Consider the following 44,378-nt stretch of genomic DNA (forward strand, 5'->3'; position numbering starts at 1 on the left):
CATAAATGGTTTTACTTCCAATAAAGGGGATCCTAACCGCAAAAACCAAACAGAAGAACCCGAAATAAAAAGCTTCTCTCTGTTTGTTGCGATAGAAAAATAAAATAAAATGATACAAACCAAACATGAATATAGCGCCTGTTAAAGCTAAATCCATAGTACTTTGTGCCAAAATATAGTTTTGAACACTTTCTGCGAGCCCAAATACAGGTGCATTCGGAAGGCCACCCTCTTTGTGATGAAAGTTGCTAACTTCAATACGAATCTGGAGTTTGTCCTTTGCAGAAATTGTGAAACTTTGACCTTGGGCACTCGGAGTTGTAGTTTCTTTCGTATGACCAGGAACACCTGACACCAAACTTCTGTTACCCGCAATCAGTCGAAATGCCGTGCGAACTTCAGGTAAATAAACCGAATAAATCTGAGTTTCTTCCGGAAGTTTGATATCTAGCACATAAGTACCGAATCCCTTACCGTCTACTGCCCCTGATCGCAATGGTAACTGGTTCCAAAGAGCCGGCACTGGGAGATAAGTGGGAGCAGTTGCATCGGAAGGAACATCGAACTCCTCCGGAAAATATTTCCAATCCCCCTGGAGTGCAACCGCAGAACCAGATTCAAAAGGAAATGTTCGCAAATCCAATTCACCCGAATGAACCTGGGGCGAGGGAGCAACCATACGACAAGCCGTTGCCAAAAATGCAATGGAGAGATAGATTAATGTCTGACGGGTCATCCCTAACCTTCAGAGACTCGAAGGACACGAATTTGGAAAGGAAGTTTTCGAATTAAAAAAAATAATATTTTTTGGTTTGTACGACCACAATGATTACCTATTATGTCTCTTAAATGAAATCTTCTTCCGGATCCAATAAAGCCGCCCTTGCCTACCAAATCTTAGGTCGCTATTTACCGGATGAAGTGTTCTCTCATTTGAGTGATTCCGAGATCGAATCCCTTCTCTTAAAAGTAGAGTCCAATCCATCCCCAACTAAGGGACAGGAAAAAGACATCCTCCTTTCCTTCACGCGTTTCCTCCAAAAAAAAGGAAATCAAGGAACCGCAAGAAACCCAAACCAAGCTAACTTTGGCGGTGCCGGCTCGAAGGGCGGGTATACGAATTACGATAATAACCCAAAATCCTCGGATGGGTATGATGGCAGACTAGGCAGTCGGAATGGAAACGAAGGCGAATATACAAATAACGCATATTCCCCTAAACAAGGGGGGAAAACGGATCCTGCCTTCGGAAATTCACCTATCGAGGGCGGTTTTACGAATAACAACGATAATCCCCAATCCCAGAGTGTGGGCGGGAAATATGCGCATAGCGAACATCCAGACACAAACGAATTGTATTCCCTCCTCCAAGAAATCTTAAAAGAGGAAGATTCTAAGTCGGGTGTTCCGCTTTGGCCCGAACTTCCGACTTATTCTTTGGAAATGCTCCGAAACCTGACCATGGACGAATCCTCCGAGGTTGTGGCCCGAATTCTTAGTTTTTCTGATCCGGAAACGGCTTCTGAGGTTCTAGCGGAATACCCGGAAAACCACAGGGAAGATATCATTTTAGCACTTTCCGAAATTGATTACCATTCGGACCGGGAAAGGGACCAATTGGAGCGATTTCTCCGGTTCAAAATGGAACTCATTCAGAAAAAAATGCCCGTTTCGAAAATCCGCAGCCGCAAGGCAAAAACCGCGGGGGAAATTCTCACTCGACTTCCTTTTTTACCATCTCAAAATTTAATTGAACGAATTCAGAAAAAAAGCCCAGAATATGCCGAAACTATAGTAGAACACTACTTTCGTTTGGAAGACCTCCTTCATTTAGGAAGGACGAGCCTCACTCGGTTCTTTTCTGAGATCCATCCTCTTGTCCTTGCTTGTGCATTGAAAGGAGTGGAGACAGATTTTCGTGATCAAGTTTATTCCAATTTGGAATCTTGGCTTGTGAAAGAAATTAAGATCGAATGGGATTCGTTAGGTCCTGTCTCTTTAGCAGAAATCGAAGAAGCCCAAAAGGGAATCTTGGATAGACTACGTGAGGCAATGGATGAAGGCAAAGTGAAACTCTGGAGATTGAAGTAAGGATATGGCAAAACTCGTCTTTAAACCCATTCAAATTGCCGACTTACAAGAAGAAGTTGAGATTCAACTTCCTGATAAGTACAAAAAGTTCCATAAAACCGACGAACAAGAAGACTTCGAGATAGACCAAGAAGGGAATATCATCGAACAATACCAAGGTCCATCGATTGAAGAAATCGAAGCGGAACTACAAAGGTATCGCCAAGAGACAGAAGAACAAGTTCGTCAATTATTAGAAGACGCCAAAAAACAAGCCAAAGCCATTGAAGAAGAAGGAAGAACTAAAGCCTTCCAAATGGTCCAGGACTCCAAAGAAAAAATTAAATTAGAAGAAGACTCTGGCCGTGCCAAAGCGGAACAAATCTTAGATCGTGCGAAGATGGAAGTCGAACGTATGATCAAAGAAGCCGAAATGAAACAGGCGGAGATTGAACACGAGGCATACCAAAAAGGTTACGATGCAGGTCGTGAAGTAGGATTCAAAAAAGGCCAAGGGGAAGTGAGACGACTCATTGACCGACTAGGAACTATCATTGGTAAGGCGATCGACATTCGTGAAGAAATGATTGCTGCTTCTGAAAAACAAATGGTAGAAATGATCCTTGTCATTGCAAGAAAAGTAATCAAAGACGAAATTATTGAACGTAAAGAAATTGTACTAAACAACATTCGCGAAGCAATGAAACGAATTAAAGATCGAGACAGAATTGATATTCGTGTTAACTTTGCTGACTTGGAGCTTACAACAGCACATAAGGACGAACTCATCAAACTTATGGAATCACTCCGAAAGGTCAATATCTACGAGGATTCTCGAGTGGATCGTGGTGGAGTTATCATCGAAACAGATGTGGGAGCTATCGACGCAAGGATCTCTACGCAGCTCAAAGAAATCGAAGAGGCCATTCGAAACGTCGAACCGATATGATTTCGAAAACCCGTATTTACAAACTCGTATTCGGGTTCGCATTGATTTTGTCACCAGCTACATTCAGTTTGGTGGCGGAACCTTGCGGGACCATGATCACATCCTTCGAAAGACCTGTTGTTTTAAAAACAGATTGGTTATTTAGGAAGGGTGACAACTTAGATTGGCGTGATGAATCAGTCGAAGAATCATTTTGGGTTAAACGATCTGTTCCCGATTATGGAATTTCAAAAACAGAAAACCTAACAGGATATCACTGGTATCGCTGTTCATTCTATTTACCAGAAAACTATACAACCCCTGTAGAACCGATTGCAATCCAACTCGGCCGGATCAGAGATATTGATGAGTTTTTTCTAAATGGAACACTAATTGATAAAACAGGAACCGTTTTACCGAAAATAGAAGTAGATTTCCAAAAAATCCGAATTTATTCCCTACCGACTCACCTTCTCAAACCGGGCCTCAACGTGATGGCAATTCGCATTTATGCAGCGACCAATCTAAATGGACTGAAAGAAGCTCCAATGATTGCCAAAGAACGTCTGTTACGTGAAGAGGTCTTTTCGAAAGAAGCATTTGCAATGGTTTGCGGGTATGTATTTATATTTATGGGGATCTATTTTTTAGTAGGTTCCATTGTTCGCGGTCGAGCCGGAGAGAACTTTTTCTTTGCTCTTTTTTCCATATTTATGGGGATCTATGTTTTACTCAGAACCCAACATCGCGATATTTTATTTGAAAATTTTACTTGGTCTTATGTTACAGAACTTTTAGTCCTCATCTGCCTTCCTGTATTTTTTATCAACTTCATGCATCAGTATTTAAAGATGAAACGGAATGTTGTGTTACTGGTTTACGAAGTATTCCTTTTTGCTTTATTCGTAATCACTTTATTTTTTAGAACTCCTAAGACTTGGATCTTAGTGATTGCTCTCTTTAATTATGCCTTACCAGTGGCAATGGGACTTGTGATTTACTTATTTGTAAACAATGGAAAAACAAACATTGCAAAGGTGAAATACATTCTAATTGGTATTGCCTCGTTGTTGCCTACCATTTTGATCGACAGTCTTTCCGCTTTAGAAATCATCTCGATGCCAGGAACGCTCTATTTAGGATTTTTGATATTCCTTGTAATGATTTCAATCCAACTTTCGAACGATATTGTTTTGGGTTTGGAAAACTTTATCGAACAAGAAAAAGAACTGATCCAAATGGAAAGGGTGAAAACTGGATTTCTTATCAATTTATCCTCAGAATTCAAATCTGGAATGGAAAAAATTAAGAAGGCAATTGACAACATATCTTCCAATCACGGAAAAAATAATGCCAAAGAAGCAACCAAAGTATCTACAAAAACGGCAGCTAAGAAGAAAACCAAATCCAAATCCGGTTCTAAACTAGAGTTAGATCCTGTAAAACAAGCTGAAGATCATATATCTTACATGAGTTTTATGGTAGAAGAAGCAATCCTTCTACGAAAATTAGAAGATAAAACATATATTCCTTTTTATGAAACCTTCTCGGTTGCAGAGTTGATTAGACACTGCGTCTCCAATGTTGAAAACCATTTGGAACAATACAGGAAAACGACTTCTATCGAAGTAAAACCGAATGATTTAGAAGTATATTTTCCAAAAGAATTGTTCTTTTGTATCTTAAGAAATCTAATTGAAAATGCCTATCAATACACCGATCCAAAAACTGACATCGGCATAGAATTTTTTAACCGTGATGGTTATCACCAACTCATTGTTATGGATGAAGGTATGGGACTCAGCCAACTAGAAATGGAAACTATTTTTCAGAAATTTGTTAGAGGATACCGTGATAAAAAAAATGAAATCCCAGGTGCTGGCATTGGTTTAACTTTAGTTGAGGCCACAACAAAATTTCTAGGCGGAACAGTGAGTTTAAAATCAAGCGAAGGTATGGGAGCAAAATTCACAATTCGTATCCCGGAGAAACCTAAAAAATGAAATCCAATGCATTCTATCGAATTTTAATATTTGGTTTCTTTTTACTTACTTACAATTGTTCTCGTTCCACAGATGAAACTACTGTTGTGTTACGTTTGGATGGCGAAGATTGGGGAATATATTTCAATAATAACGCAGACATACTCAGCAATGAATTTAATGCAAACAATTTAGATATTACAACAGTTCCAAGCAACTTTCGAAATTTAAACAGAAGTTACCGAGGAGCCATTTGGATCCGCAAAAGTTTCGACATCACAACGGAACAACACCAAAAATCCTTAGCACTACAACTTGGTAAAATCTACCAATCGGATGAAGTATTTGTCAATGGTGTGCTTATCGGCAAAAACAATTCTGCATTCGGAAAAGATCCTGATGAATTTGCTTTTGGTCGACCAAGGATTTACCCAATTCCTCACGACTTATTATTGGAAGGAGAAAATGTTCTAATAATAAAAATTGATTCCTCATTATCCACTTCAGCTGGAATTATTACTGGACCAATCCGCATTGTTACTTACGAAGAAGCTTTGAATGGAAACCTCTATGACTCTCTCGTAGAACTTATCTTTGTTGGTTTTTATTTATTTATCGCTTTATTTTTCTTTATTAACTTCTTTAACCTAAGAGATAAAAAAGAATATTTAAGTTTTAGTATCTTAGCACTTATTTTTTCTGCGTATGAATTATCGAAAAACGAAGTTCATTTTTTTCTAATCAACCATTTCGTTATATTAAAGTTTATCGAGTATTCTTTTTTGCTCATTCTTCCTTATGGTTTTATTAAATTCATCCAGGATTTCTTTGAACTAAAACCTTTTAAATACCAAAAAATATATCTCCTAACTCAGTTTTTCTTCATAGCTGTTTTTGTTTTAGTGCACAATCCCGTATTCTGGTATAACTTTATCGGTTATTGGGACATTCATTTACTCGTTGTCATTGCTTACGCTATTTATGTTACATTTATCAAACTTCGTGAGCAAACACGAGGGTCGGCAATTCACTTACTTGCGCTTGTTTATTTACTTTATTCTATTTTGAAAGAAATTTTAATCGAAAGAGGATATCTTAACTCTCCATCTTCCCTCGAAACAAGTTTTTTGGTATATTTGATTTTAATGACACTCGCTTTACGATTTCAGTTTTTGATGATGAAACGAAAATTACAAAATCGATATGAAAGATTGAAAGAAGCGGACTCATTACGTGAAAAGATATTTTATTACATGGATGCGATGATTTCAGGCCCTCTAAAATCAATGAAGGACAAACTTATATCCTATCGCGAATCTACCCAAAAAGCTAAGGATAAAAATCTAGTCAAAGAAGTCATAGAAGTTCAATCATCCATTGACAATGTAATGGATGATATCATCGAACTTTCAAGATTGGAAGTTCTCAAAGAAGTACCTTTTAAAGAACAAGTAAACTTCATATCATTTATCAATGAAGTAATCCCCGAAGACGATATAACCTACTCAATTAAAGTTAATCCTGAAACAGAGATCCATAATAGTTTGGATTTAATTAACTCTGTAGTTGTAAGACTAGTTGATTTTCCTCCATTCAAAGAGTTTAATCACAATGATTTGATCATCACACAAGATTTAAGAGGAAATGTTCATTTCCGTTTTTTATTATTTCACAGTAATCCCAAAGTTTCTCAGAGATTATTTAGTGATTTAGTCGAAAATTATAATACATTAACGCCTATAAAAGTAAAATGGGCAATCATACTTGAAATCGTTCGCCTACTCGGTGCAAAGATAGATTTCAAAATCATAAAAAAGAAATATCTCAAAATCGACTTAGGTATTTCTGCGATTGTCCCTGTTTCTGAACTGCAACCTGTGAAGGAATCGCCAAGCACCTCACAATCTTCTGTAGCGAAAACACAAAAGGAAGACTGGAAAGTAACTTTAAAACGTATTTGGAAATTTCTAAAAGAAACTGAAATCAAAATTCCCAATTTTAAAAAGAAAAAATAATTTCAGATGATTTTATGATTATAAATTATCTTACGCAATTAAATTCTGAATCATTAATGAAAGCATTTGAAGGATGCCAGGAATTATCTTTTTCAAAGGATGAATTTTTATTCCATGGCGGTGACAAAGTTTCCTATATGGATTTACTAATCACGGGAGACCTACAAGTTTTTAAATACGATGGAAACATGAATGAAGTGACTTTAACGTTCTTTCGTCCTGTAAGTATCATAGCCGAGTGGGCAGTCATCCAAGGAATTCCCTATCCGGCATCTGGCCGGTTCACGAAAAATAGCACAATATTAAGAATGCCATTAACAGAAGTACAAACCCGCATTCATAAAAATATTGAACTCAATCATATTTTAATGCATTCACTGATGAATAAAATTGAAACTTTAAATTTAGCAATCAACCGTGGCCTTACGATGGATGCAATGCAAAGGGTAGCTCATTTTTTATTTTACGGGACACCCGACTCACTAGCTTTGAAACAAATACAAATGGCATCTCTTTTGTATCTCAGACCCGAAACCTTCTCCAGAATCCTAAAACAACTAAAAGACCAGGGCCTCATTGATACCCAAAAGGGAGAAATCTCCATTTTGGACAAAGAAGGTTTACTTAAAATTTTAGCTTAGTTCTTGATTTGAATCAATGAAATGATTCTAATTATTATTAGTATCATCGTATGAAGAATTCCTTTTTTCAGCAAAGTTTGTGGAATACAGCATTTCGACCTTTTTTTTGGTTCGGTTCTACTTATGGGATTTTTGTCATTGGGTTTTGGTTATTAGTACTTTCGAATACAGTAAATAATCCGATCAAAATTAATTCCATTCATTGGCATTCCTATGAAATGGTCTTTGGTTTTTCTAAAGCAATCGTACTCGGTTTCCTTTTTACTGCCGTTCAAAATTGGACGAACTCTAGCATCTTAAAAGGAAAAAATCTATTTTTTCTTCTGCTTTTTTGGGTTTTAGGTAGATTTTCCATGTACCCTCTTGGCCTCCCTTCCTATTTATCGTTCGGTTTGGACATTAGTTCTGATCTAATGGTCATTTACTTATTAGTTCCTAAACTCATGGTCCCTGCGCAAAAACACAACAGGCCGATTTTATTTCACTACGCACTCTTCACCATATTCCATTTGTTAAGTGGTCTTTCTGCTCGTTCGGTTTTAGAGCCAGAACAAACTTTATTATTTATTCACTTAAGTATTTTTGTAATTTTATTTTTGATTTTGATCATTGGGGGACGTGTTGTTCCCTTCTTTTCTGGAGTTGTCATCCCAGGGTATTCCTTCAAACGGATCCATAAATTAGAATCGGCCATCCTTTATTTACCGTTTGCCTTTTATCTTTTTAAACTCACCCAAGGATTCTTGGTACCGAGTACTTCAGCAAATATTGACTTCACAAAATTTAATTTAGTTACATTGACACTCATCACTTCTTTTTTGATTAGTTTATCATTATTTGTTACCAATAGTATACGATTTCTTTCTTGGAAACCTTGGAAGTCTTACAAAAAACCTATATTATGGATTTTGTATATGGGTTACTTCTGGGTTTGTTTAGGATTTTTGTTCTATAGTTTGGCGGAACTCGGATACTTCCCTATCTCTTCAGCGATTCATAGTTTAACTGTTGGAGGAATCGGAGTTTTTATCTATGGGATGATCACAAGAGTGAGTTTAGGACATACGGGAAGAAGTATTGTGGCCTCCCAACTCACTGTATTTGCCTATGTTATTTTTAATTTTGCTGTGTTCGTTCGGGTTTTCTTTCCTTTGGTTGGCGAATACAAGTATGCATACCATTTATCCGGTGTGATTTGGATTCTAACATTTTTGATATTTCTATTACAATACACGAAAGTTTTATTTAGCCCAAGACCTGACGGAAAACCATCATAAAGGATTACACTCTTATGGCTCTTCGAAAAAATTCTTGGAGAGAATCGAGGAGCCTTTCCGGATGGAACAACATTTGATAACTGGCGTTTCTCATCATAGCAGGAATTGTTGGTTTTTCTTCTGTACCTATTGCCAAGGTATAAACCTGAATTCCATTTAACAAACATTCTCCGACCGCTTTATTTACATCCTCAATTCCATACTTTCCTTCATACTGATCATAATCATTGGGACGAGCATCAGTGATTAAAATAATCCATTTTTGTTTGTAAGAGGTTTCTTTTAGTATCGAACTTGTATGACGTAAAGATGGACCCACGCGCGTGTATCCAATTGGGGAAAGTGGCCCTAAACGATCTCGTGCTACCGTCCAAGATTCTGATAATTTCTTTACATGGATAAATTGATTATAGTTACGAGTCCGTGAATAAAAACCGGCAATTCCAAATGGAATTTTTAGGTCTTCCAAACATTCTGAAAACAAAAGTAGACTTTCTCTTTCGACATCCAAAACCCTTTTTTCTTGAATCCAAGAATCAGTAGATAAACTTAAGTCGACAAGAAAATATAAAACCATATCTGATATATCCCGAATGGGATTCATATAAATCGATTCGGAAGGGCTAATTTTGGCTTTGAGATCTGCATACCGATCGACGAGAGCATCCAAGTCAATATCAGCTCCGGCCACCAACTTTTTTTTGATCCGAGTTTGGTTAAGCAGTGCCATCATTTTCTTTTTTAATTGAATTAAATGCGAATGTTGTTTTTCTAAAACATGTTTTGTATAACCAACATCAGTTTGTTTTGGAAACTCTTCTACCACAGAACAATAGTTTGGTTTATAGTTTTTTAGTTTGTAATCCCACTCCGAATAAGTAAAACTTTTTCCCTCATCCCTTACATCTGCGATTTCAAGTAAAGTTCCAGACCCTGATTCACTAGTTCGTGTTGTATGGACTGGATCTTCTGTTCGAATGATATGTTTTAGATTTAGCTCTTGTAAAGCCGCCTCCTCTTCCATATCCTCTTCCCCATCAATATCACGCCATTGCCCATCAAACTCTTCAACGGTTTCAATTTTTTCAAAATTGTGACCCAAGGTGTACTCTTCGATTTTTTTCTCATCGACTTCTAAAAGTTCAGCTTCGTTTGGATCCAACTTTTGTTTTGATTCTTTCGATTGAATTTTTTGTTTCTTTGATTGGGATACAAAGTCTTTTCCGGCTGGGAAAATTTGTTTTGTATCAGTAACGGATGTTTGGGCAGTAAGTAAGATAGAATTTATTTTTTTATATTGTGTTCGGTCTTTTTTCCGTATCTCCAACCTTTCCTTACGAATATCTTTCCAATCCGCTACGATACCCGGATATTTTTTAAAAAACATTCGAAACTGATCAAAGAAATTTCCAAAAGAACCAGAAACAATTGCGGTATTAGTTATTAAATCTTGCTTTCTATCAAAAAGAAAAGAAAGGTAAGCAAGGAAAATCCGAACAAATTTTTTTGAAATGGTTTCAGATACAAACCAATACACCACTTCTGGAAATTTCAAAAAGTTTTGACCCAAGGAAATGGTTTCTCCTCCAAGAATCAAAGTGACAGGTTCTTTTTTTAAAGTTTGTAAATACCGGATAATTCGAACTTCTTCGGATTTTAAATCATATCCATAATAAGGGCTCGGGGTTTTGAGTTTTTTACGAATTTTTTTCCAAAGTGTATGGCCTTGGTAGAATATGAACTGGTCCCATTCCAATGTTTTATCCTAAAAGATTAGATCGAAACTGTCTTGTAAGGCAGCAACTGTATCTATATCATCGGACAAAGGAAGGATAATGGCAGTTCTTCCGGCAAGGCGCGAGGGAAGCCCTTTTGTTATTAATTTTGCACATGACACGAGTAATCTTGTCGATACGGTTTCGGCCAAACCTAGTTCTTGTTTGTTTCTGACAAGACCCGCAAATTGAACTAATTTTTTAGCGATTGGTTCACCAATACCCGTTTCTCCCACAATGATTTTTTCCTCAACTGAAGGTTTTGGATAAGGGAAATCCATTCCAAGAAATCGTTGTTTGGTGGATGGTTTTAGTTCTTTAAACCCTCTTTGGTATCCAGGGTTATAGGATGCTACGAGTAAAAAATCTGGATGTGCTATGATTTCTTCATTTTTTCTTTCGAGAAATAAAGTGCGACGGTGGTCTGTTAATGAATGGATCGTTACCAGTGTGTCTGGTCTTGCTTCTGCAATTTCATCCAAATACACAATAGCTCCTTCTTTGACTCCCGTTGTGAGTGGTCCATCCATCCAAATGGTATCAGCTCCTTTCACCAAAAATCTTCCGACTAAATCAACGGAAGAAGTTTCATCATTACACAAGATGGTGATGAGCCTTCGTCCCATTAAGTGGGCCATATATTCCAAAAACCGAGATTTACCAGATCCAGTAGGGCCTTTCAACAAAAGCGGCAGAGAATTCTCTGCCGCCATTTGAAAGATTTCTATTTCCTTACCGATTGGTTCGTAATAGGGTGCTTTCTTCGTTAACATAAATTAATCGAGGTCACCAACATTTTTACCCAGAGCTTCATTCGATGGAAGACCATGGCGAATGAAATCGACGATAAAGTATGTGATTCCAACAGTGAAGAGGGTTGCCGCAAGTAACATTCCGTAAAAATGGAAAATGATTTCTTTTTGAACAACCAAAAAGTCCATACCCAATTTACGTTCTAAATACACTTGTGTAATCCCGGCAACAGCGAGTGCTCCTGTCATTCCTAACATTCCAATATTGGATGCCCAAAATGCTAAATATCCAGACATTCCAGTAAAAAGTTTTCTTCCCGTAAGGTTCGGCATAGCATAAGAAATCACAGCTAACACTAACATTGCGTAGGCTCCCCAGAATGCAAGATGACCATGCATCGCAGTGACAAGTGTTCCATGTGTCCATTGGTTTACCGCAGGCCAAGTATGAGCAAAACCTAGGAAACCAGCCCCAATAAAAGACATCATAGCACTTCCAAGTGTCCAATAGAGTGCAATTTTATTCGGATGGTTTTTTCCTTTTTTACGATACATATTGAGCGCCCAGATGGCCATACCAAGGAAAGCAAGTGGTTCTAAGGCAGAAAAAATACCGCCGACCATAAGCCAATACTTAGGAGTTCCGATCCAATAGTAGTGGTGACCCGTTCCCAAAATTCCAGAAAGGAAGGTCAAACCCACAACTACATAAAGCCATTTTTCGATCACTTCTCTATCCACTCCCGTGAGTTTGATCAGTAAAAAAGATAGGATACCACCCATAATGAGTTCCCATACGCCCTCTACCCAAAGGTGAACTACCCACCAGCGAAAGTAAGAATCTATCGTTTGGTTGTCGAAGTAGATCATACCAGGTAAATAGAGTAAGGCGGCGCATAACAGACCAAAGAAGAGGACAAGTTGAGTTGTACTTCTTTTTTTTGCCTCCCAAATGGTCATAGCAATGTTAAACAAAAAAGTTAAAACATTCACAACTACCAAATAGTCCAGTGGTCTTGGGATTTCTAAGAACTTACGTCCTTCCCACCAATTGAAGTGAAATCCTATGATAGCGATTACACCAACAACCACCCAAGAAATGAGTTGGATATAGGCAAGTTTGACACTATATAACTCTCTGTCTGATTCTTCAGGAATGATATAATAAGCAGCTCCCATAAAACCAGTTAACAACCATACTACGAGTAAGTTTGTATGTGTGGCACGTGCGGTATTGAAAGGAATATAATCATGTAGTCCATCCAAGCCGATACGGGCAAATCCCATAATGAAACCATATACGATTTGTAAAGATAAGAGTAACATACAAGTTGCAAAGAACCAATATGCGACCTTTTGTGATTGGAATCTCATTGTTTCTCCTTATTTCAATGCAGAAAGATAAGTTACGATATCTTTTCTTTCTGGATCAGTTAACGGCAACTTAGGCATATTTGTTCCCGGTTTGATGGCCTGAGGATCTGATAACCAACGATTGAGATAATCAGAATCAAATTTACTACCTACGTGATCAAGTGCTGGCCCAACATTTCCTCCTTTTCCACCTACCGCATGACAGGCGACACAAAGTTGAGAAAACTTTTCTGGTTGAGACAAAACAACTGCATTGGTTTTGACCTGAGGGGCAGGAGAAGTTGCAATCGAATCGATGGGAATATTTGGTTTTGGAGGCCAACCGTTGGCATCGATTTTACCTACCCAATCCAAAAAGGCAATGACCTGTCCTTTTTCTTCCTTAGTGAAGTTATACTTCACCATTTTCCGTTCTCCAGGAAACATCGCCTGTGGATCGTCTAAAAAAACATCGATCCAAGTGGCTCCTCGCCTTTCGACAACCTTAGTCAGATCCGGTGCATAATACGCCCCTTCACCTAACAGTGTATGACAACCCATACAATTGTTTTTTTCCCAAATTTCTTTGCCCTTTAAAACATCTTCGGTGATGTTTTGTGCATTGGTTCGGGAATCAGTTTGTCGCAAGGTATCCACAGTGAGAAACACAAAGACAGCACTGAACAAGAAAGTGCCTCCCAAAAAGAACGCCCTAGCTTGCGATTTTGATAGCATCCTTGCCTCCTATTTTCAATTTTTAGAATTGTAGGAGTAGATTTTAGTTTTGGCATTGATATATATCAAGTACGAATTTGAATTTTTCTAATATCATTGACTTTTGAATAGTGAACAAGGGTTAATTGCTTTTGAGAATCAATACAATAGTTTCGAAACAGTGTTCACACTGAATCTAAGGTATAGATACTCACCAGGGTGTGAAAACCCTAGTATAGGAATCGAAGCAACAATCTATTGTTGTAATTTATATTAGTTGAATATTCTAGCGTTAGAAGATCCAGGAGAACTCCATGAATGAAAAACACCAAAATCTAAACAAATCCTTGTGGTATCCACCAGGAGGTATCCTGATTTGGATGATTGTTCTTGTAGAAGTGCTTACGTTTTGTATGGGAATTGGCTCGCTCGTGTATGAAAAGTCGAATGATCTTACAAATTTTTCTTTTATGCAGACACATTTGAACAAAACTTTTGCGTTTTGGAATACAGTGTTTTTACTTACGAGTGGGTTTTGTATTGCAATCGCAGTACTTTATAAAAGTAAAAATAATATAAATATTTTCACTCTGTTCTTATCTGCATCTATCCTTTTTGGATTCGCATTTTTAATCCTTAAATTTTATGAATTTAGAGAAAAATGGCTACTCGGTTATACTTTAGAAACCAGTAGCTTTTTCAGTTATTACTGGTTACTCACTGGGTTTCATTATCTCCATGTGGTTGTGGGCATTTTGATTCTTTTTATCATCTACGTTAGTCGTAAAACCATATCTTTTGAAAACCTAGAGGCCGGAGCCGTATTTTGGCATATGTGTGATTTGATTTGGTTATTACTTTATCCCACACTTTATTTGATTCAGTAGGTACAAGAAAATGAAATTAATTATCTTCACATATATAACTCTTATGTTTATCGTTTACTTTTCCTTTTTTGGAATGGGCCAGGTAATTCCAGGAAATTGGAATCTCATTCTTATGAGTGCCATCAAGTTTTTATTGATTTGTTTTGTGTTTATGAATCTGAAAGAAGCCCATCCTTTTTGGAAGGTAACTTTTCCGATACTTATTGGAATTTATTCATTCAGTATTTGGATTCTTACTTAGAAATGATTCCATACGGGGAAGGTATGTGGTTTTTGCGTTAGGTTCCCTGGCCTGTTAAGTATCACTACATCCATCCCCACAGCATTGGCAGCTTCCGCTTCCTCTACGATATCTGTAAAAAAACGAATTTGATTCGGTGAAGACTGTAGTTTGTTTGCGATATTTTCATAACTTTCTTTTTCTCTTTTCCCACCGACTGCTGTATCAAAATAAGAAGTGAAATATTTTCGTAAGTCACCTAACTCTGAATACTGATAGATTAAAATTTGTGCTTCGACAGAACCAGAGGAATACACGTGATTTTGAATTCCTAGATCCATTGTTTTTTTTAAAAATCCAGGAACATCCTCATACACAATACTTTTGATTTCCCCGGATTCATATCCCTCTTTCCAAATTTTGCCTTGGATCTCTTTGAGAGGGCCAAACTTACGATCTTTCTCGATCAAATATTCAAAGTAGGAGGGAATGAATTCCGTTAAAAAACCGATAGGATTTGATTTTTGTTTTGTATTCCCTTTTGCAAAAAGATTCAAAAAATCTTTTTCACGTAATGTCAGATCTTTCTCAAATTCTAATTGGATTTCTTTGAGTCGATCTTCCGAAAACTGATAGGTTCTTAGGAAACGAGTAATGTGTTTTTTTGCATAAGGAAAGAGCACTTGATGGACAAAGGCGATTGGTGCCGTTGTCCCTTCAATGTCGAGTAAGTTGTGTTTAATAGTCATTCAGTCCCAAGGCTAAAGAATTTATGCAACGGATGCATTTTCTTTCATAAGCATACGCATTCTTTCTTCATCTTTTTCATAATTAAACAATATGAGTAACCATGCCAAAGCACAAGGAATCCAGAAAAGAATCGGTATGGATAAAGCAAGTCCCCGATCAGGAGTCAAACCTAAAATCACGGCTGACATCACGGGGCCGAGTCCTTTTCCTAAATCATCTGTTAGGTTGTAAATGGAAAATATGGCACTTCTTGATTTTGGTTCATTTACATTCAGTAACACCGCACGTACGTTCGGTCCGGTGACAGAGATCATAATCCCAGTAAAAATATTCAGGGCAATGAAAAGTCCCATAAAAGGAACAATGTCAAAGGAATACAAAAGCAAAATTGCCGGGAACACACCAAAGAATGTGGTTCCCATACATAGAAGTGGTTGGTATGTTTTTTTAATATTATATAAAATTTGACCAAGAACCCCACCAAAAAAAGTTCCAATAAAAATTCCAACTGCAGCAAAGGTAATCATCCCAGCAGAAATTTCTTTTGAAAGATGATATGTGTGTTCATAATAATCAGCCAAATAAACAAAGAAAACTCCCCAAGGAATACATCCCGGAAGACCTTGTAAAAAAGCTCCTAAGTTGGTTTTGTTTTCAAAGAGTAATTTAAAATCTTTTAAACTAATTTTGTGAGATAATTCATCGCTGACAACACCTTCGGCCCCACCGCGTTTGGGTTCTTTACAAAAGAACAAATAAATTGCTGCGAATATAAAAGAAGGAGCAGACATATAAATAAAAGAAGCGCGCCATCCATTAATCGGATCAGCTCCACCCAAAATTCCACCGAGGAGTTGCCCTACTCCCACACCAAGTCCCATGGCCAAGGAAACATAACCAGTAGCAATCGCTCTCGATTGGCTGGAAAAATAATCTCCAATCAAACTAAAGAGTAATGGAAAAATGCCACCAAGTCCAAACCCACAAAGTGTACGCAAAACCAAAAACTGATCATAAGTTTCTACATAAGCAGTTAAAAAACAGGGAATTTCACCGAGTAGTACCGTTGCGAGTAGTAAGTTTTTTCGTGAAAAGGTTTGTGATAGATATCCCATGGATAAGGAAACCACTCCACCCAAAATAAAAAACAATACGGGAATAATCCCACCTAACTTCCAGTCAACTTCGTTTGGATCTGTAATTCCTAAAGAGGCACCAATGTTTTTCATATTGGGTGCAATTAAGTTTTGATCGCCGAACAAAAAGAAGGCCATTCCTAAAATGACCCAAAATGCTAGAATCCCTCTGGCTCCATGGTCTGCGAGTTCGGCGAGGCCAAAGAATCGCAAATAGGATTTATCTCGTACTGATTGTTTTTGGTTCATGGATTGTTTTTCCTTTCTATTTGTTTTCGATAGACAAAAATAAATGAGAGCGTAAATAAAAATCCAAGAAATCCCACAACAGCAAAAAGAGAAAGGTCCCAACTCGTAAGTATGGATCCATTCCAAATTTCTGGATTCGGATTGTTGGAAATAGTAGGAAGTGGTTTTCCACCAGAGAATGTAAACTCAACCGTAGTTCCAAAATCTAAAGAACTAAGAACATAAGCACTAAGCCCAGCCGGAACGTCTTTATCTAGTTTGGTAACTGGAGTTTTTTCTCCTGTTGTAATTTCCATATCTTGTGGTTTTACAAAGATGGGAAACTTTCCATTCTCAGACTCAATTAACATTCGTTCGCTGAAGGTATCATTATTATTGGGTATAAAATAGGAAATTTGCATCTCCGATACACCAGGTAGGATTGCCCGATCCAAAATCCTTCCTCCGTTGGTTCCTTCTGGAATTCCTAAAGGAATTGCCATTTTACTACCTGGCTGCTGGATTTGCGCCAAAATCTCTGTCGCTTCTTTTGCAACCGAATATTCTAAAGGAGATAATTTAGAATCATAAGATTTCGGGGGTTTACTCGAGTTATCAATTAGAAATAGTTTAAAGACTCGAAGACCTTTTTTTTCTCGCATAACTTGCATTAAACTTTTCACAGCAACTTGTTTGCGTTCGGCACCCGTATCAAACACCGTAACCTCTTGCGGAGATGTACGAAACTTAGTAGTTGGCGGAATCATTTTATTATAATTTACGCCTTGGTACTGGATTTGCAAAAGGATGGGTGCACCTTCAGGCAAATCTGTTTCGGGAAAACGAAATTTACCCGATTGGGGACCGATATCTGCTAAAGGAACCATCGCGCCTTGTAAAGCCAACATTCGAATTGAATCTGCTTTACCGAATCCGCCGGTTGTACCATTTTGTATAGTTCCATAAATGGAAAGTTTTTCCGCATAACTTGCGCTTGAGAGAAATAGGAAAATCAATATTGAGAAAAGATGGCTTCGAAACATTTTGATACTTTTTCTCTTTCTTTCGATTCCAATCCAAGTGAAAAAACGGCAGTTTTTAAAAATTTAGAGGCGACAATAGAGGATACTGGACATAATGTTTTAGATAGGAAAGGAAAGCCCGGCTACATGAAGCAACTGAGCGAAATCGTTCACAATTCCTCAAAAGATGAGAGGGATATACTACTAGAATACCAAAATATCGATGTTTCCAAGCTGGAAACTCTGAATGTTTTGGGAATTCCCATCGACAACGTCACTACAGACGAGGCCATCGCTAAACTCTTCCGTGTGCTTGAGAAAAAAGAAGGCATGCATCACGTTTTATTTTTAGATCCCATCAAACTCATGAGGATGCGTCCGAAAAAATCTCTCCACCGGATTGCAGAAAAAGCCGGGACAATTCTCGTAGAAGGGGCAGGAATTGGTTGGATGACCTCGGGAAGGCTCAAAGAACGAGTCACTCCTATAGCCGTCATGATGGATCTCATCCGACTAGCGGAACTCAAAGAGTTCACCGCCTTTATTTTTGGGGCCAAAGATGAAATTGTAGAACGAATTTATTTTAACCTCACAAGACATTTTCCTAAAGTTCGGATCGTAGGAAGACATGCAGGCCATCTGGATCGTCAACGAGAGATGCGAGTCAAAGAAGCCATCCGAAAAACAGGACCCGATATCATTTTCCTTGCCATGGATTTTCCTGACCAAGAAATTTGGATCGAAAACAATACCGGATATTTTGGCAAAGCAGTTGTCATCGGTGTGGGTGGCGCCTTAGATATGTTATCTGGTGCTGATAAAAAAGCCCCCGAATGGTTCAAAGAAAGAGGACTCATTTGGTTTTGGAGGATCATCGCAAGACCTTACCGAATCCAAAGGATGTGGGAAACTTTCTATTTCTTTCTTTTGGGAATTCGCGAACGTTTCCGCAAACATTAATTCGATCTACTTTTTAATTTGAGTCAATCGGTCCAGTGTCGGTGCGAGCCAATCTTCTAACAATGGTTCGCGATCGAGTTTGGCCCGGGCAAACACCAAATCTTTGTTAGAGTTCGCAATTTCGCTTACCGAACCAATTTTACGTGCGGTTTCCATTGCTTTCCAATAGTATTTGAGAGCATTGATCGTATCTTGTTTTTTCTCATACACAGCTCCAATATTATTGTAGAGGGCCGTAAGAGTTTCATACACTTCTCTATGATCCGAGTTTTCTGTATCGATCCTTCCCAAACTTTGTTCTTTCAGTTCAAAATCATCTTTTAACTTCAAATAGTTGCCAAGGGCTGCATTGTACTGTCTAGTGTAGTAAAAGGCGTTTCCTTTCCCAAAAAGTAAAGTTGCATTATTATAAATATCTTCTTCTGGAAGTTCCGCCCAAAAATCTAAAGTTTGTGCAAAGTCTCCATGGTTGTAATCAATCCAACCTAAGTAATAATAACATTCTCTGACAATCTTTGGATCTTTAGAAATATCACGTTCCAGGGCCGCCAAAAATGATTCGCGAGCCATAAAGAGCCCGTTACGTCTCTCTTTCTCTTCATAAGAAAGAGTTCCAATGCTTCGTTCTGGATAGATTTTTTTACCAGGAAATTCTCGTATATTATCTGTTACGTTAATTCCGGCTGCTTCCAAAAATTGGATTTTACCTAAGTTAAACGAAATCCTTCCAGGACTTCCTTCGAGTAAGGTTTCATCCTCATCTCTTTCCCCAAGCCTGTCTCTGTAGTTTTGATAACGATCATCAGCTTCCCTGAGGAGTTTTACGGCTTCATCATAGTTTTCTGTTTGGATATAATACTCAGCCATAAGTAAAACGGCTAAGTAGTGGCGGATATCGTAAGTAGATGCCAATTCCAATTGTTTGAGGGCACGTGCCGCTTCATCTTTTTTGAAATAGAACCGAGCTCTTTGGTAATATCCTTCGGCAAATTTGGAACCACCCTCTTTCCCATAAGCAATGTTTAAAAGGTATTCCACATTATCATCAATCTCCATTCCAGTGACTTGGTCTTCTGGGTTGATATTGTATTTGATTCTTACTTCTTCAGAATCTAAATCAATATAAAAGGATGCTAGTTTTGCCAAAACAAAAAGAGAAAGTTCATCCTCGATGTTAAGAGCATTACGAACTTGTCTGTGGTGGTTTAAAACGTACTGAGGATTATTATCTCGTTTCCACATTTCGATGTATGTTGATAAAATCCCACCATGTCCAATGGCATTTTTTGGATACTTTTCAATGATATCGTTATAGTATTTAACAGCCGTTCCAAACTCTTGTTTGTTGTAAAAAATCTTAGCAATGCCTGCGATGGCATCTACATTGTCCGGATCTCCCCCATCGGTAAACACTCGTTTGAAGTATTCAATGGCAAGATGATCGTTTTTATATTTTTTGCGATTACTACCCGGCGGAACTTCGATGAAGTCCTTTCGGTGAAAGGAGTGAAAATTTCCAAGCGCAATGTAGGTATCAATGTCATGGACATTGTATTTTAAACGGGATGCAATATAAGCGCCCGCTTTTAAAACCTTTCTTGGAACTTTATCCTGAGAAGTAAGATAAAATGCGAGTTCTGATAATGGTCGTCGGCCAGCGGTTTCAACTCCCGCATCATTCCATTCTGTTTTTTTCGCAAAACTAATGTTTGGTACTTCTTTTCTATTTTCCCAAGCACGTTTGTGTTCTTTGTCTTCTGGTTCATAACCAAAATCAGGTTCCACTTTTCCAAAACATTTTTCAAAGGCCCTTTCATACTGCCCAGCTTTCGTATAGGCAGTACAATATTTGTTCAAAAACTCTAAGTTATGTGGAAAAATCTCTTCCCCTTTGATGAAATAATTTTCGGCATCAGCAAGAAGTTTTTTCTTCTCGAGAGCATCTGTTTCATAACTGAATTCTTCGATTTTTTCGAGTCCCAGTGCATACTGTGCTTTGGCACGATACGGAACAATGACGTATTTCCAAAGAGTCACAATTCCAAAAACAAGAAAGATTGCTGCAGCCGAGGACAAAATTGTTCTACGAACTAACTCTCGTTTGCGGGCAGCACCTTCTTTGGTATAAGCATCCCGGCTTGCAATGATTGGCACACCATCGGCTGCAAACTTACCAGTGGAGTCACTAAGCTCCACTCGTTCGCCAAGAAGACCACTTAAGTAACTAGCGATGTCCTCTGGTTTTTGTTGTGCCTTAATGAGTTCAATGATTTCTTTCTGATTGCGAACCGGAATCCTTTGGTTCACAATCGTATCAATGATGGTACGACGAAGTTTTGGCGGGTAACGGAGTAATTCCGATTGGATGACTGCTAACTCTTCATCCGTTAGGTTGGCCTCTAGAGACTCTTCTGGTTCGTCTTCTTTGCCAAGAGACATGAGGTCTTCCTCAAATCCCCCAGGTCCATCGGAACCAAAGTCGTCCATAGTGGAGACAGGCATATCATCAATGGATGGTGCTAAATCGTCAAAAGAAGGAGCTCCTAAGTCATCATCAAGACTTGGTGGTTCCATTCCCACACCCAAGTCTCCGAAGGGATCATCAAATCCACCACCTACATCTGCAGGTTCATCGTCGCGGGAAGGAGTGGACGGACTGTCCATATTCCCGAAGGGATCATCACCGAAACTTTCTGTTGGTGTTGGGGTAGATCCCATATCCGCAAAAGGATCATCGCCAAAAGAAGTATGTCCGCCAGATGTGGGAGTCGAAAGATCACCAAACGGATCGTCGGTGGTGTCTGCATCGGATGCCGGTGTATCAAGACCACCAAACGGGTCATCACCAAAACTTTCTGTCGGTGTTGGGGTGGAACCCATGTCCGCAAAAGGATCATCACCACCAGAGGAAGGTGTATCGGCTCCTCCTCCAAAATCAAAATCATCCCCGGAAGGAGTGGTTTCTTCTGCGCCAGAATCAAAACCAGCAAACAGGTCTTCGTCGGTGGTTGCAGGAGTATCCTCTCCACCCAAATTAGCAAAAGGATCGTCACCAATGACTGGGGCTGGTCTGTCTTCTATCGGAGGTTCATCGACGGCATCTAAGTTAGCAAAAGGATCATCCTCACCAGAAGTTTCTCCTGGAGTGTCCATACTTGCAAATGGGTCTGGTTCGTCAGTCGTTCCTGAATCGGAGGCAAATGGGTCGGTCTCCTCTGTGTCAGAGGTTGGGGTATCAAAGTCAAAATCATCGGCCGCAGCTGGCGTGGGGCTTGGTTTTGGTGAGTCTTCACCAAGTAATTCATCTAAATCAATTCCGTCGTCTTCTTCGGCTTCTCGGTTGGGAAGTTTGGGAGGACCAAAATCATCGTCCTCATCATCAAGAGCTGCAAAAGGATCTCCACCTTCGGCATCACCCGCCCCTTCATTATCAAAATCGTCAAAGGCAGAGCCGGAATCTTCGTCAGTGTCGGCTTCTGGTTCAGAAGGCGTAATGGGACTTGTATATCCCAGTTTCTCACGTAAAACCTTCGCCATCGGATTCAGTTCTTCCGATGAGAGCGGATTTTTATTGAGAGCCGAAAACATCGTCTCGATTTGTGTGATTTCTTCCGGACTCAATTTGTCTATCGGCTCAGCCATTGCGGGTCTATTCCTAATGAATTATCGGCCCCTTCTTAAAATGACAGAATATTTTTTTTATTATGTCAGATGGTTCGTGAGGAAAAAAACCTTTCACTCTCTTTTTTCATTTCTGCCGAAAATTATCTAGAAGGACTCCTTAACGACCAAGACTATGATGAAATTCAAATCCATCCGTATTGCCCTATTTTTACTCTTTTTCACAGGAATCGGAATCTTTGCCGAGGAGGGAATGGATTGGATTGGAAGTTTTTCCTCTAAAGAACTAGAGATGTCCGATGAAACAGAAGACCAAGATACGGTGTATTACCTTTGGCAACTAGAAAGTCTCAAAAAAAATATCGCTCCACGTTACATTCGTTATCTTGATGTAGAATCTTACGTATCCACTGGCAAACTCATTCATAGAGGGATTCTATTTACCTATAACGGACTTCGAGATGAATCGGTAGAAATCTGTGGAAGTTTTAACAATTGGGATTGTTCCGATATGAAACGAAACCAATACGGAATCTATTATACAGTCGTAGAACCTACACAAATCACAGATACTTACGAAGAAGATCCGGTTTATGAATATAAGTTCCGGGTAAATGGACTCCTAACCTACGATCCAGAAAATTTCGATAAGTTGGAAGATGGTTCTGGATCTTACTACTCTCGTTTTATTTTAGAAGGAAAAGATACAGACCGCCAAACAAAAACAATGGTCCTCGAAGATTCCGCAAACGAAGAAAGAGACTTACGAACCGTAAAATTCCAAATCTATTTACCGAATGCCGAAGTAGTTCGAGTTGTGGGAAGTTTTAATGATTGGAACCCAGAACATGATTTTTTGAAAAAAGATAGAAAGGGAGTTTTTACTCTCGAAAAGAAATTACTTCCGGGTGAATACCATTACCAATTCATTGTGGATGGGGACTATATGTTGGATACTTACAATCCAACAACTCATATCAAAGTAGATACCAATGAATCGGTTTCTTCTCTGTTAGTACCGGAACGAAGTTATGCCTTAGAACGAAAGATGTGAAGGCTCCAAAAATATAAACAAAATATCGTATAACACCTAAACTTACCGAAACGAAAAGGGAGGCCTCTTTTATTCGATATTTTTCCAACATATCATAAATATATTACGCCTAAAGCACATTTAATATTTTTTTATCTAAAGTCCAAAGTTTTATATTTATTTGTATGGTATCGGAGATTAGAATAGAATCAATAATACCGATTCCATACTCTAAATGTTTATTTTCAAAAGAGGTTTTGTTAAGCTTGATAGGCTTATTTTTTGATTTCCATTTTCATCGAAATTATTGTCGTTTAAATATATTTCAAATGCTGCTTTAATTTCTTTCCATTCTGAATCAATAATTGAAAACCATGATGTATCACGATTTCTATTTTTATTGATTGTATGTTGTCTAAAAGTTCCTTCGTATGAAAATCCAAATCGCTCAGCTGCAATTTTAGAAGGAAAATTAAGTGAATTACATTTCCATTCGTATCTTCTGAAACCCAATTCAAAAGCATAATTCATAAGTAAATACAATGATTCTGTTGCCGCTTTAGTTTTTTTTAGTAAATTAGAGAAATTCAAGTGGCCAACTTCAATTGAAGAATTTTCTAAATCAATTCTAAGGTAAGAAATAACTCCCACGGCTTTAGAAGTATTTTTATCAATGATTGCATAGAAAGTAGGGTCTATAAGATTTTCTATTCCAATGATCCATTTCTTATATTCTGATATTGTATTAAAAGGTCCATAATTTAAATAGGTCCAACATTCACCATTTTTATCAATAGAATTTGCTTCGTATAAATCTTCGGCATGTATTTCAGAACTTAATGGTTCCAATATAGAAAATTTTCCGTGAATTTTTATCTTTTCAGGAAATTTTGGTTTCTGTAAATTATTAATTAATAAACCAATTGGCTGACCGAATTCATTAATTTCATAGTTATTCATTGTATAGATCCAAGTATTTGATAATTATCTGGAGTTGAGTTTAGGAAGGATTCCACATAACACCTAATAATAAGAACTTACTTTTCCAAAGTGGCAGTCATGGATCCTTTTGAGGAACTCATCCGAGGGTCTGGGCCATAGTTTAAGATCCGTTCGTGGACAAACTCGGCATGTTCCAATTCCCCTGAAAAGACGATGGTTTTTTTTCTAGTGTCGACTTCCACCGCATGTTGGAAGGCTTTTTCCCAAGGCATTTGGCAAACGTCCATTAACATCTCAATCACATATTCGTAAGTGTGAAAGTCATCATCCCAAAGGACAACTTTCCAAGGCCCGTCATTATGACGTGGCCTCACTTCGGTTTCTTCTAAGATGGATGGTTGGGAAACTCCGGCTCCGGTCATAACCCAAAACCCAAACCTTATTTTTTCTTTTTGGAAATAGCGATTTCTACGTGGGAAACTACATCTTTGGCACGGAGACCGAAGTAATCGAGTAGACCACTCCAAGTTCCCGATTTTCCAAATGTATCTTTCATTCCAACTTTGATAACAGGAACTGGATACTCTTCGGAAAGAAGTTCTGAGACAGCAGAACCAAGACCACCGATAACATTGTGTTCTTCACAAGTTACAATGGCCCCGCATTCTTTTGCTTTGGCGATGATGGCATCTCGATCCAAAGGTTTGATAGTTGCCATATTGAGAAGGCTTGCACTAATTCCTTTTTCTTTGAGAAGACCGACAGCAATCATGGCTTCGTTGACCATAACACCGTTGGCAATGATACAAACATCTTTTCCTTCGGACATCACTTCTGCTTTTCCAATTTGGAATTTGTAGTTTTCTCTTTCAATCACAGGAATGGCAGGTCGGCCGACCCTTACATAAACAGGTCCTTTGTAATCTGCAATGGCGTGAATGACTTGTTTGGTTTCGTTAAAATCAGAAGGGCAAATCACAGTCATTTCAGGAATGACTCTCATAATCGCAAAATCTTCGATACACTGGTGAGACGCACCATCTTCTCCTACGGTGATTCCACCGTGAGAGGCAACGAGTTTTACGTTTAACTTTGGATATACGACACTATTTCGAACCACTTCCCAAGCTCTGCCAGATAAAAACATAGCAAAACTAGAGGCAAAAGGTACAAATCCGGAAAGGGCAAGGCCCGCTGCATGGCCAACTAAGTTCTGTTCAGCGACCCCAACATTAAAAAAACGTTCAGGATATTTTTTCTTAAAATCCGCAGTTTTAGTGGAACCGGAAAGGTCCGCATCTAAAACTACGATATCTTGCCTGGACGCACCTAACTCAACTAAGGCTTCGCCGTATGCATCTCTTGTTGCTCTTTTGTCCGCAGTGGATTGGCTAGGTGCTCCCATACTTATCCTTTTTTTAAAGCGTCAGCTTTATCAGTTTTTTCCCAAGTAAACGTACTACCTGTTCTACCAAAGTGACCATAAGCAGCTGTTTCTTGGTATTTTCTTCCTTTTCCAAGAAGATCCAAACCATCTACAATTCCTTTTGGAGTGAGTTTGAAATTTGCTAAAACTCGTTTTGCGATTTCTTCGTCAGAAATAGTTCCTGTTCCAAATGTATCCACAAGAACCGATACAGGTTCTGCCACACCAATTGCGTAAGCGAGTTGCACTTCACATTTGTGTGCAAGACCAGCCGCCACAACGTTTTTAGCAATATAACGACCGATATACGCAGCAGAACGATCTACTTTAGATGGATCTTTTCCAGAGAATGCACCACCACCATGACGACCCATTCCACCGTAAGTATCTACTATGATCTTACGACCAGTAAGACCTGTATCACCATGTGGTCCGCCGATCTCAAATTTACCGGTTGGGTTGATAAAATAACGAGTGTTCACAAGAAGTTCTTTTGGTATCATTTTTTTGATACATTCTTCGATCACTGCTTCTTCGATTTGTTTGTGAGTCACACCTGGTTTGTGTTGTGTGGAGATAACCACAGTGTCCACTTTTTTTGGTTTTCCATCTTCGTATTGGATGGTTACTTGTGACTTAGCATCGGGACGAAGCCAATCGATTTTGCCAGTATGACGAAGTTCAGATAAATGTTCTAAAAGTTTGTGAGAGTAATAAAGTGGAGCTGGCATCAGTTCCGGTGTTTCTGCAATCGCAAAACCAAACATAAGACCTTGGTCCCCTGCTCCTTGTTCTGTATGAAGTCCTTCTCCTTCATTTACCCCTTGGGCAATGTCAGGAGACTGTGCATGCACGTGTGATGCAACCACAGCGAAATCAGCATCGAAATACATATTGATATCGTTGTAACCGATTTTACGGATCACATCACGAGCCACTTCTTGTGTATCGACTTTTCCTTTACTGGTAATTTCGCCTGCGATCACAACAAGGTTAGTAGTGACTAGAGTTTCGCAAGCCACACGGGATTTTGGATCTTGGGCTAAATACGCATCGAGAATGGCATCAGAGATTTGGTCGCAGACTTTGTCTGGGTGTCCTTCCGATACGGACTCGGAAGTGAAGATATAGTTTTTAAGAGAGGACATATTTTTTACCTTACTTGGTTAAAATTTAGAGTTTAGGCGGTACGTCAATAGAATTGTCGGGGTATTGTCCACGCACAAAAGATTCCAGGATTTCTGCATTTTTCCCCATAGCTATTTCCAATTTTTTGGCATATTCATCCATTTGGCTCTCCGAAAGCCCTTTCGGAACAAAGAACGGCTCCCCGTATTGGATGAAAAGTTTTGCCCCAAATTTAGGGAAAAAATGCCTGTCCCAACTTTTGAAAGTGTAAGCCCTGTCATAACAAGAATGCAAATACAGGATGGGAAATCCTGTCAGAGAGGCCGTTACAATCACTCCGGGTTTCACTTCCCTTCTCGGGCCTTTGGGACCATCGACAGTAAAGATAGGGACCGCACCTTGTTTCATCTCTTTTAAGATATTGCGAAACGCCCCAGTCCCACCTCTTGTGGAAGAACCACGAACCGAACGAAGGTTAGAGCGAGCAAAGGTTTGGTGGATGATTTCACCATCTTTCGATTGGGATACAAGTGCCACCATATCTGCTTTTTTCTTTCGTTTCAAATACTGGGTGGCATGCCTATAAAGAGAAAGTGTGGTTTCATGAAACACAGCAATGATGTAACCGGAACCTTTTTCAATGACCTTGGCACTTTCCTCGGGGATGATGAATTTTTGGTTTCGAACAAATAGATACCAAACTCGAACAATGAAGTGAACTACCCAACTGAGGATAATGTATTTGGTTTTGGAATAGGGTTTTTATTTGTTATCTGGAATCAAAAAGAATGGTCCTTACCGATCTCCCAAAGGACATCGTTTTCATAAATTTTCACTGTAGGTGCCGCGCCCGGCACTGGTTTGTCGCGTAACAAAGAATGAATCATAGATTTGGCAACAAATTCACCGGGAATGGGTTTGTATTTTTTTAAACCAAGAAGACCAAAAGGAATGAGGTTGCCAAGAAACTCTCCCACCTTCTCCCCTACTCGCACTTCTTCTCTTTCTCCAATCAGTAAAGAAGGCCGAAAGATTCCTAAAAAGGGAAATTGTAACTTACGTAGTTCCGTTTCAATTTCGCCTTTCACTCGGTTATAAAAAATAGTAGAGTTTGGATCTGATCCCATAGCGGTAATGATATAAAATCCTGGGACTCTCTTTTCTTTTGCCTGTTTTGCTGCGAGCAATGGATATTCGTAATCAATCTCTCTGAATTTTTCCTTGCTACCGGCTTTGCCGATGGTTGTACCCAAACAACAAAAAACAGCATCGATCCCTTCCGGAATGGAAACCTTTCCTGACTGAAAATCCTCAAAACGAACTTGTACCACTTCAATGGGAACATTGGGATTTGAGGCGGATTGCGAGTTTCTCGCCCAAACAATTACCTTTTTGATTTGAGGGTAAAAAACAAGAGAGAGTAACACTTGTTTACCGATAAGACCGGTTCCACCAAGAAGTAGTATTTTCATTTGATCTCCAAACTACGTGCAAGCATGGAATCAGTCAGATTGAGTCTTTCTTGAAACTGGATTCCCGCAATATAATAAATTACGTTTTTGATTTTAGAAGTTTGGGTCCAAATGATTGTTCCTTCAAAGAACATCCGTTTGGTGCCTTTTGACCAAACGATACTGCCCAAAACTTGGGACTCAATTTCATCGCTGAGTAAGTCATCCTCACCCAAAAAACAAAGGCCTTCTTCTGATATATTCCCTAACTTTCCGAACAAAGTGATCCCTTCCAAATCCAATTGGACCTCAAACCCAGAAAAGTCACCGGGAGAAATTCTTGGAAGCCTTCGCTCACTTTCCATAGCAACAAGGTACAAGGATTCCTATTATTGGAAACGAAAAAAGCAAATTAGAACTGAAAGTAAATGAACGGAACGGAATTTTCTGGTGTAGCCAAATTTAAGACAAGAAAAAGAACCGGATAGAGGGCAAACTCCAAACTAGCCGGGATTTGTTTGCCTTTTCCCTTTTCAAAGATCAAATAACCAATGGCATGGCCCAAATATAAGAAGAATAGGATCCAGAGGAAGTCCTTCCACATATAAGGCCGAATTTGTCCCATCTGAAAAGTAAAAATTCCCCGAATGTGGATCCAGGCATTTTCCCAAGTGAGGGAACGAAAAAAGACTGCCCCTAAAAAGAAAATGGAGCTATTCAGAATATTCTGAAAGATCCAAAGAGGAACCTTATACCAGTGTTTTGTTTCTGGATTGTCCTTTTTGTCCGGAAACCATTCCTTCCAAACCTCTTCCAAGACATAAAAAACACCATTGAGGGATCCCCAAAATACGAAAGTCCACTGGGCTCCGTGCCAAACTCCACTCACAAACATAGTAAACCAAAGATTGAACTTTCGTCTTACCGACGTTACCCGACTCCCACCCATAGGGATATAAATATAATCACGTAACCAAGAATTTAAGGTCATGTGCCACCGACGCCAAAAACCAGAAACTGAAGTGGCAATGAAAGGCAGATTAAAGTTTGTCGGAAGTTTGTAACCGAGTAACATGGCACTACCGATCGCCATATCCGAATATCCACTAAAATCTAAATAAACCTGAATTCCGCCCAAAGCTGCGGCAATTAACAAGGCATAGGCGTGATGCCCAGCAGGATCTGCATAAATGGTATCAATGGTAGGGGCCACCATATCGGATAGGATTGCTTTTTTAAAGTAACCTAACATAAAGAATCGAATGGCAACACGGAATTCGATATCTTCCAATTTCTTAGGACTGTACAATTGTGGCATAAAGGTTCTTGCCGTCACAATCGGGCCTGCCACCAGTTGCGGGAAAAAACTCACAAAAAGAGCAAAACGGATGAAATCTTTTTCAGCAGGGATTTCCCGGCGATACACATCAATAGTATACGATAAAGATTGGAAGGTAAAAAAAGAAATTCCCGCAGGAAGAATGATTTTGAGAACAGGCAAAAGATCTGCACCAAACATTGGATTGGTGACTGTGTTAATAGAGGTCACAAGAAAATTATAGTACTTAAAAAATCCCAATATAAAAACAAGATTGGTAATCAAACTAAAAAGTAAGAGGTAGTATCTTATTTTTTCCCTGGTTTCTGAGCTAAGTTTCAGTCCTACATAATAGTCAATGGCAGTGGAAAGTAGGATGAGCGCACCAAAACGGTAATCCCAAGACATGTAAAAGAAATAACTACTAATGAGTAGGAAAATATGTAAGATTCGTGTTTCTCTTGATTGATTCGAAAAAATGGTGGGGAATACGTACCAAACCGTAAAAAAAACAAAGAGAAAGAAGACAAAATATTCAAAATCGGAAAAGATCAATGGGATTTGCCTTCTATTCAGACCAGGCTCTTTGAAAAAATATGTCTGTCAATCATTTCGGCTTGCAGATGTCTACAGAATCGCTATGATATACCTCTAGTTTTCTAGCTAAAAACTTAGAGGTATAAAATGAAAAAAATATTAAAAACAGCTCTCGTGGGAATTTTGTCCTTTGGCTTACTTTCCAATTGTTTTGGAAAATTTGGTGCTGTCAAAGCAGTATACTCCTTTAATGGAAACATCCAAATTGGTTCTGGCAAACTCGCAGGTTTCTTTCGTTCCCTTTTAATGATCTTCCCACTATACATTGCTTATGGATTTGGAAGTTTTTTAGACATCTTTATTTTCAACCTAATTGAGTTTTGGACTGATCGAAATCCAATCGCAATCGCTGAATATGACTTTGATGGAAAGTTAGTCAAAGAATACAAACAAGATGGTCAAACCATTACCCTTACTTATTCTGAATGGGGTAAGGTATTGAAACTAGAAGCACCGACTCAAACAGGAATGGAACCTATTTACTTCCTAAAAGAAAAACCGGAAAAAGCATACCGCATGATCAATGGAAAGTATGTGGAAATCCTCCAAACTAGCGGACCAATCCTCCCTCCGCTTTCCGTAAAACACATCTAAACTTACTGATTGCCCCTAATTTTAGGGGCAATCTATGTCCGATAATTAAAATATGAATCGTTTGTATTTTGTTTCCTTCCTGTTACTCCTCTCTTTCGGATGCCAAACTCCGCAACAGGTAGTCACCCCAACTTTTCCCACTCACACAGAACAAATCAATCTCAACCGAATTAAGATGATCACCAAATCGGAAGCAGTTCATACGGATTCTAAAGAAGGAAAAAAACCTCTGACTTTAGAACCAGGTGTCAGTGTAGAATATTCAGAGAACAAAATTCCCTTTATACAGTTGGATTTGTTTTTTGAAGATGCCGGTATTAGCATCATAGAAGAAATCATTTCCGGCACCATTTTGGACCATCATATCATTGTCCTAAACCAGAAAGGTGAAATTATCGCCAAACAACCAGTAAACTTCCAAGCCTACGAAATTTTAGAAACAAAAACAGAAGTGATGCGAAACAAAGTAATCGTTGGTGAGTCAAAAAAACCAGTAAAGGTAAATAGCACAATTCCTGAAACTAAAACCTCGCGGGAGGCCATAGAAAGACAATACACCGATAGAGACACAGTTCCTCAAGTATTAGAAATCCAAGAAGGCAAAGTTCCCAATCTTGGTGAATACATAAATATTTATTTAGAACTCACTTATGTAAATCCGCAACTAGAACCTAACTGTGAATCATACGCCGGAAATTGTAATGGAGCCAAACAGAAATTTTTTGAAGATGTCACCGGACGTAACCGAAGAGAATTGGATATTTTAAAAAATCGTTATGTAGAGGGTGAAGTTGCACAGTTTCCAAACCTAACACAAACTGAACAATTAGAATTCAAAACCAATATCAAATCAAAAATTGAAAACTCGAATGGTGTGTTTGGGCCCAAACATGGATTCACAAAATTTATGTTTCGAGAATGGAACCTAGTTTCCTCTCCCCGGTATTTTCGCATTATATCGATAAACAAAAATGGGAAACAATCATTACTAGAAGAACGTATTGATGAAAAAAAACTAACGGATGAATCAGAAGAAAAATCAAATGATCACGATTCCCATTCCATTTTTGATTCCCCCACCCATACAAAACATAAAAAAAGAACGATTTCGACTCCCTAACGAAAACGGGTGTAGGGAGATTCCAACACCCGCCATGTCCTTTTTAAGCAACCTTTGACTCTTTCTTTCGAACGCTGTCAAATCGAACAGTGGAAGCAGTGACTTTAATTTTTGATCTATTTTCACCTTCAGGACTTTTCCACCGGTTTTGTTTCAGATTCCCCATTACGGTGACTTTGCTCCCTTTTTTCAGGTATTCCACGCAATTCTCGCCCAGTTTTTCCCAAGCCTCCACTTCAAAGTAAGACACATCTTCCTTGTCCTTTCCTTCTTGGTTGTTGGACGTGTGGTTGACGGCAACTGTGAAATTTGCTAAAGACTTTCCACCTGCAATAGTTCTTTCTTCTGGATCTGCGGTTAAATTTCCGTCCAGAATGACATACGATAGATTTTTCATTTGAGTATCCCTTAAATCAGTTTTGATGGCCATACAAAGACTGGTTCTTTTTTGATTTGGTTGGTTTAAAAAAATTTACAAATGAGACTAAATTTATAAAATCCTAGTTCACATTTACATTTCGGATAGACAATCCAAAGGAATTGCCGAGAATTTTCCTCGTGGGACTTCCCGATTCTGAGATACTTCACTTAGTAACGGCTATTAGCCGAGAGTTGGTTTGTTTACACGAATCAGACGGAACCTATATTTATGTCAGCCCCAACTCGGAAAAAATCATAGGATATAATGCAGAAGAACTAGTTGGTAAAAATCCTTACGATTATTTTCACCCTGATGAAAGAAGGCTCATCCAAGAAAGATCACACCAACCTCTGCTTCGCGGAGATGAGAACATTCATACGACATTTCGTTTTTTACATAAAAACGGAAACTATATTTGGCTACAATCTGACAATCGTTTAACGATACATCCCACTACAGGAAAAAAATATTTACATTCATCTTCTAGAGATATATCAGAAAAAATAGATACCGAGGCAAATTTAGCACTCTCAGAACGAAGATTCAATACATTATTCCACGACTCGCCGATTGGACTTGTACTCACAGGAAAACACGGATATATTGATGAAGCAAATGATGCCTTTGCTAATTTTTTAGGTTATAAAAGTTTCGAGATCATTGGGAAACATTTTTCAGAAATCAGTGCCGGTGAAGAACTCGAAGAAAATTTAAAGTATAGAGATGAAGTTCAAAAAGGAATTATCGATAACTATTCAATTGAGAAACAATACCTACATAAATCAGGAAAAAAAGTTTGGGCCTATATCACAGTCACTGTCCTTCGTGACGATACGGGTCATCCCCTCCATTATCTTGCTCAAATCATCGATATCAATGAAAGAAAAAAATCAGAAACTCTCCTTCTAGAAAATAATGATCGGTTGAAGGCTATTACAAGTTCCCTTTTAACACAAAACAAACAACTACAAGCTTACAACCAAATCATCTCTCACCACCTGCGAGCCCCCGTTAGTAATTTAAGAAGCCTTCTCGATTTAATGAAAGAGACAAACAATCTCGAAGAAATCAGAGAATTGGAAAACCATTTAGTAGGTGTCACTGAAACCTTAGAAACTGTCCTCTCTGAACTAATCACCACATTAAGAATTCAAAATCCAGACACTTACAAATCAGAACCAGTCCTTATTAGCCAATCTTTTTCCAATGTGTTACAACTGATGGAAGGAGAATTAAAAACCAAACAGGTAGAAATCCAATCCGATTTTTCGGGGGGAGAAACGGTTTATTTCTCAAAAGAGTTTTTAGAGACAATTTTCTTACATCTTCTGAACAATTCCATACGGTATTCCTACCCGGACAGAAAACTACGTATTTCCGTGGAATCCTTTCAAATTGGATCCCAAACCGCCATTTCTTTCTCAGACAATGGAACTGGGATCGATTTGGAACGATATGGTGAACAAATTTTTCAGTTAAAGAAAACTTTTCATCGTCATATCAGTGGTAAGGGACTCGGGCTGTTTTTGATTAAATACAAAATGGAATCTGTAGGTGGAAGGATTGAAGTGCGTTCCAAACCAGGAGATGGAGCTACATTCCTTATGTACTTTCCCGACGGGCGAGAGACTCTATGACCACTCCCAAAATTTGTGTTATTGATGATGATAAAATTTACCAGTTCACTACGAAAAAGATCATCTCCAATGCCGGGATCAAAGGGGAAGTTCTGGTATTTTCAGATGCGGAAAATGCTCTCGAATTCTTTCATCAGGAGTTTCAGAACAAAGAACTACTTCCAGATATCATCTTTCTCGATATCAATATGCCCTTTATGGATGGATGGCAATTTTTAGATGCCTTTGGAAAGATCTTTCCCAAGTTTCCAAAAACAATCGAAGTATTCCTTGTCAGTTCCTCTGTTGACGATGCTGATACAGAACGGGCTGCAAAAATTCCAATCATCTCTGGATATATCTTCAAACCCTTTACAAAAGAAAAACTTTTGGAATCTTTAGCCCGCCTCCAATCTTAGCTTGTCAACTTTTTGCTTTGAATATAGAAATGGACGCACCACTTATGGATCAAATACTCAATTGGATTGAAACCTATCCCCTATCTTCCACTCTGATTGGATTGTTGTTGTTTCTTGCGATCGTTTTCTTAAGAGACATCACTCAAAAAACGCACACAATTCAGAGAAACTTTCCCATCGTTGGACGGCTTCGCTATTTTTTAGAAATGATAGGACCAGAACTTAGGCAGTACTGGGTTGCCCATGATAAGGAAGAACGTCCCTTTGATCGAACCGAAAGAAGTTGGATTTATGCAACGGCCAAAGGACAAAACAGTAACTTTGGATTTGGAACTACAGAAATCCAATACGAACCCGGATATCCCATCATAAAACACAAAGCCTTCCCCTATCCAGAAGCAAATGCATACATCCATAACAATGATACAAGTTGTATCCCTTGTTTAAAAGTCATTGGTACCAAACGAAAATTTCCTTATAGACCCTATTCCATTGTGAATATATCTGCGATGTCCTTTGGCTCTCTTGGAAAAAATGCAATCATGGCACTCAATAGAGGTGCTAGAGATTCCGGCGCCTATCACAACACAGGCGAAGGTGGTCTTAGCAATTACCATAAGCAAGGGGCTGATATGGTTTGGCAAATTGGAACTGGTTACTTTGGTGCCAGAGACCATTCTGGAAAATTTAGTTTGGATGTCTTAAAAGAGAAAGTGGGAGAAAATCCATGTATTAAGATGATTGAAATTAAACTATCACAGGGCGCCAAACCAGGAAAAGGTGGGATCCTTCCTGCAAAAAAAGTAAATGCAGAAATAGCATCCATCCGCCATGTCGAAGAAGGAAAAGATTGTATTTCTCCTAACTCCCATAGTGAGTTTACGAATGTAAAAGAACTCATTCAATTCATAGAAAAAATTGCGAACGGAACAGGACTTCCTGTGGGAATCAAAAGTGCTGTTGGTGAAATTGAATTTTGGGAAGAACTCGCTCATGAGATGAAACAAAGTTCAGAAGGACCCGACTTCATCACGATCGATGGAGGAGAAGGCGGAACAGGAGCCGCCCCCCTTACCTATGCCGACCATGTTTCTTTACCTTTTAAAATTGGATTCCAAAGAGTCTACACTCTCTTCCAAAGTCAGGGTTTGTCCGAACAAATTGTATGGATTGGTTCCGGAAAATTAGGTTTTCCTGATCGAGCCGTGGTTGCGATTGCCATGGGTTGTGACCTCATCAATGTGGCTAGAGAAGCCATGTTATCCATTGGTTGCATCCAAGCACAAAAATGTCATACAGACCATTGTCCGGCCGGTGTTGCCACTCAGAATTGGTGGTTACAACGCGGTGTGGATCCTGAGATCAAAGGAAAACGTGCAGCCAAATACATCCAAGGGTTTCGAAAAGAACTTCTTAGTTTAGCTCATTCTTGTGGATACGAGCACCCAGGACAATTCACAGGCCAAGATATAGAAATCAGTATGGGAATGAACCGTTACCAAACCCTAGAAGGACTTCTCGGTTACAAACGAGACGAAGTCAAATTCACAAAACTTCAGGATTATACGGTATTCCCGAAACGACAAGCCTAAATGAAAAAACTCTTTCTTATCGTCATGTTATTCCACCTCGGTTGTCTTTCAGAGGAAAGGAGTGTAAAAGCAGAAACAAAGAAAGGGTATTTAGATCTTAGCCAACATTCTTTTTCAGACCAACCATTTGTGGCTCTGGATGGGGAATGGAAATTTTTCTGGAATACAGCTCCTTCTCAAATACAAGAAACCGATTCAGATTTGTTGCTAAACCTTCCCAAACATTGGAATGGATACAAAATGGATTACGGTTCTCTTGGTGGATTTGGTCATGCAAGTTTCAGAATCAAATTGAAACTTGCTGAAGATCTTCACGAGACTATGGCACTTACGGTGTTAGAACAAGACACTTCATACGCTATTTATGTTAACGGAAAGTATTTAGGTGGGTCAGGAAAACCAGGAACCAATGCAAATGAATACACTCCACAAGTAAAATCCACCATTGTTGTTTTACCAGAAACATCAAACATCACCATCGATCTCTATGTTGCCAATTACGTTCACAGGAAGGGAGGGATTTGGAATGATATTGTTCTTTCTACTTACACCAAAGCAGAAAGTCGACTCACCAAACGAAAGATCAACGAAACCATGTTGTCCTCGATCCTAACCTTTGTGGGATTTTTCTTTTTTGTAATGTATTTTTACAATCGTGATGGCAAACACACAATGGGAATTTTTTTATTTTCCGTAGCAGTATTACTTCGAACCATTTCCACGGGAGAACGTATTTTATTAGAATTTGTCGATCTTCCCTATTCTTTTCTATTACGATTGGAATACCTTTCTTGGTACTGGTCTGCCCCACTTCTCTATCATTATTTTTATACAATTTTTCCCGAAGACTTCTCCAAACGAATGGGAACCTTCTTTTATATTCTTTCATCGATCTTAACGATTGGTCTTTTATTACCGCCAGTTTATTTTACAGAAACAGCATCTATCTACCCCATTGCTTTTGTTGCCAATGGGATTATTATATTTATTTATTTGTATCGAGCTTACAAAAAAAAACGTATGGAGTCCAAACCTTTGTTATTTGGAATGCTTTTGGTTCTCGTTGCGGCTACCAATGATGTCCTTCATGCAGAATCATACATCCATACAACCTACATAGCACCGGCCAGTGTTGTGATCTTTGTATTTTTACAAGTGATAACCTTCGGACGGATTGTTCGCCAAACCATGACAAAAACTTTGGAATTTGCACAGGAACAAAAACAACTCAGCAATTCCTTTAGTCGTTTTGTTCCTACAGAATTTTTGTACCACTTAGGCAAAACCGATATCCGATCCGTGGATTTAGGGGATCAGGTCCAAAAAAGAATGACAATACTCTTTGCTGACATCAGATCTTTTACAGAATTTTCAGAAAGACTCACTCCTAAAGAAAACTTCGATTTTTTAAACAGTTACTTACAACGAGTCGGCCCTATCATTCGGCACAATAATGGATTCATCGATAAATTCATCGGTGATGCTGTTATGGCACTATTTCCATACGATATCAATGATGCCGTTAAAGCGGCCGTCGAAATGCAAGACGCTATTCGTATTTATAATGGCCATAGAGCCAACTGCGGATACATTCCCGTCGAAGTGGGAATCGGAATCCACACAGGAAACCTCACCTTGGGAATATTAGGTGAACACAAACGAATGGAAGGAACTGTTATCTCCGACGCCGTCAACTTGGCATCTCGTATTGAAGGGATCACCAAACTCTTTTCTTCTCGAATTGTCATCAGCGCAGATACATTCATTGAGGCCTCCGAAGGATTAGGATACCACTACCGACTTCTCGACCGAGTGGCAATCAAAGGCAAAACAGAATCTGTATTTGTTGTGGAAGTTTTGGATGGATATGAACCAGAAAAAGCATCCAGACTCATTTCTATTAAAGATGATTATACCTTGGCATTGGATGCTTTTCGACGAGACGATTTTGAAGAAGCTATGGATGGATTTTCAAAACTATTGGATAAAAACCCCGATGATTCTGTCTCGAGGTTGTTCTTAGATCGTTGCAGAGAAGCAAAAGAAAGATCAAAAATGGAATTTGGGAGTTAACTCAATTTACCAAGACTTGTTCCTTTTTTGTTTTAAGTGGTAACCAATTCCCAAAACAAAACCAAATCCCAAAACCCCGAGTGCTAAATAAGGCTCGGAAAAACAAACAGAACCGCAAGCTACAATTCCAAGAACGAGGGCAAGCCCGGGTAACACGGGATACAGCGGAGCTTTGTAAGGTCTTCCCATCTCTGGTTCTTTTTTCCGTAAAACAAAATAAGAAACAAGACTTAAAAGATACATTCCACAAGCACCTAATGCCGATATGGTGATGAGTTCTGCTGTATCCAAAAAATACATACAGAAAATACCTAAAACACCGCCACTAATCACTGCATTTTGGGGGACCAAAGAACCATGGCTCAGTTTGGAAAGGTAGGTTGGTAAATATCCTTCTTTTGCCATTGCATAAATCAAACGAGAGTTTCCGAGTATGATTCCGAATAAGGATGCTACAAGTCCAAACAAACCAATAAAGGTAAATACAAAAGGCCAAATTTGATCAACACCATATAACTTCTGTAATACATAAGATAATGGATAATCTAGTTCAGCAACTTCTTTAGTATCCACAACCGAAGCGGTAAAAACAAAAATGAGACCCGCCAAACAGAGTAAAGTAAAAATACCCGCAGTGTATCCAATAGGTATGTCCCTTGCTGGATTACGTACCTCTTCCGCAGCTAACGCCACTCCTTCCACTGCCAAAAAAAACCAAATCGCAAAGGGAATCGAAAGAAAAACAGAACTCCACGATATGGAACTGACCTCAGGAAATTTTGGAATACGATCTAAGGAAACATGAGGCCAAAGAAATGCCAGATAAAATAAAAGACCAAAAACAGCAACGATGGTAACTAAAAGTTCAAAACGGGCGGTTTGTTTGATTCCGGTTAGGTTAATTAACAATAATAAACAAAACATTACGATACCTGCACCAAATGCTGGTATAACGGGAAAAAGAAAATGGATGTATCCTCCGAGGGCTGAAGCAATGGCAGGTGGTGCGAGTAAAAATTCCACAAGAACCAAATACCCAGTGACAAGCCCAAACAAATCACCAAGTGCCCTCTTTGCATAAGCGGAAGGACCACCCGACTGAGGGATGCTTGCTGCAAGTTCCGTAAAACAAAGTGCAAATAGCACATAGAAGGTGGCAATCCACCCTATGGCAAAACTGAATTCCCAAAAACTAGCTTGAGACCAACCAAAGTTCCAGCCAAAATAATCGCCAGAGATGACAAGTCCTACAGCAATGCCCCATAAATGCACAGAATGTAGAACTTTATGCATTTTTTGATCTTCTTTCATGCCACCTCTTTGTAATAAAAACCGTTCAGGATTAAAATAAAAACATCATCAAATGGCAAACCCACAAACAATGCAAGATACTATTTTTCTGCCTCCTACCTGTAAGTTCTTGAGATTCCATTAGGATCTGTTTGGCGGGGGTCCCACCTGAGGGATCCTGATCACTGAACACTTCCGGGAGTATTTCCACAAAACGGGAAATTCGGTATTGCAAATGATTCTAAATTCTAATAATATAGGACAAATACTAGAACGGAAACAGAATATGCGGATCTTAAAACTAACCTTAATTATACTTTTATATTTCATTTCTCCCTTAGGCGCAGTACAAACCATCCTTCTCAAACAAGGCAAGTCCATCAAAGGAATTGTTACCAACCAAAACGTGGATAGTGTTGAAGTGGACACACAAAACGGAAAACACATGGTCATCTCCAAAAAGTCCGTTTTAAAAATTATCTACAAAGACATTGCCGAATCCGAAGAAGAAACGATCCGCAAGGAAGAAGAAGAAAAACGGAAAAATGAAAAAGAAAAAGCCATCGCTGCTAAACAAGAAGAGATCCGCAAACGTAGGGAAGAATTAACACGACAAGAATCAGAAAGGAGAGCGAAGGAAGAAGGTGGCGAAGTGGTCACTCATAGCCTGCGAGACTCCTTTGTCCTAGGTTCCGTTGCCGATGGAAATATGATCACACTCGCTCCCGACTCTGCGAGATGCCAAACCTTCCATGAGTATCCAGAATACTTTTGGCTGTTTGGTGCCCTTCGCTTCAAAGAACCTGATTGGAATGAGCTCCTGCCTAAAGACAATCGTCCCGTAAGAATCAAACAAACTTCCACCTGGACAGATATGGCTGTTACCCTTCTCGGTGGATTTCTCATCACGATTACACGTAAAACAATTATCGTCGATGTTTGCGAAGGAAGCGGATACCGTATGGTTTCTGATTCAGAAATCAAACGTATCAAAGACGAAGCCGTAGAACAAATCAGAACGGAACAAGAACTGAAAGAAGCAGAAGAAAAATACGAGTTAGAACAACTAGAAAAAGATTTAGAAACTCTGAAGAAAAGAAAATAAGGGAATAGTTACCAATGAATCATCTCCATCTGATACTAAAACCAATTCTCGTAACGTTCTTCTTTTTGTTTTCTACGAACTGCTATCTGAACCCAATTGTAAATAATTTACTCGATCCAAAGGTAGAAGAAGACAGTTCTTCCTTACTAGGGATGATTGCCGGTCTCGCAAACCAAACAAACTCTACAACAACCAATACGTCAGGAAGATTCTACTTAGAAACTTCCATGGGTCTGGTCTCATTACAATTTACTGATAATGGTACCATTGTAAATATCCAGTTAAACGTTTCTCGAACTTCTGTAACTGTCCTATCTATTGACAAAGCAAACTACATAGTACAAAGTTTAGATGTTTACGAAATTGGTGTGGAACCTCCTCCATCTTTAGAATTACTCTTTTCCATGCCGTATGAAGGTTTATATATTGATAGTAATAACTTCGCAATAACGATCGGTAGTGGATCCCAATTTATTTTTTCTGAAAATCTTGAAACTCCCTCCGATCCATTCCTTTGGGCAGCTGAAAATATCGTTGTTTTCCCACCTATTTTATTACAAAATAATACTATTTTAAATAATACTGTTTTACTAACGATTGATAACCAGACAATCCTTCCATCGACAACATACACTGTTACTTTGAATTCTGGAATCAGATCGGAAACAGGGAAAATGCTCAAACCAACTACATTCCAATTTAAAGTGGGTACATTAATTCCAAAATAGATTAGAATCTCGAAATGAAGGGGATTGAAATCCTTAAATAAATAATCGAATTTGGATTTACAAGTAGTGTAGTAACATTTATTATTAAGGTGGAGATTTTTATGAAAATGCGAACTCATAGATTATCGATTTTGATTATATTATTTTTAAGCCTCGCCAATTGTTATTTTAATCCACTTGTGCAGACCGTTGTCAGTCCAAACGAAAAAGAATCCGATAATTTATTTCCTGCGCTTTCAATATTATCACTTTCAGAAAGCTCATTTACCGTCTCTGTCTCTGGCCAACTAAGGGATAATGATGGTGCCACTGAACCAAACATTGGTTTAAAAGTGATTTCTCGTTCCAGCCAAATAGACGGCGTTGATTCTACTGCTACTACCGATATTGCAGGAAGATTTTATATGAAGCTCTCTACTGGTACTACAGAAATCGGACTGACGAAGGCGGGTTCACCTTATTACAAATTTACCTTATCAATCACTTCTCCCGATGATATTCGTGTTACAGAAATGAATGGAAATCCTGCTGGTGTTGAAATCGCTGGTTTAGTTGCTTTTGATCCAGGAAATCCACCCAGCTTTTTTGAACTTACCAATTCTACACCTGCTAATAATTCCACTTTAACCAACGCGCCCAGTAGTTTGTTTTTTAACTTTTCTGATCTTTTAGAAATTCCAGGAGGATCTTTTTCTGATTGGTTTGCTTTAAACATTTTGATTTTTCCTGCTTTCTCGGTAGAAAGTGTGGGCATCGCTGGCTCTACGATTTCGGCAATGCCTTATGGATTTGGAAGTGAGACCACAACCTACACAATTTTGTTAGGTCCAGGAATTCGTTCCCAGTCAGGAAAAACTTTAACGCCAAGAACAGTCAACTTTACTTGCGTATCTCCTTGTAGTCCCTGACTCTTACTTGACAACTAGAGTTCATCGGTATAGATTCTTCAGATCGTGAACTCTAAATCTCTGTCTGAAATAAATAATTCACAAAAACTCCTTCTAACTTTATTACTTACGGTAACAGTTACTCTCTCCTTCCTTTTTTCCTGCTCCCCGACGGGGGAAGGAATCGACCAACGAGTCACACAAGTTCCCAACCCCAAAGAACTTAGAAACAGTTGGGTGGAAGACAGTGCCGGAGTTCTAACAGACACGACAATCATTGACCAAATGATAAATGCGGAAGAACAAAATTCCGGTTTAGAAATTGCTGTGGTCACTCTTCCAACAATTGAAAGTTATGTGCCAAAAGACTTTGCAGTTGCTTTATTCAATCATTGGAAAATTGGGAAAAAAGGCAAAGACAATGGAATTCTAATTTTACATGTGATCGACCAACGTCGTGTGGAAATTGAAATTGGTTATGGCCTGGAAGGAGACCTACCCGATGCCACAGTCAAACGAATCATTGATACCTATACAATCCCAGCATTTAAGGCAGATAATTTCCAAAAAGGTCATGCGGATACAGTAGCAGCACTGATTAACAAATTAAACCATCCTGAAATACCTGTGGAAAACTTAGTTTCGAATGTTACTGAAACAAATATTTCGGCTGATACAAGTGTTTATCCATCAAACGATGACACATCCAATGAATTCAAACGAACTGATTATTATGATTATCAAGGGAAATCTTACATTCACCTTACAGAAGATGAAAAAAAAATATTAGAAGAAACTATCGAAAAATTTAATACCACTGGAAATTATTTTTTAAACGATGAAGAATCAAGGTTATTAAATGAAAAACTAACAGAACAAGAAAGAATCGAAAAAGAAGAATCATTTCGTTATAAACAGTTTTTTATTTTGGGTTATCTAGCCCTATTTGTATTCCTAAATTTATTCCAACGATTTGTTGTTTGGATTACACCTTCCCCTACTGCCAAATACCATATTGTTCACAAAACAGATTTTATATTGTTTTATGGCCTTGTCATTAGTCCCGTCATTATAACGATCACTCTGCTTTCTTTAGTTTTAGAGGATGCTTTATTTCCTGTGTCTATCTTTCTTATCATAGGCAGTATTGTCATATTTTTCATTTTCTGGGGAGACTTACGAATGCGTAAGTTAAACGAAAGACTTTTGAAAATTAGAAACATTCCGAGAAACTGTAAAAAATGCGGAACAAAGATGACAAAACTTTCCGAAGAGGAAGATAACATCCATTTGTCGAAAGGCCAAATTTCTGAAGAAATTGTAAATTCCATAGACTATGATGTATGGGTCTGCCCAGGATGTGAAGCTAACGCCGTCCTCAAATTCCCTAGTATCAATCCAGAATATATTTACAAAGGTACTTCTTTTCGAAAAATTATGGCCTGCCCCGAATGTAAGTTTGAAACCTTTGTTTGTAAATCGAGCAGAATCATCAGTGAAGCAACTTATAGTAGTTCCGGAAAAGTGGAAGTCAAAAGGACTTGCGCCCATTGTAAACACAGTGCCGTTGAGTATGAAACCATTCCTAAAAAACAAAAAAGCAGTTCTGGAGGGTCTTCTGGCGGAGGCGGAGGTGGTGGAAGTTTTGGTGGTGGTTCCTCTGGAGGTGGGGGCAGTGGCGGAAGTTACTAATAGACCTATAAACCAAAAGTGTTTTTATAAACCGGACTTGAAGAAAACAAATATAGTATATATCCCTACTTAAAAATTTCTTCTTTTCCGGAACCAAACATACATTCGCCTGTTCGATTTGTATACCAATTTAGAATATGGTTTTATGTTTAATTTGTCTTACCTTAGAAACAAACAACCGTTTGTTTCCCTAAAATATAAATTTTACTTTTTTTTAGTTTGTCTCTTTTTGAGTCCGTCACTTTGGCCCAATGAAAACGGCACACCCCTCACCATTCACGACAAAAAGGGGAATTGGAATATCCAATGGGGTTACAATAGAAGTTACTACACACAAAGTGATATTAATTTTCGTGGCCCCGGATATGAGTATACACTCAAAGGAGTTGATGCAAAAGACAAACCCGAACCCTTTAAGGCAGACGTATACCTAAACCCATCCAAATTTTATTCCAGTTCAGATGAAAACGCAATTTTGCTGACCTAAATTAAGCTAATACTCCAAGCCGAAAATGGAGATTAGAGATGGAAAAACACGTGGAGAAAGACGTACGTTCAAAGCGGATGACAAGATAGGCATCATCCGAAAACACCTATTAAAATCAAAGTTGGTAG

Annotated in this window: 38 protein-coding genes and 2 pseudogenes (1 of these 40 only partly in view); 21 read left to right on the top strand and 19 right to left on the bottom strand. The window is 38.7% G+C overall.

All coding sequences use genetic code 11. The features are described 5' to 3' along the window. Positions 1-736 (bottom strand): annotated as a pseudogene (locus LEP1GSC199_RS14370) (adenylate/guanylate cyclase domain-containing protein); it reaches 1,381 nt to the left of the window's first position. A 113-nt stretch (positions 737-849) separates the two neighbouring features. Here LEP1GSC199_RS14370 and LEP1GSC199_RS14375 point away from each other — a divergent pair. From LEP1GSC199_RS14375 to LEP1GSC199_RS14400, 6 genes are read left to right on the top strand one after another with little or no spacing between them, the layout of a single operon-like run. Beyond that, positions 850-2,091 (top strand): FliG C-terminal domain-containing protein, encoded by a 1,242-nt coding sequence (locus LEP1GSC199_RS14375; RefSeq protein ID WP_002986283.1) that lies wholly within the window; start codon positions 850-852, stop codon positions 2,089-2,091. A gap of 4 nt (positions 2,092-2,095) precedes the next feature. Then, positions 2,096-3,019 (top strand): flagellar assembly protein FliH, encoded by a 924-nt coding sequence (gene fliH, locus LEP1GSC199_RS14380; protein ID WP_002973208.1) that lies wholly within the window; start codon positions 2,096-2,098, stop codon positions 3,017-3,019. Then, entirely contained in the window at positions 3,016-5,001 is a 1,986-nt protein-coding gene (locus LEP1GSC199_RS14385; RefSeq protein WP_002986343.1) for a sensor histidine kinase, read from the top strand. Before fliH ends, LEP1GSC199_RS14385 begins: the two co-directional genes overlap by 4 nt. Then, positions 4,998-6,995 (top strand): 7TM-DISM domain-containing protein, encoded by a 1,998-nt coding sequence (locus tag LEP1GSC199_RS14390; RefSeq protein WP_002986231.1) that lies wholly within the window; start codon positions 4,998-5,000, stop codon positions 6,993-6,995. Before LEP1GSC199_RS14385 ends, LEP1GSC199_RS14390 begins: the two co-directional genes overlap by 4 nt. A 56-nt stretch (positions 6,996-7,051) precedes the next feature. Beyond that, positions 7,052-7,636, top strand: coding sequence for a Crp/Fnr family transcriptional regulator (locus tag LEP1GSC199_RS14395; protein ID WP_002986497.1), 585 nt, complete (start codon positions 7,052-7,054; stop codon positions 7,634-7,636). 50 nt (positions 7,637-7,686) lie between these two features. Continuing rightward, positions 7,687-8,913, top strand: a complete 1,227-nt coding sequence (locus LEP1GSC199_RS14400; RefSeq protein ID WP_002986225.1) for an NnrS family protein — start codon at positions 7,687-7,689, stop codon at positions 8,911-8,913. A 4-nt stretch (positions 8,914-8,917) separates the two neighbouring features. Here LEP1GSC199_RS14400 and LEP1GSC199_RS14405 read toward each other — a convergent pair whose 3' ends face one another. The 4 genes from LEP1GSC199_RS14405 to LEP1GSC199_RS14420 are packed head-to-tail and all read right to left on the bottom strand — an operon-like array spanning position 8,918 to position 13,528. Next, the gene (locus tag LEP1GSC199_RS14405; RefSeq protein WP_002986477.1) at positions 8,918-10,669 is read right to left on the bottom strand and encodes a nitric oxide reductase activation protein NorD; all 1,752 of its coding nucleotides are present in this window, start codon (positions 10,667-10,669) and stop codon (positions 8,918-8,920) included. 9 nt (positions 10,670-10,678) lie between these two features. Next, a complete protein-coding gene (locus LEP1GSC199_RS14410) occupies positions 10,679-11,461 on the bottom strand; it encodes a CbbQ/NirQ/NorQ/GpvN family protein (RefSeq protein ID WP_002986452.1) in 783 nt (260 codons plus the stop codon). A 3-nt stretch (positions 11,462-11,464) separates the two neighbouring features. Next, positions 11,465-12,814, bottom strand: a complete 1,350-nt coding sequence (locus tag LEP1GSC199_RS14415; RefSeq protein ID WP_002986276.1) for a cbb3-type cytochrome c oxidase subunit I — start codon at positions 12,812-12,814, stop codon at positions 11,465-11,467. 9 nt (positions 12,815-12,823) lie between these two features. Next, positions 12,824-13,528 (bottom strand): c-type cytochrome, encoded by a 705-nt coding sequence (locus tag LEP1GSC199_RS14420; protein ID WP_002986403.1) that lies wholly within the window; start codon positions 13,526-13,528, stop codon positions 12,824-12,826. Between the two features lie 293 nt (positions 13,529-13,821). On the opposite strand from LEP1GSC199_RS14420, the gene LEP1GSC199_RS14425 reads away from it, so the two are divergent. Together LEP1GSC199_RS14425 and LEP1GSC199_RS14430 are read left to right on the top strand one after the other, a co-directional pair. Next, positions 13,822-14,394, top strand: a complete 573-nt coding sequence (locus tag LEP1GSC199_RS14425) for a cytochrome c oxidase subunit 3 (protein ID WP_002986611.1) — start codon at positions 13,822-13,824, stop codon at positions 14,392-14,394. A 10-nt stretch (positions 14,395-14,404) separates the two neighbouring features. Beyond that, a complete protein-coding gene (locus tag LEP1GSC199_RS14430; protein ID WP_002986467.1) occupies positions 14,405-14,635 on the top strand; it encodes a hypothetical protein in 231 nt (76 codons plus the stop codon). Here LEP1GSC199_RS14430 and mtnC read toward each other — a convergent pair. From mtnC to LEP1GSC199_RS14445, 3 genes are read right to left on the bottom strand one after another with little or no spacing between them, the layout of a single operon-like run. After that, a complete protein-coding gene (gene mtnC / locus LEP1GSC199_RS14435; protein WP_002986262.1) occupies positions 14,632-15,363 on the bottom strand; it encodes an acireductone synthase in 732 nt (243 codons plus the stop codon). The genes LEP1GSC199_RS14430 and mtnC overlap by 4 nt on opposite strands. Positions 15,364-15,384: 21 nt before the next feature. Next, complete coding sequence (locus LEP1GSC199_RS14440) at positions 15,385-16,749, bottom strand: MFS transporter (RefSeq protein ID WP_002986274.1); 1,365 nt, start codon at positions 16,747-16,749, stop codon at positions 15,385-15,387. Continuing rightward, positions 16,746-17,771 carry a hypothetical protein gene (locus tag LEP1GSC199_RS14445; protein WP_002986500.1) on the bottom strand — a complete coding sequence of 342 codons (1,026 nt, stop codon included), beginning with the start codon at positions 17,769-17,771 and terminating at the stop codon, positions 16,746-16,748. Before LEP1GSC199_RS14445 ends, LEP1GSC199_RS14440 begins: the two co-directional genes overlap by 4 nt. A gap of 126 nt (positions 17,772-17,897) precedes the next feature. On the opposite strand from LEP1GSC199_RS14445, the gene LEP1GSC199_RS14450 reads away from it, so the two are divergent. Next, complete coding sequence (locus tag LEP1GSC199_RS14450; protein ID WP_039926958.1) at positions 17,898-18,710, top strand: WecB/TagA/CpsF family glycosyltransferase; 813 nt, start codon at positions 17,898-17,900, stop codon at positions 18,708-18,710. 6 nt (positions 18,711-18,716) lie between these two features. Here the strand turns inward: LEP1GSC199_RS14450 and LEP1GSC199_RS14455 are convergent, their stop codons facing one another. After that, on the bottom strand, positions 18,717-22,352 hold the full coding sequence (locus LEP1GSC199_RS14455; RefSeq protein ID WP_002986507.1) for a tetratricopeptide repeat protein: 3,636 nt from the start codon (positions 22,350-22,352) through the stop codon (positions 18,717-18,719). Positions 22,353-22,506: 154 nt separating this feature from the next. On the opposite strand from LEP1GSC199_RS14455, the gene LEP1GSC199_RS14460 reads away from it, so the two are divergent. Beyond that, entirely contained in the window at positions 22,507-23,385 is an 879-nt protein-coding gene (locus tag LEP1GSC199_RS14460; protein ID WP_039926940.1) for a glycogen-binding domain-containing protein, read from the top strand. 210 nt (positions 23,386-23,595) lie between these two features. On the opposite strand, the gene LEP1GSC199_RS14465 is transcribed toward LEP1GSC199_RS14460, so the two are convergent. The 8 genes from LEP1GSC199_RS14465 to LEP1GSC199_RS14500 all read right to left on the bottom strand — a co-directional run bounded on the left by LEP1GSC199_RS14465 (position 23,596) and on the right by LEP1GSC199_RS14500 (position 30,184). Next, a complete protein-coding gene (locus tag LEP1GSC199_RS14465; RefSeq protein WP_002986582.1) occupies positions 23,596-24,324 on the bottom strand; it encodes a GNAT family N-acetyltransferase in 729 nt (242 codons plus the stop codon). A 77-nt stretch (positions 24,325-24,401) separates the two neighbouring features. Continuing rightward, positions 24,402-24,728, bottom strand: coding sequence for an ATP-dependent Clp protease adaptor ClpS (locus LEP1GSC199_RS14470; RefSeq protein ID WP_002986331.1), 327 nt, complete (start codon positions 24,726-24,728; stop codon positions 24,402-24,404). A gap of 17 nt (positions 24,729-24,745) precedes the next feature. Continuing rightward, positions 24,746-25,711: a transketolase family protein gene (locus LEP1GSC199_RS14475; RefSeq protein WP_002986271.1), complete on the bottom strand. Its 966-nt coding sequence runs from the start codon at positions 25,709-25,711 to the stop codon at positions 24,746-24,748. 2 nt (positions 25,712-25,713) lie between these two features. Beyond that, the gene (gene metK, locus LEP1GSC199_RS14480) at positions 25,714-26,880 is read right to left on the bottom strand and encodes a methionine adenosyltransferase (protein ID WP_002986373.1); all 1,167 of its coding nucleotides are present in this window, start codon (positions 26,878-26,880) and stop codon (positions 25,714-25,716) included. A 25-nt stretch (positions 26,881-26,905) separates the two neighbouring features. Further along, a complete protein-coding gene (locus LEP1GSC199_RS14485; protein WP_002986265.1) occupies positions 26,906-27,472 on the bottom strand; it encodes a lysophospholipid acyltransferase family protein in 567 nt (188 codons plus the stop codon). Between the two features lie 167 nt (positions 27,473-27,639). Next, the gene (locus tag LEP1GSC199_RS14490) at positions 27,640-28,332 is read right to left on the bottom strand and encodes a Rossmann-fold NAD(P)-binding domain-containing protein (protein ID WP_002986516.1); all 693 of its coding nucleotides are present in this window, start codon (positions 28,330-28,332) and stop codon (positions 27,640-27,642) included. After that, positions 28,329-28,691: a PilZ domain-containing protein gene (locus LEP1GSC199_RS14495; protein WP_002986410.1), complete on the bottom strand. Its 363-nt coding sequence runs from the start codon at positions 28,689-28,691 to the stop codon at positions 28,329-28,331. Before LEP1GSC199_RS14495 ends, LEP1GSC199_RS14490 begins: the two co-directional genes overlap by 4 nt. Positions 28,692-28,723: 32 nt before the next feature. Then, positions 28,724-30,184: an MBOAT family O-acyltransferase gene (locus tag LEP1GSC199_RS14500; RefSeq protein WP_002986604.1), complete on the bottom strand. Its 1,461-nt coding sequence runs from the start codon at positions 30,182-30,184 to the stop codon at positions 28,724-28,726. Positions 30,185-30,313: 129 nt separating this feature from the next. Here LEP1GSC199_RS14500 and LEP1GSC199_RS14505 point away from each other — a divergent pair, with 129 nt between their 5' ends. Together LEP1GSC199_RS14505 and LEP1GSC199_RS14510 are read left to right on the top strand one after the other, a co-directional pair. After that, positions 30,314-30,820 (top strand): DUF3332 family protein, encoded by a 507-nt coding sequence (locus LEP1GSC199_RS14505; protein ID WP_002986519.1) that lies wholly within the window; start codon positions 30,314-30,316, stop codon positions 30,818-30,820. 52 nt (positions 30,821-30,872) lie between these two features. Further along, on the top strand, positions 30,873-31,940 hold the full coding sequence (locus LEP1GSC199_RS14510; protein WP_002986348.1) for a hypothetical protein: 1,068 nt from the start codon (positions 30,873-30,875) through the stop codon (positions 31,938-31,940). 43 nt (positions 31,941-31,983) lie between these two features. Here LEP1GSC199_RS14510 and LEP1GSC199_RS14515 read toward each other — a convergent pair whose 3' ends face one another. Then, positions 31,984-32,337, bottom strand: a complete 354-nt coding sequence (locus LEP1GSC199_RS14515) for a single-stranded DNA-binding protein (protein WP_015682476.1) — start codon at positions 32,335-32,337, stop codon at positions 31,984-31,986. A gap of 143 nt (positions 32,338-32,480) precedes the next feature. Here LEP1GSC199_RS14515 and LEP1GSC199_RS14520 point away from each other — a divergent pair, with 143 nt between their 5' ends. Genes LEP1GSC199_RS14520 through LEP1GSC199_RS14535 form a run of 4 tightly spaced genes read left to right on the top strand, consistent with a single transcriptional unit; the run spans position 32,481 to position 38,061 of the window. Continuing rightward, positions 32,481-33,998, top strand: coding sequence for a sensor histidine kinase (locus LEP1GSC199_RS14520; RefSeq protein WP_002986481.1), 1,518 nt, complete (start codon positions 32,481-32,483; stop codon positions 33,996-33,998). Continuing rightward, on the top strand, positions 33,995-34,396 hold the full coding sequence (locus tag LEP1GSC199_RS14525) for a response regulator (protein ID WP_002986491.1): 402 nt from the start codon (positions 33,995-33,997) through the stop codon (positions 34,394-34,396). The genes LEP1GSC199_RS14520 and LEP1GSC199_RS14525 overlap by 4 nt, the downstream gene beginning before the upstream one ends. 29 nt (positions 34,397-34,425) lie before the next feature. After that, on the top strand, positions 34,426-35,988 hold the full coding sequence (locus LEP1GSC199_RS14530; protein ID WP_002986340.1) for an FMN-binding glutamate synthase family protein: 1,563 nt from the start codon (positions 34,426-34,428) through the stop codon (positions 35,986-35,988). Continuing rightward, positions 35,989-38,061 carry an adenylate/guanylate cyclase domain-containing protein gene (locus LEP1GSC199_RS14535; protein WP_002986565.1) on the top strand — a complete coding sequence of 691 codons (2,073 nt, stop codon included), beginning with the start codon at positions 35,989-35,991 and terminating at the stop codon, positions 38,059-38,061. Positions 38,062-38,067: 6 nt separating this feature from the next. Here the strand turns inward: LEP1GSC199_RS14535 and eat are convergent, their stop codons facing one another. Next, positions 38,068-39,372 carry an ethanolamine permease gene (gene eat / locus LEP1GSC199_RS14540; protein ID WP_039926943.1) on the bottom strand — a complete coding sequence of 435 codons (1,305 nt, stop codon included), beginning with the start codon at positions 39,370-39,372 and terminating at the stop codon, positions 38,068-38,070. Between the two features lie 214 nt (positions 39,373-39,586). Here eat and LEP1GSC199_RS14545 point away from each other — a divergent pair, with 214 nt between their 5' ends. From LEP1GSC199_RS14545 to LEP1GSC199_RS14565, 5 genes and pseudogenes are all read left to right on the top strand, one after another. Continuing rightward, entirely contained in the window at positions 39,587-40,456 is an 870-nt protein-coding gene (locus tag LEP1GSC199_RS14545; RefSeq protein WP_232420800.1) for an LA_0442/LA_0875 N-terminal domain-containing protein, read from the top strand. A gap of 14 nt (positions 40,457-40,470) precedes the next feature. Next, positions 40,471-41,184, top strand: a complete 714-nt coding sequence (locus tag LEP1GSC199_RS14550; RefSeq protein ID WP_002986208.1) for a hypothetical protein — start codon at positions 40,471-40,473, stop codon at positions 41,182-41,184. 101 nt (positions 41,185-41,285) lie between these two features. After that, positions 41,286-42,092, top strand: coding sequence for a hypothetical protein (locus LEP1GSC199_RS14555; RefSeq protein WP_002986358.1), 807 nt, complete (start codon positions 41,286-41,288; stop codon positions 42,090-42,092). Positions 42,093-42,137: 45 nt separating this feature from the next. After that, on the top strand, positions 42,138-43,763 hold the full coding sequence (locus tag LEP1GSC199_RS14560) for a TPM domain-containing protein (RefSeq protein ID WP_002986547.1): 1,626 nt from the start codon (positions 42,138-42,140) through the stop codon (positions 43,761-43,763). A gap of 145 nt (positions 43,764-43,908) precedes the next feature. Further along, positions 43,909-44,205 (top strand): annotated as a pseudogene (locus LEP1GSC199_RS14565) (hypothetical protein); the annotation flags it as partial. Positions 44,206-44,378: the final 173 nt, after the last annotated feature.

It is taken from the genome of Leptospira vanthielii serovar Holland str. Waz Holland = ATCC 700522, from assembly GCF_000332455.1.
Lineage (GTDB): Bacteria > Spirochaetota > Leptospiria > Leptospirales > Leptospiraceae > Leptospira_A > Leptospira_A vanthielii.

Coding starts and splice junctions, on each gene's coding strand:
- LEP1GSC199_RS14440 (WP_002986274.1), bottom strand. CDS start 16,749: ATGAACCAAAAACAATCAGTACGAGATAAATCCTATTTGCGATTCTTT.
- LEP1GSC199_RS14460 (WP_039926940.1), top strand. CDS start 22,507: ATGATGAAATTCAAATCCATCCGTATTGCCCTATTTTTACTCTTTTTC.
- LEP1GSC199_RS14525 (WP_002986491.1), top strand. CDS start 33,995: ATGACCACTCCCAAAATTTGTGTTATTGATGATGATAAAATTTACCAG.
- LEP1GSC199_RS14465 (WP_002986582.1), bottom strand. CDS start 24,324: ATGAATAACTATGAAATTAATGAATTCGGTCAGCCAATTGGTTTATTA.
- eat (WP_039926943.1), bottom strand. CDS start 39,372: ATGAAAGAAGATCAAAAAATGCATAAAGTTCTACATTCTGTGCATTTA.
- LEP1GSC199_RS14375 (WP_002986283.1), top strand. CDS start 850: ATGAAATCTTCTTCCGGATCCAATAAAGCCGCCCTTGCCTACCAAATC.
- LEP1GSC199_RS14530 (WP_002986340.1), top strand. CDS start 34,426: ATGGACGCACCACTTATGGATCAAATACTCAATTGGATTGAAACCTAT.
- LEP1GSC199_RS14470 (WP_002986331.1), bottom strand. CDS start 24,728: ATGACCGGAGCCGGAGTTTCCCAACCATCCATCTTAGAAGAAACCGAA.
- mtnC (WP_002986262.1), bottom strand. CDS start 15,363: ATGACTATTAAACACAACTTACTCGACATTGAAGGGACAACGGCACCA.
- LEP1GSC199_RS14425 (WP_002986611.1), top strand. CDS start 13,822: ATGAATGAAAAACACCAAAATCTAAACAAATCCTTGTGGTATCCACCA.
- LEP1GSC199_RS14505 (WP_002986519.1), top strand. CDS start 30,314: ATGAAAAAAATATTAAAAACAGCTCTCGTGGGAATTTTGTCCTTTGGC.
- LEP1GSC199_RS14515 (WP_015682476.1), bottom strand. CDS start 32,337: ATGAAAAATCTATCGTATGTCATTCTGGACGGAAATTTAACCGCAGAT.
- LEP1GSC199_RS14430 (WP_002986467.1), top strand. CDS start 14,405: ATGAAATTAATTATCTTCACATATATAACTCTTATGTTTATCGTTTAC.
- LEP1GSC199_RS14390 (WP_002986231.1), top strand. CDS start 4,998: ATGAAATCCAATGCATTCTATCGAATTTTAATATTTGGTTTCTTTTTA.
- LEP1GSC199_RS14545 (WP_232420800.1), top strand. CDS start 39,587: ATGATTCTAAATTCTAATAATATAGGACAAATACTAGAACGGAAACAG.
- LEP1GSC199_RS14395 (WP_002986497.1), top strand. CDS start 7,052: ATGAAAGCATTTGAAGGATGCCAGGAATTATCTTTTTCAAAGGATGAA.
- LEP1GSC199_RS14535 (WP_002986565.1), top strand. CDS start 35,989: ATGAAAAAACTCTTTCTTATCGTCATGTTATTCCACCTCGGTTGTCTT.
- LEP1GSC199_RS14415 (WP_002986276.1), bottom strand. CDS start 12,814: ATGAGATTCCAATCACAAAAGGTCGCATATTGGTTCTTTGCAACTTGT.
- metK (WP_002986373.1), bottom strand. CDS start 26,880: ATGTCCTCTCTTAAAAACTATATCTTCACTTCCGAGTCCGTATCGGAA.
- LEP1GSC199_RS14450 (WP_039926958.1), top strand. CDS start 17,898: ATGAAGCAACTGAGCGAAATCGTTCACAATTCCTCAAAAGATGAGAGG.
- LEP1GSC199_RS14385 (WP_002986343.1), top strand. CDS start 3,016: ATGATTTCGAAAACCCGTATTTACAAACTCGTATTCGGGTTCGCATTG.
- LEP1GSC199_RS14455 (WP_002986507.1), bottom strand. CDS start 22,352: ATGGCTGAGCCGATAGACAAATTGAGTCCGGAAGAAATCACACAAATC.
- LEP1GSC199_RS14510 (WP_002986348.1), top strand. CDS start 30,873: ATGAATCGTTTGTATTTTGTTTCCTTCCTGTTACTCCTCTCTTTCGGA.
- LEP1GSC199_RS14550 (WP_002986208.1), top strand. CDS start 40,471: ATGAATCATCTCCATCTGATACTAAAACCAATTCTCGTAACGTTCTTC.
- fliH (WP_002973208.1), top strand. CDS start 2,096: ATGGCAAAACTCGTCTTTAAACCCATTCAAATTGCCGACTTACAAGAA.
- LEP1GSC199_RS14475 (WP_002986271.1), bottom strand. CDS start 25,711: ATGGGAGCACCTAGCCAATCCACTGCGGACAAAAGAGCAACAAGAGAT.
- LEP1GSC199_RS14490 (WP_002986516.1), bottom strand. CDS start 28,332: ATGAAAATACTACTTCTTGGTGGAACCGGTCTTATCGGTAAACAAGTG.
- LEP1GSC199_RS14400 (WP_002986225.1), top strand. CDS start 7,687: ATGAAGAATTCCTTTTTTCAGCAAAGTTTGTGGAATACAGCATTTCGA.
- LEP1GSC199_RS14410 (WP_002986452.1), bottom strand. CDS start 11,461: ATGTTAACGAAGAAAGCACCCTATTACGAACCAATCGGTAAGGAAATA.
- LEP1GSC199_RS14420 (WP_002986403.1), bottom strand. CDS start 13,528: ATGCTATCAAAATCGCAAGCTAGGGCGTTCTTTTTGGGAGGCACTTTC.
- LEP1GSC199_RS14555 (WP_002986358.1), top strand. CDS start 41,286: ATGAAAATGCGAACTCATAGATTATCGATTTTGATTATATTATTTTTA.
- LEP1GSC199_RS14445 (WP_002986500.1), bottom strand. CDS start 17,771: ATGTTTCGAAGCCATCTTTTCTCAATATTGATTTTCCTATTTCTCTCA.